At 64.6% G+C, this 57,671-nt stretch carries 47 protein-coding genes (2 of these 47 running past the window's edge); 30 read left to right on the forward strand and 17 right to left on the reverse strand.

The window, feature by feature from the left end; translation table 11 throughout:
* Together ACTXG9_RS06960 and galU are read left to right on the forward strand one after the other, a co-directional pair.
* A protein-coding gene (locus ACTXG9_RS06960; protein WP_019661302.1) for a polysaccharide biosynthesis protein crosses the window boundary here: on the forward strand, positions 1-972 show its 3' portion. 942 nt of this gene lie to the left of the window's left edge; the window shows 972 of its 1,914 coding nt (coding positions 943-1,914); its start codon lies beyond the left edge, outside the window; the stop codon is at positions 970-972.
* On the forward strand, positions 969-1,847 hold the full coding sequence (galU, locus tag ACTXG9_RS06965; RefSeq protein WP_057498118.1) for a UTP--glucose-1-phosphate uridylyltransferase GalU: 879 nt from the start codon (positions 969-971) through the stop codon (positions 1,845-1,847). Before ACTXG9_RS06960 ends, galU begins: the two co-directional genes overlap by 4 nt.
* Before the next feature lie 494 nt (positions 1,848-2,341).
* On the opposite strand, the gene ACTXG9_RS06970 is transcribed toward galU, so the two are convergent.
* From ACTXG9_RS06970 to ACTXG9_RS06980, 3 genes are all read right to left on the reverse strand, one after another.
* Positions 2,342-3,550, reverse strand: coding sequence for an acetyl-CoA C-acyltransferase (locus ACTXG9_RS06970; RefSeq protein WP_005409292.1), 1,209 nt, complete (start codon positions 3,548-3,550; stop codon positions 2,342-2,344).
* A gap of 74 nt (positions 3,551-3,624) precedes the next feature.
* Positions 3,625-5,997, reverse strand: a complete 2,373-nt coding sequence (locus tag ACTXG9_RS06975; protein WP_021202919.1) for a 3-hydroxyacyl-CoA dehydrogenase/enoyl-CoA hydratase family protein — start codon at positions 5,995-5,997, stop codon at positions 3,625-3,627.
* Positions 5,998-6,036: 39 nt separating this feature from the next.
* On the reverse strand, positions 6,037-6,690 hold the full coding sequence (locus ACTXG9_RS06980; protein WP_049453251.1) for a TetR/AcrR family transcriptional regulator: 654 nt from the start codon (positions 6,688-6,690) through the stop codon (positions 6,037-6,039).
* 346 nt (positions 6,691-7,036) lie between these two features.
* Here ACTXG9_RS06980 and ndk point away from each other — a divergent pair, with 346 nt between their 5' ends.
* The 13 genes from ndk to ACTXG9_RS07045 all read left to right on the forward strand — a co-directional run bounded on the left by ndk (position 7,037) and on the right by ACTXG9_RS07045 (position 27,872).
* Positions 7,037-7,462 carry a nucleoside-diphosphate kinase gene (gene ndk, locus ACTXG9_RS06985; RefSeq protein WP_005409295.1) on the forward strand — a complete coding sequence of 142 codons (426 nt, stop codon included), beginning with the start codon at positions 7,037-7,039 and terminating at the stop codon, positions 7,460-7,462.
* Positions 7,463-7,472: 10 nt separating this feature from the next.
* Positions 7,473-8,678 (forward strand): 23S rRNA (adenine(2503)-C(2))-methyltransferase RlmN, encoded by a 1,206-nt coding sequence (gene rlmN, locus ACTXG9_RS06990; protein ID WP_111103165.1) that lies wholly within the window; start codon positions 7,473-7,475, stop codon positions 8,676-8,678.
* Positions 8,665-9,450 carry a type IV pilus biogenesis/stability protein PilW gene (gene pilW, locus ACTXG9_RS06995; RefSeq protein WP_111103163.1) on the forward strand — a complete coding sequence of 262 codons (786 nt, stop codon included), beginning with the start codon at positions 8,665-8,667 and terminating at the stop codon, positions 9,448-9,450. The genes rlmN and pilW overlap by 14 nt, the downstream gene beginning before the upstream one ends.
* Positions 9,451-9,468: 18 nt before the next feature.
* Positions 9,469-10,341, forward strand: a complete 873-nt coding sequence (locus ACTXG9_RS07000; RefSeq protein ID WP_456115590.1) for a helix-turn-helix domain-containing protein — start codon at positions 9,469-9,471, stop codon at positions 10,339-10,341.
* Between the two features lie 65 nt (positions 10,342-10,406).
* On the forward strand, positions 10,407-11,045 hold the full coding sequence (locus ACTXG9_RS07005; protein WP_019661310.1) for a YfgM family protein: 639 nt from the start codon (positions 10,407-10,409) through the stop codon (positions 11,043-11,045).
* Positions 11,045-12,253, forward strand: coding sequence for an outer membrane protein assembly factor BamB (gene bamB / locus ACTXG9_RS07010; protein WP_019661311.1), 1,209 nt, complete (start codon positions 11,045-11,047; stop codon positions 12,251-12,253). Before ACTXG9_RS07005 ends, bamB begins: the two co-directional genes overlap by 1 nt.
* A gap of 15 nt (positions 12,254-12,268) precedes the next feature.
* Positions 12,269-13,666 carry a ribosome biogenesis GTPase Der gene (gene der, locus ACTXG9_RS07015; RefSeq protein ID WP_164145458.1) on the forward strand — a complete coding sequence of 466 codons (1,398 nt, stop codon included), beginning with the start codon at positions 12,269-12,271 and terminating at the stop codon, positions 13,664-13,666.
* Between the two features lie 232 nt (positions 13,667-13,898).
* Positions 13,899-15,035 carry a molybdopterin-synthase adenylyltransferase MoeB gene (moeB, locus tag ACTXG9_RS07020; protein WP_456115591.1) on the forward strand — a complete coding sequence of 379 codons (1,137 nt, stop codon included), beginning with the start codon at positions 13,899-13,901 and terminating at the stop codon, positions 15,033-15,035.
* A 368-nt stretch (positions 15,036-15,403) separates the two neighbouring features.
* A complete protein-coding gene (locus ACTXG9_RS07025) occupies positions 15,404-17,236 on the forward strand; it encodes a monovalent cation:proton antiporter-2 (CPA2) family protein (RefSeq protein WP_456115592.1) in 1,833 nt (610 codons plus the stop codon).
* Between the two features lie 219 nt (positions 17,237-17,455).
* Complete coding sequence (folD, locus tag ACTXG9_RS07030) at positions 17,456-18,334, forward strand: bifunctional methylenetetrahydrofolate dehydrogenase/methenyltetrahydrofolate cyclohydrolase FolD (protein WP_005416247.1); 879 nt, start codon at positions 17,456-17,458, stop codon at positions 18,332-18,334.
* 352 nt (positions 18,335-18,686) lie between these two features.
* On the forward strand, positions 18,687-20,144 hold the full coding sequence (gene guaB / locus ACTXG9_RS07035; protein WP_032958143.1) for an IMP dehydrogenase: 1,458 nt from the start codon (positions 18,687-18,689) through the stop codon (positions 20,142-20,144).
* A gap of 103 nt (positions 20,145-20,247) precedes the next feature.
* Positions 20,248-21,813, forward strand: a complete 1,566-nt coding sequence (gene guaA, locus ACTXG9_RS07040) for a glutamine-hydrolyzing GMP synthase (RefSeq protein ID WP_019661318.1) — start codon at positions 20,248-20,250, stop codon at positions 21,811-21,813.
* Between the two features lie 1,337 nt (positions 21,814-23,150).
* Positions 23,151-27,872, forward strand: coding sequence for a hypothetical protein (locus ACTXG9_RS07045; RefSeq protein WP_456115593.1), 4,722 nt, complete (start codon positions 23,151-23,153; stop codon positions 27,870-27,872).
* Between the two features lie 845 nt (positions 27,873-28,717).
* Here the strand turns inward: ACTXG9_RS07045 and ACTXG9_RS07050 are convergent.
* Both ACTXG9_RS07050 and ACTXG9_RS07055 read right to left on the reverse strand, forming a co-directional pair.
* A complete protein-coding gene (locus ACTXG9_RS07050) occupies positions 28,718-29,074 on the reverse strand; it encodes a hypothetical protein (RefSeq protein WP_456115594.1) in 357 nt (118 codons plus the stop codon).
* 550 nt (positions 29,075-29,624) lie between these two features.
* Positions 29,625-30,542 (reverse strand): LysR family transcriptional regulator, encoded by a 918-nt coding sequence (locus ACTXG9_RS07055; protein ID WP_456115595.1) that lies wholly within the window; start codon positions 30,540-30,542, stop codon positions 29,625-29,627.
* A 97-nt stretch (positions 30,543-30,639) separates the two neighbouring features.
* On the opposite strand from ACTXG9_RS07055, the gene ACTXG9_RS07060 reads away from it, so the two are divergent.
* On the forward strand, positions 30,640-31,479 hold the full coding sequence (locus ACTXG9_RS07060) for a type 1 glutamine amidotransferase domain-containing protein (protein ID WP_111007948.1): 840 nt from the start codon (positions 30,640-30,642) through the stop codon (positions 31,477-31,479).
* Positions 31,480-31,572: 93 nt separating this feature from the next.
* On the opposite strand, the gene ACTXG9_RS07065 is transcribed toward ACTXG9_RS07060, so the two are convergent.
* Entirely contained in the window at positions 31,573-32,148 is a 576-nt protein-coding gene (locus tag ACTXG9_RS07065; RefSeq protein WP_456115596.1) for a 5' nucleotidase, NT5C type, read from the reverse strand.
* 548 nt (positions 32,149-32,696) lie between these two features.
* On the opposite strand from ACTXG9_RS07065, the gene ACTXG9_RS07070 reads away from it, so the two are divergent.
* The 3 genes from ACTXG9_RS07070 to ACTXG9_RS07080 all read left to right on the forward strand — a co-directional run bounded on the left by ACTXG9_RS07070 (position 32,697) and on the right by ACTXG9_RS07080 (position 36,140).
* On the forward strand, positions 32,697-33,428 hold the full coding sequence (locus tag ACTXG9_RS07070; RefSeq protein ID WP_111098740.1) for a hypothetical protein: 732 nt from the start codon (positions 32,697-32,699) through the stop codon (positions 33,426-33,428).
* 85 nt (positions 33,429-33,513) lie between these two features.
* The gene (locus ACTXG9_RS07075) at positions 33,514-33,993 is read left to right on the forward strand and encodes a hypothetical protein (protein ID WP_456115597.1); all 480 of its coding nucleotides are present in this window, start codon (positions 33,514-33,516) and stop codon (positions 33,991-33,993) included.
* A 1,364-nt stretch (positions 33,994-35,357) separates the two neighbouring features.
* A complete protein-coding gene (locus ACTXG9_RS07080; RefSeq protein WP_329859265.1) occupies positions 35,358-36,140 on the forward strand; it encodes a 3-hydroxybutyrate dehydrogenase in 783 nt (260 codons plus the stop codon).
* Here the strand turns inward: ACTXG9_RS07080 and ACTXG9_RS07085 are convergent.
* The 6 genes from ACTXG9_RS07085 to ACTXG9_RS07110 form a co-directional block, all read right to left on the reverse strand.
* Positions 36,137-36,508 carry a DUF4180 domain-containing protein gene (locus ACTXG9_RS07085; protein WP_134732350.1) on the reverse strand — a complete coding sequence of 124 codons (372 nt, stop codon included), beginning with the start codon at positions 36,506-36,508 and terminating at the stop codon, positions 36,137-36,139. The two genes, ACTXG9_RS07080 and ACTXG9_RS07085, sit on opposite strands and share 4 nt — an antisense overlap.
* Complete coding sequence (locus ACTXG9_RS07090) at positions 36,501-37,367, reverse strand: alpha/beta fold hydrolase (RefSeq protein ID WP_188249789.1); 867 nt, start codon at positions 37,365-37,367, stop codon at positions 36,501-36,503. The genes ACTXG9_RS07085 and ACTXG9_RS07090 overlap by 8 nt, the downstream gene beginning before the upstream one ends.
* Positions 37,364-37,783 (reverse strand): helix-turn-helix domain-containing protein, encoded by a 420-nt coding sequence (locus ACTXG9_RS07095; protein WP_134732355.1) that lies wholly within the window; start codon positions 37,781-37,783, stop codon positions 37,364-37,366. Before ACTXG9_RS07095 ends, ACTXG9_RS07090 begins: the two co-directional genes overlap by 4 nt.
* Positions 37,784-37,917: 134 nt before the next feature.
* Positions 37,918-38,376, reverse strand: a complete 459-nt coding sequence (locus tag ACTXG9_RS07100) for an SRPBCC family protein (protein WP_074726021.1) — start codon at positions 38,374-38,376, stop codon at positions 37,918-37,920.
* A 2-nt stretch (positions 38,377-38,378) separates the two neighbouring features.
* The gene (locus ACTXG9_RS07105) at positions 38,379-38,693 is read right to left on the reverse strand and encodes an ArsR/SmtB family transcription factor (protein WP_049410880.1); all 315 of its coding nucleotides are present in this window, start codon (positions 38,691-38,693) and stop codon (positions 38,379-38,381) included.
* 11 nt (positions 38,694-38,704) lie between these two features.
* Positions 38,705-39,160 (reverse strand): SRPBCC family protein, encoded by a 456-nt coding sequence (locus tag ACTXG9_RS07110; protein ID WP_456115598.1) that lies wholly within the window; start codon positions 39,158-39,160, stop codon positions 38,705-38,707.
* Positions 39,161-39,393: 233 nt separating this feature from the next.
* Between ACTXG9_RS07110 and ACTXG9_RS07115 the strand changes: the two genes are divergently transcribed.
* Complete coding sequence (locus ACTXG9_RS07115; protein ID WP_456115599.1) at positions 39,394-39,981, forward strand: TetR/AcrR family transcriptional regulator; 588 nt, start codon at positions 39,394-39,396, stop codon at positions 39,979-39,981.
* Between the two features lie 92 nt (positions 39,982-40,073).
* The gene (locus ACTXG9_RS07120; protein WP_456115600.1) at positions 40,074-40,574 is read left to right on the forward strand and encodes a hypothetical protein; all 501 of its coding nucleotides are present in this window, start codon (positions 40,074-40,076) and stop codon (positions 40,572-40,574) included.
* Between the two features lie 11 nt (positions 40,575-40,585).
* Here ACTXG9_RS07120 and ACTXG9_RS07125 read toward each other — a convergent pair whose 3' ends face one another.
* From ACTXG9_RS07125 to ftrA, 3 genes are all read right to left on the reverse strand, one after another.
* Positions 40,586-41,053: a chemotaxis protein CheW gene (locus ACTXG9_RS07125; protein ID WP_456115601.1), complete on the reverse strand. Its 468-nt coding sequence runs from the start codon at positions 41,051-41,053 to the stop codon at positions 40,586-40,588.
* Between the two features lie 97 nt (positions 41,054-41,150).
* Positions 41,151-41,594, reverse strand: a complete 444-nt coding sequence (locus tag ACTXG9_RS07130; RefSeq protein ID WP_021202891.1) for a BLUF domain-containing protein — start codon at positions 41,592-41,594, stop codon at positions 41,151-41,153.
* A gap of 95 nt (positions 41,595-41,689) precedes the next feature.
* The gene (gene ftrA / locus ACTXG9_RS07135; RefSeq protein ID WP_180832278.1) at positions 41,690-42,691 is read right to left on the reverse strand and encodes a transcriptional regulator FtrA; all 1,002 of its coding nucleotides are present in this window, start codon (positions 42,689-42,691) and stop codon (positions 41,690-41,692) included.
* Positions 42,692-43,028: 337 nt separating this feature from the next.
* Here ftrA and ACTXG9_RS07140 point away from each other — a divergent pair, with 337 nt between their 5' ends.
* The 9 genes from ACTXG9_RS07140 (at position 43,029) to ACTXG9_RS07180 (ending at position 53,686) form a co-directional block, all read left to right on the forward strand.
* On the forward strand, positions 43,029-45,605 hold the full coding sequence (locus ACTXG9_RS07140) for a TonB-dependent receptor plug domain-containing protein (protein WP_456115602.1): 2,577 nt from the start codon (positions 43,029-43,031) through the stop codon (positions 45,603-45,605).
* 116 nt (positions 45,606-45,721) lie between these two features.
* Positions 45,722-46,303 carry an FMN reductase gene (msuE, locus tag ACTXG9_RS07145; RefSeq protein ID WP_024956916.1) on the forward strand — a complete coding sequence of 194 codons (582 nt, stop codon included), beginning with the start codon at positions 45,722-45,724 and terminating at the stop codon, positions 46,301-46,303.
* 157 nt (positions 46,304-46,460) lie between these two features.
* Entirely contained in the window at positions 46,461-46,823 is a 363-nt protein-coding gene (locus tag ACTXG9_RS07150) for a DUF3088 family protein (RefSeq protein ID WP_005409341.1), read from the forward strand.
* A gap of 14 nt (positions 46,824-46,837) precedes the next feature.
* Entirely contained in the window at positions 46,838-47,815 is a 978-nt protein-coding gene (locus ACTXG9_RS07155) for an MsnO8 family LLM class oxidoreductase (RefSeq protein WP_206621825.1), read from the forward strand.
* Between the two features lie 18 nt (positions 47,816-47,833).
* Entirely contained in the window at positions 47,834-49,177 is a 1,344-nt protein-coding gene (locus ACTXG9_RS07160) for an LLM class flavin-dependent oxidoreductase (protein WP_456115603.1), read from the forward strand.
* A gap of 4 nt (positions 49,178-49,181) precedes the next feature.
* On the forward strand, positions 49,182-50,402 hold the full coding sequence (locus ACTXG9_RS07165) for a M20 aminoacylase family protein (RefSeq protein ID WP_456115604.1): 1,221 nt from the start codon (positions 49,182-49,184) through the stop codon (positions 50,400-50,402).
* The gene (locus ACTXG9_RS07170) at positions 50,399-50,950 is read left to right on the forward strand and encodes a GNAT family N-acetyltransferase (RefSeq protein WP_021202883.1); all 552 of its coding nucleotides are present in this window, start codon (positions 50,399-50,401) and stop codon (positions 50,948-50,950) included. Before ACTXG9_RS07165 ends, ACTXG9_RS07170 begins: the two co-directional genes overlap by 4 nt.
* Positions 50,947-52,692: an amino acid ABC transporter permease/ATP-binding protein gene (locus ACTXG9_RS07175; RefSeq protein ID WP_456115605.1), complete on the forward strand. Its 1,746-nt coding sequence runs from the start codon at positions 50,947-50,949 to the stop codon at positions 52,690-52,692. Before ACTXG9_RS07170 ends, ACTXG9_RS07175 begins: the two co-directional genes overlap by 4 nt.
* Positions 52,693-52,708: 16 nt before the next feature.
* Positions 52,709-53,686 carry an ABC transporter substrate-binding protein gene (locus tag ACTXG9_RS07180; RefSeq protein WP_111103763.1) on the forward strand — a complete coding sequence of 326 codons (978 nt, stop codon included), beginning with the start codon at positions 52,709-52,711 and terminating at the stop codon, positions 53,684-53,686.
* A 59-nt stretch (positions 53,687-53,745) separates the two neighbouring features.
* On the opposite strand, the gene ACTXG9_RS07185 is transcribed toward ACTXG9_RS07180, so the two are convergent.
* Positions 53,746-56,865 carry a discoidin domain-containing protein gene (locus tag ACTXG9_RS07185; protein ID WP_456115606.1) on the reverse strand — a complete coding sequence of 1,040 codons (3,120 nt, stop codon included), beginning with the start codon at positions 56,863-56,865 and terminating at the stop codon, positions 53,746-53,748.
* Between the two features lie 165 nt (positions 56,866-57,030).
* Positions 57,031-57,671 carry the 3' portion of an MBL fold metallo-hydrolase gene (locus ACTXG9_RS07190; protein ID WP_456115607.1) on the reverse strand. Its footprint extends 436 nt past the window's final position, so 641 of the gene's 1,077 nt are visible here — the last part of the coding sequence; its start codon lies beyond the right edge, outside the window — the gene reads right to left on this strand; it ends in the stop codon at positions 57,031-57,033.

Consider the following 57,671-nt stretch of genomic DNA (forward strand, 5'->3'; position numbering starts at 1 on the left):
CTGCTCGAGATCAGCGAGCTGCTGTTGCTGACCATCGAGGGTGAGCTGCGACGCAGCTTCCCGGACGTCGAGGTTGAAGCAGTGCTGGGCGATTGCGGCGACCCGGCGGTGATCCGCCATGCGCTGTCGCTGCATCCCGTCGACACCGCCTTCCATGCCGCCGCCTACAAGCATGTACCGGTGCTGGAGCGGCAGCTGCGCGAGGCGGTGCGCAACAACATCCTGGCCACAGAGAACGTGGCCCGCGCCTGCCTGGAAGCGCGCGTCGAGCACTTCGTGTTCATTTCCACCGACAAGGCCGTCGACCCGGTCAATGCGCTGGGCGCCAGCAAGCGCTATGCGGAAATGATCTGCCAGAGCCTGGACCAGAAGTCCACGCATACCCGTTTCGTCACGGTGCGCTTCGGCAACGTGCTGGCCTCGGCCGGCAGCGTGGTGCCACTGTTCCGCGAACAGATCCTGCGGGGTGGGCCGGTGACCGTCACCGACCCGGAAGTCAGCCGCTACTTCATGACCATCCCGGAGGCCTGCCAGCTGATCCTGCAGGCCGCCGCCTCGGCGTCGCACGGTGCGATCTATACCCTCGACATGGGCGAGCCGGTGCCGATCCGCGTACTGGCCGAGCAGATGATCCGCCTGGCCGGCAAGCAGCCGTACAAGGACATTCCGATCATCTACACCGGGCTGCGTCCGGGCGAGAAGCTGCACGAGACGCTGTTCTATTCGGACGAGGACTATCGTTCCACCGCGCACCCGAAGATTCTCGAGGCCGGTGTGCGCGCGTTCTCACGTGACCTGGTGCTGGGCAATGTTCCGCGCCTGCGCGATGCCGTGGCTGGTTACGACACCACCAGCATCCAGGAGATCCTGTTCGCGACAATGCCGGAGTTCTCGCCAATCGAACAGGATGCTTACATTTCATCCGCTAAAGTCGTGCCCTTTCCGGCACGTGAGGCCAACAGGCACCAATGAGCAAGCGAATTCGCAAGGCAGTTTTTCCAGTGGCAGGGCTCGGGACGCGCTTCTTGCCGGCAACCAAGACGGTTCCGAAGGAAATGTTGCCGATCATTGATCGTCCGCTGATCCAGTACGCGGTCGATGAGGCAATCGAAGCTGGTTGCGACACGCTGGTGTTCATCACCAACCGCTACAAGCATGCCGTGGCCGACTACTTCGACAAGGCTTACGAGCTGGAGCAGAAGCTCGAGCGCGCCGGCAAGCAGGAGCAGCTGGAGATGATCCGCCACGTGCTTCCCAACGGCGTGCGTGCGATCTTTGTGACCCAGGCCGAGGCCTTGGGCCTGGGCCATGCGGTGCTGTGTGCAAAGGCCGTGATCGGTGACGAGCCGTTTGCAGTGCTGCTGCCGGACGACCTGATCTGGAACCGCGGCGACGGCGCGCTGAAGCAGATGGCCGATCTGAACGAAGCCAGTGGCGCCAGCGTCATCGCCGTTGAAGATGTGCCGCACGACAAGACCGCCAGCTACGGCATCGTTGCCACCGAGGCGTTCGATGGCCGCAAGGGCCGCATTTCGCAGATCGTGGAGAAGCCGAAGCCGGAGGACGCGCCCAGCGACCTGGCCGTGGTCGGCCGCTATGTGCTGAGCCCGAAGATCTTCGAGCTGCTGGAGCAGACCGGCAGCGGTGCCGGTGGTGAGATCCAGCTGACCGATGCGATCGCGCAGCTGCTGAAGACCGAAGAAGTCGATGCCTATCGTTTCGAGGGCACCCGCTTCGACTGTGGCACGCACCTGGGGCTGGTGGAGGCGACGATCCGCTTCGCGCTGGACAACCCGAAGCTGGCCGGCCCGGCGCGGGAGAAGCTGGCGGCGATGCTGGCGGAATAAGGGTTCTATCAAGCGCTCCGTGCAGCGCCTTGATCGATACGTGATGGGCGGGACGGGTGGGCCTTTGCAGGACACGCCGTAAACCCGTCCATGGGGGCTCGGTCGCCGCATCCATGCGGCGAACGGTCCTGCCAAAGGCCCACCCGCCCCGCCTGTCAGGTTTCCTGCGGGCGCGGACGGGAAGGGCGGAATCAAGGGCAAGAGCAAAAGCAAAAAGGCAGCCGATGGCTGCCTTTTTTGTTTCCGCGAGCGTCGAGTCGGGGTCGGATCCCTTTGCGTAGCAAAGGGCTCTGACCCCAGCTCTTGCCCTGCCTTTGCTCACCCCTCCGCCGCGCGGAATGATGGATGGCGTGGGTGGGTGAGGCTGACCGGGACCGTTGGCGCCATGGATGGCGCCATCGAGCCCCCAGGGACGGGTTTACGGCGTGTCCCGGGCAGCCTCACCCACCCGGGCCCCACAGCCAACCAACAATCAGCCGGCAACGCTTTGAACCTTACAGCGCCTCGAAAATACCCGCCGCGCCCATGCCGGTGCCGATGCACATGGTCACCATGCCGTACTTCTGCTGGCGACGACGCAGGCCGTGCAGCAGGGTTGCGGTACGGATCGCGCCGGTTGCACCCAGCGGGTGGCCCAAGGCAATCGCGCCGCCCAGCGGGTTGACCTTGCTCGGGTCCAGGCCGCAATCGCGGATCACCGCCAGCGACTGCGCGGCGAACGCTTCATTCAGTTCAATCCAGTCCAGCTGGTCCTGGGTCAGGCCCGCCTGCTTCAGTGCCTTCGGGATCGCGGCGATCGGGCCGATGCCCATCACTTCCGGGCGCACCCCGGCCACCGAGAAGCTGACGAAACGGGCCAGCGGGGTCAGGCCGTAGTCCTTGATCGCCTGTTCCGAGGCCAGCAGCACGGCACCGGCGCCATCGCTCATCTGCGAGGAGTTGCCGGCGGTGACGGTGCCGCCGAACTGGCCGTTGCGGAACACCGGGCGCAGCTTGGCCAGGCCTTCGGCCGAGGAGTCCGGGCGGGGGCCTTCGTCGGTGTCGGCGATCTTGTTGCGGGTGATGATGCGCTGGCCGTCGGCCAGGTCCGGCAGGTGCGAGACGATCTCGTACGGGCTGATCTCGTCCTTGAACTCGCCGTTCTGGATCGCGGCCATGGCCTTCTGGTGCGAGGCGAGGGCGAAGGCGTCCTGGTCTTCACGCGAGACCTTCCACTCTTCGGCGACCTTCTCGGCAGTGATGCCCATGCCGTAGGCGATGGCCACGTGGTCGTTGTCGAACACGCTCGGCGCCATGGCGATCTTGTTGCCCATCATCGGCACCATCGACATCGACTCGGTGCCACCGGCCAGCATCAGGTCGGCGTTGCCCAGGCGGATCGCGTCGGCGGCCTGCGCCACGGCCTGCAGGCCGGAGGAGCAGAAGCGGTTCACGGTCTGCGCGGCGATGGTGTTTGGCAGGCCAGCCAGCAGCACGCCGATGCGCGCCACGTTCATGCCCTGCTCGGCTTCGGGCATGGCGCAGCCGATGATCGCGTCATCGATGCGGTTGACGTCCACGCCCGGGGCCTGCGCGACGACGCTGCGCAGCACGTGCGCAAGCATGTCGTCGGGGCGGGTGTTGCGGAACATGCCCTTGGGCGCCTTGCCAACCGGGGTGCGGGTGGCGGCGACGATGTAGGCGTCCTGGATTTGCTTGGTCATTGCAGTGATCTCTTGAATTTTTTAGCCGGAGTGCCGACCAACGGTCGGCACCCACCGGAAGCAGGGATGGGCGATCAGTTACGCAGCGGCTTGCCGGTCTTCAGCATGTGCGCGATGCGGGCCTGGGTCTTTTCCTGCTGGGCCAGTTCGACGAAGTGCTTGCGCTCCAGGGTCAGCAGCCACTCTTCGTCGACCAGGGTGCCGCGGTCGACCTTGCCGCCGCACAGCACGGTGGCGATGCGCTCGGCGATCTCGTAGTCGTACGGGCTGATGAAGCGGCCTTCCAGCATGTTGACCAGCATCATCTTGAAGGTGGCGATGCCCACGTCACCGGCGACCTGGATGCGGCGTGCCGGCAGCGGCGGGCGGTAGCCGGCTTCGGCCAGGGCGCGTGCTTCGGCCTTGGCGATATGCAGGGCCTCGTAGCTGTTGAACACCACCTTGTCGGTGCTGCGCAGCAGGCCCAGCTCCTTGGCGTTGACCGCCGAGTTGGACACCTTGGCCATCGCCACGGTCTCGAAGGTCTTCTTCAGTTCGGCGAACACGTCGCCGCCCGGGCCCGCGGCCTGCGAGGCACGCACGGCCAGTTCCTTCAGGCCACCACCGGCCGGCAGCAGGCCGACGCCGGCTTCGACCAGGCCGATGTAGCTTTCCAGGAAGGCAACGGTCTTGGCGCTGTGCATCTGGAACTCGCAGCCGCCGCCCAGGGCCAGGCCACGCACGGCGGCCACCACCGGCACCAGGGAGTACTTGATGCGCTGGCTGGTGCGCTGGAAGTTGGCGACCATTTCCTCGAACTGGTCGACCTTGCCGGCCTGCAGCAGGCCGAGCGCGCCGGCCAGGTCGGCACCGGCGGAGAAGGGTTCCTTCTGCTGCCAGATCACCAGGCCCTGGAAGTCCTTCTCGGCGCGGCTGACGCATTCCTGCAGGCCGTCCAGCACCTGGTCGGAGACGGTGTTCATCTTGGTCTTGAAACTGACCACCGCGATGCCATCGCCGTCGTGCCACATGCGCAGGCCGTCGTTCTCGAACACGGTTTCGCCCGGAGCGAACTGCTCGCCCAGCAGCGGATCCGGGAAGCGCTGGCGCTGGTACACCGGCAGCGACGAACGCGGCAGCTTGGCGTTGCGCGACGGGCTGTAGCTGCCTTCGGCGGCGTGCACGCCGTCGCGGCCATCGAACACCCAATCCGGCAGCGGGGCGCTGCTCATGCTCTTGCCGGCCACGATGTCATCGGCGATCCACTGTGCCACCTGCTTCCAGCCGGCAGCCTGCCAGGTCTCGAACGGGCCCAGCGACCAGCCGTAACCCCAGCGGATGGCCAGATCGACGTCGCGCGCGGTCTCGGCGATGTCGGCCAGGTGGTAGGCGCTGTAGTGGAACAGGTCGCGGAAGGTCGCCCACAGGAACTGCGCCTGCGGGTGCTGGCTCTCGCGCAGCTTGGCGAACTTCTCGGCCGGGTTCTTGATCTTCAGGATCTCCACCACTTCAGGTGCGGCGGTGCGGTCGGCCGGACGGTAGTCCTGCTTCTCCAGATCCAGTACCACGATGTCCTTGCCGACCTTGCGGAAGATGCCGGCGCCGGTCTTCTGGCCCAGCGCGCCCTTGGAAATCAGCGCGTCCAGCCACTTCGGCGACTTGAAGAATTCATGCCACGGGTCGTTCGGCAGGGTGTCGCCCATGGTCTTGATGACGTGGGCCATGGTGTCCAGGCCGACCACGTCGGAGGTGCGGTAGGTGGCCGACTTCGGGCGGCCGACCAGCGGGCCAGTCAGGCCGTCCACTTCATCGAAGCCCAGGCCGAACTGCTGGGTGTGGTGGATGGTGGACAGGATCGAGAACACGCCGATGCGGTTGCCGATGAAGTTCGGGGTGTCCTTGGCGTACACCACGCCCTTGCCCAGGGTGGTGACCAGGAACTCTTCCAGGCCTTCCAGCACGGCGGCGTCGGTGGTGGTGGCCGGGATCAGCTCGGCCAGGTGCATGTAGCGCGGCGGGTTGAAGAAGTGCACGCCGCAGAAGCGGTGGCGCAGCTGTTCGGGCAGCACGTCGGCCAGCTTGTTGATGCCCAGGCCCGAGGTGTTGGAGGCCAGCACCGCGTGGTCGGCCACGAACGGCGCAATCTTCTTGTACAGGTCCTGCTTCCAGTCCATGCGCTCGGCGATGGCCTCGATGATCAGGTCGCAGTCCTTCAGCTGCTCCAGGCCGGAGTCGTAATTGGCCGGGGTGATGGCTTCGGCCAGCGACTTGCTGGCCAGCGGCGCCGGGCTCAGCTTGCCCAGGTTGGCGATCGCCTTCAGCACGATGCCATCGGCCGGACCTTCCTTCGCAGGCAGGTCGAACAGCACGGTGTCGACGCCGGCGTTGGTGAGGTGGGCGGCGATCTGGGCACCCATGACGCCGGCACCCAGCACGGCGGCGCGGCGGACTAGCAGGGAATTGGACATGGTGTAGGGCCTTTGTTGGTCAGCAGTTACTGGGTGGAATCAAAGGGAAGCGGGCAGGGCGCTGGCACGTGCGGCGGCGCGGAACCCGGCTTCGGCGAAATGGATCAGTTCGTGGGCGGCATGGGCACGATGCGCCGCTTCGGTGACACCGGCGGGACGCTTGATCAGCCCGAAGTCGGCCATGGCATAGGTGAGCGAGCCGGCCAGGAAGTCCAGGCGCCAGTACAGCTCTTCCTTGCTCAGGCCGGGCACGCACTCGCCGATGGCCTTGCCGAACGCACGCAGCACGTGGCCGTAGTGGTCGGACAGGAACTTGCGCAGGTTGTCGTTCTTCTCGGCGTAGGCGCGGGCAATCACGCGCACGAAGGCGCCGCCGTTCTGGCGGTCCTGGGCCAGCGCCAGGGCCGGCTCGACGAAGGCGGCCAGCACCGGGCGCAGTTCGCCGGGGTGTTCGCTGCGGGCCCGCTCCAGCTGCGCCAGGCGCGCGCCGGTCATCTCGTCCATGCGGCGGCGGAAGACCTCATTGACCAGATTTTCCTTGGAACCGAAGTGGTAGTTGACCGCGGCAATGTTGACGTCGGCCTGGCTGGTCACCTGGCGCAGCGAGGTGCCGGCGAAGCCGTGCTGGGCGAACAGCTCCTCGGCCGCGCCGAGGATCCGGTCCTTGGTCGAGAAGTGGGCGGGTTTGGCCATCGGCGGGCAGACCTTAATCAAACGATTGTTTGATACTAGGACCAGACGGTACCGTATGGCATTTTGCAGTGCAGCAAAATCGGCCGCTCCGGTCAGATTTCACTCAGGTGGGTGAATGGGTGGACCTGAACCTGTAGAGCCGAGCCCGCGCTCGGCTGCTCTTCGGCCCAAAGGCCAGCCGAGCATGGGCTCGGCGCTACAACAGGGCCACATGGCCCTCTACCACCCGGCCACGTTATCTTTTACAATTCGCCTACGTTTATCAGGCTAAGCCCGCGTCCCGACGCGGGTTTTTTTCATGTTACCCTTCGGGCCATCAGCGGCCCGATTCCATTGGAGACATCCCATGGCGCTGGAGCGCACCCTTTCGATCATCAAGCCGGACGCCGTTGCCAAGAACGTCATCGGCGAAATCTACGCCCGCTTCGAGAAGGCCGGCCTGAAGGTCGTGGCCGCCAAGTACAAGCAGCTGTCGCGCCGTGAAGCCGAAGGCTTCTATGCCGTGCACCGCGAGCGTCCGTTCTTCAACGCGCTGGTCGAGTTCATGATCTCCGGCCCGGTGATGATCCAGGCCCTGGAAGGCGAGAACGCCGTCCTGGCCCACCGCGACCTGCTGGGCGCCACCAACCCGAAGGAAGCCGCGCCGGGCACCATCCGCGCCGACTTCGCCGAATCCATCGATGCCAACGCCGCACACGGCTCGGACTCGGTCGAGAATGCCGCGATTGAGATCGCCTACTTCTTCGCCGCCACCGAAGTCGTCTCGCGCTGAGAGTAATGCCGTGAACGAGGTCGTACAGTCCCCCGCCATCCAGCCGCTGCCGAAGTCGGCACCCACGGCTGGCAAGCAGAACCTGCTCGACCTCGATCGCGCGGGCCTGGAGAAGTTTTTCGTCGAGGTTCTCGGCGAGAAGAAGTTCCGTGCCCATCAGGTGATGAAGTGGATCCACCATCGCTACGTCACCGATTTCGATGAAATGACCGACCTCGGCAAGGTCCTGCGCGCCAAGCTGCAGGCCCATGCCGAGGTGCTGGTTCCGAACATCGTGTTCGACAAGCCCTCCGCCGACGGCACCCACAAGTGGCTGCTGGCGATGGGCGTGGATGGCAAGAACGCCATCGAGACCGTGTACATCCCGGACAAGACCCGCGGCACGTTGTGCGTGTCCTCGCAGGTCGGTTGCGGCCTGAACTGCACGTTCTGCTCCACCGCCACCCAGGGCTTCAACCGTAACCTGACCACCGCCGAGATCATCGGCCAGGTGTGGGTTGCCGCACGCCACCTGGGCAACGTGCCGCACCAGATGCGCCGCCTCACCAACGTGGTGATGATGGGCATGGGCGAGCCGCTGATGAATTTCGACAACGTCGTGCGCGCCATGAGCGTGATGCGCGACGACCTGGGCTACGGCCTGGCCAACAAGCGAGTGACCCTGTCGACCTCCGGCCTGGTGCCGCAGATCGACCGCCTGTCTGCCGAAAGCGACGTGTCGCTGGCGGTGTCGCTGCATGCGCCGAACGACGCACTGCGCGAGACGCTGGTGCCGCTCAACAAGAAGTACCCGATCGCCGAGCTGATGGCCTCGTGCGCACGCTACCTGCGCGCCAACAAGCGCCGCGAATCGGTCACCTTTGAATACACCCTGATGAAGGGCGTCAACGACAAGCCCGAGCATGCCCGCGAGCTGGCCCGCCTGATGCGCCAGTTCGACAACGCGGTGCAGGCCAAGGATTCGGGCAAGGTCAACCTGATCCCGTTCAATCCGTTCCCGGGCACCCGCTACGAGCGTTCCGAGGAGGCCAACATCCGCGCCTTCCAGAAGATCCTGCTCGACAGCAACGTGCTGACGATGGTCCGCCGCACCCGTGGCGACGACATCGACGCCGCCTGTGGCCAGCTCAAGGGCCAGGTGATGGACCGCACCCGCCGCCAGGCGGAGTTCAACAAGACGCTGCAGGCGGGGAAGGGGAGCGATGCCGCGGCCTGACCGCCTCTGGCTGGCGCTTCTCACAGGCGTGCTGGCCGTTGCGGTCGGCGGCTGCAAATCCCAACCCAAGGCCAAGCTGGGCCCCAGCGAAGCGCCGGTCTATTCGGTGCGAGATCCGGACAGCGTGCGGCGCCAGGTGCGCCTGCAGGATCTGCTGGCGCTGGCTGCCCGTGACATGCAGGTCGGCAACCTGGATGCGGCCGAACGCAAGGCGCGCGAGGCGCTGAAGCTGGCGCCCGACTCGCCGGATGCGCTGGTGCTGCTGGCCGGCATCGATGAGCGCCGTGGCCGGAGCCAGCAAGCGGGCGAGAGCTTCCGCAGGGCGGCCGAACAGGCGCCGCAGCGCGGTGACATCCTCAACAATTACGGGGCGTGGCTGTGCCAGCAGGGGCGGCCGGCCGAGTCGCTGGCGTGGTTCGATCGAGCGCTGCAGGCGCCGGGCTACGCCACACCGGCCGAATCCCAGGCCAATGCGGGCAGCTGTGCACTGGACGCTGGCCAACTTGAACGTGCCGAAGGCGACCTGCGCGCGGCGCTGTCGGTGCTGCCGGGAAACCCGGTCGCGCTGGAGGCGATGGCGCAGCTCAGCTTCCGCCAGGGCCGCTTCATGGAGGCCCGGGCCTTCGCCGAACGTAGGATTGCGGCTGCACCCGCAACGCGTTCCGTGTTACAACTTGCGTCTCAAATCGAAGCGCGGCTGGGTGATCGGGCGGCATCTGATCGCTATCTTCAGCGGATTCGACAGGAATTTCCGCAGGAAGCGGGCTCCTAACTCCAGGGTTGATGCATTGTGATTGATGACCAGACTGTGAGCGCTCTCGAGACTGCGGCCGGCTGCGGCGCCCGCCTGCGCCAGGCCCGCGAGGCGGCCGGACTGACCCTCGAAGATGTCGGCTCGCGCCTGCGCATGCCGGTCCAGGTGGTCAGGTCGCTGGAAGAAGAACAATGGCAGAAGCTTGGCGCGCCGGTGTTCGTGCGCGGCCAGCTGCGCAGCTATGCGCGGCTTCTGGACGTGGACGTGGGAGAGCTGCTGGAGCAGGCCCAGGTCGGCCCGGTGGTGCCGCCTACCCTGGTCAGCCATACCCATACCCCGCGTGCGCGCCGCATTGCCGAGAATCTCGGCCGTCGCGTGCTGTACGTCGGTATCACCGCGGTGCTGGCAGTGCCGGTGTGGTTCGCCACCCGTGGTCATTTCGATGGCAGTGCGACGCCGTCGCCGAACACCGCCTCGCTGGACGCGATTCCGGCCGCCGTGCCGGTCACCCCCTCTGCCGCCGGCGTCGAGCCGGCCGCGGTGGCGGACGTGGCGAGCGCTCCGGCCAGCAAGCCGGCCGCCACTCCGTACGTGGCCTCGCTGGCCCCGGTGCCGCGTCCAGCCCCGGCACCGGCCGCTGCCGCCAATACGCTGGACATGCAGTTCAGTGGCGACAGCTGGGTCGATATCGGCGGCCCGGACGGCAGCACTGTCGAGAAGGCGCTGATCAAATCCGGCGAGAGCCGCAGCTTCACGCCGGGCCAGGTGACCCGGGTGACCCTGGGCAACGCCTCGGCGGTCCAGGTTCAGCAGAACGGCGCTATCGTCGATCTGACCCCCTACCAGCGAGCCAACGTGGCACGCTTTCAGGTATCCTCTGAAGGCTCCGTAGTCCCGGTTTCGCACTGAGGCGCGGTTTCACCACCTTCGATTAATTCCAATGGTCCCTCCCGATGGGCGGGGCGAGAGTACGCATGGCGATCGACGATCTGCTCGACGAGCACGAACAAAGTGAACGCGTCCGCAGCTGGCTGCGGAAGAATGGCGCCAGCATCCTCGGTGGCGTGGTCATCGCCATCGGTGCCATTGCCGGCTGGCAGTGGTACCAGAAGGATCAGGGCGGCAAGCTGGCCTCGGCCAATGTCGAGTACCAGAAGGCGCTCGTTGGCCTGCAGCAGAACAAGCTTGACGACGCCGCCAAGGCGGTCAAGGCGCTCGAAGCCGGCCCGTCCAGCATCTACGGCGACCTGGCGGCGCTGCAGCTGGCCAAGGCCCAGGTCGACGCGGGCAAGAACGAAGAAGCCCTGGCTACCCTGCGCGGCGTGAAGGTTGAAGGTGACCTGCAGCGCGTGGTCGACCAGCGCGTGGCCCGCCTGCTGGTGGCCACCGGCAAGAGCGACGAGGCGATCAAGCTGCTGGGCAGCGCCACCGACAGCAGCAGCCTGGAAATCCATGGCGATGCGCTGATGGCGCAGGGCAAGCGCGATGAGGCCCGCGCACAGTACGAGAAGGCGCTGAAGACGCTGGACGTGGCAGCGCCGCAGCGGCGCCTGCTGGAAACCAAGGTTATGGACGCCGGCGGCACCGTCGCCGCCCCTGCGGAGTCGGTTTGATGAGTCAGAAGGTCATGATCACCCGCGTCGCCACCGTGCTCCTGATGGGCATGGCCCTGACCGGCTGCAGCACCATGAAGGGCTGGTTCGCCGGCAAGGACGCGGCCGCGAAGAAGGCACAGGAACCGGCTGAGCTGGTCAAGTTCGAGCCGACCCTGAAGGTCAACAAGGCCTGGTCGGTCAACCTCGGCAAGGGCGAGCGCCGCATCGGCGTGCGCCAGGGCCCGGCCGTGGCCAACGGCCACGTGTTCGCTGCGGCGATCACCGGTGGCGTGCACGCCATCGACCTGCAGACCGGCAAGAAGGTCTGGACCTGGGAGCCGCAGAAGGAAAAGAAGAAGGCCAAGCTGCGTCTGTCCGGTGGCCCGGGTGTCGGTGAGAACCTGGTCGTGATCGGCACGCTCGATGGCCAGGTCATCGCGCTGGACATCAACGACGGCAGCGAAAAGTGGCGCGCCCGTGTTCCGGGTGAAGTCATCGCCGCGCCGGCCATCGCCCAGGGCGCGGTCTACGTGCGCAGCAACGACGGCCGTATCACTGCGTTCGATGCCGGCAACGGCACCCAGAAGTGGTTCAACCCGAGCGAGCTGCCGGCGCTGACCGTGCGTGGCAACGCACCGGTGGTGACCGGCCCGGGCGTGCTGTTCATCGGCAAGGACGAGGGCGCGGTTGCCGCCCTGGCCCAGCAGGATGGCCGCACCCTGTGGGAACAGAACGTGGGCAACGGTGAAGGCCGTACCGAGCTGGAGCGCATGGCCGATGTGGACGGCGCGCCGGTGCTGGATGGCAACACCCTGTTCGTGAGCAGCTTCAAGAACCAGACCATGGCCATCGAAGGCCCGACCGGTCGCCCGCTGTGGGCGCGCGACCACGGCGGTGCGGGTGGCGTGGCGGTGTCGTCGGGCAATGTGTTCGTGACCGACAACAAGGGCGGCGTGTTCGGCCTGGACAAGGCCAGCGGCGCAGCCATGTGGTCGCAGACGGCACTGGCCCGTCGCTCGCTGACCGGCCCGGCGCTGCATGGCGACTACGTCGTGGTCGGCGACTACAAGGGATACGTGCACTGGCTGCAGGCCTCCGATGGTGCGATGGCGGCACGGGCAAAGAGTGGCGGTGACGCCCTGCTGGCCCAGCCGGTCGTCGCAGACGGGGTGCTGCTGGTGCAGAACGTGGATGGCAAGCTGACCGCCTTCCGGTTGGCAAATTAATACGGAGTACTCGCGATGCTGCCTTTGGTCGCCCTGGTTGGACGGCCGAATGTCGGCAAGTCGACCATTTTCAATGCGTTGACCCGCACCCGTGACGCCCTGGTCCATGACCAGCCCGGCGTCACCCGTGATCGCAACTACGGCGTCTGCCGCCTCGACGAGGACAATCATTTCCTCGTCGTGGATACCGGCGGTATTGCCGGTGAGGACGAAGGCCTGGCCGGTGCCACCACCCGCCAGGCGCGTGCGGCGGCTGCCGAAGCGGACCTGATCCTGTTCGTCGTCGATGCCCGCGAGGGCACCTCGGCGCTGGACGACGAGATCCTGGCGTGGCTGCGCAAGCTGTCGCGCCCGACGTTGCTGCTGATCAACAAGATCGACGGTACCGACGAGGACAGCGTCCGCTCCGAGTTCGCCCGCTACGGTTTCGGCGAAATGCTGGCCGTCTCGGCCGCGCATCGCCAGGGCCTGGACGACCTGCTGGACGAAGTGATCCAGCGCCTGCCGGAAGAAGGTAGCGGCGAAGAGCTGGACAACGATCCGAACCGCATCCGCATCGCCTTCGTCGGCCGCCCGAACGTGGGCAAGTCGACCCTGGTCAACCGCATCCTCGGCGAGGAGCGCATGATCGCCTCCGACGTGCCGGGCACCACCCGCGACTCGATCGCAGTGGACCTGGAGCGCGACGGTCGCGAGTACCGCCTGATCGATACCGCCGGCCTGCGCCGTCGCTCGCGCGTGGACGAGGTCGTCGAGAAGTTCTCGGTGGTCAAGACCATGCAGTCGATCGAGCAGTGCCAGGTGGCCGTGCTGATGCTCGACGCCACCGAAGGCGTGACCGACCAGGACGCCACCGTGCTCGGTGCCGTGCTCGACGCCGGCCGCGCGTTGGTGATCGCCATCAACAAGTGGGATGGCCTGACCGAGTACCAGCGCGAGCAGGCCGAGACCATGCTGTCGCTGAAGCTGGGCTTCGTGCCGTGGGCCGAATCGGTGCGCATTTCGGCCAAGCACGGCTCGGGCCTGCGCGAGCTGTTCCGCGCGGTGCACCGTGCGCACGAATCGGCCAACAAGACCTTCACCACCAGCGAAGTGAACAAGGCCTTGGAAGTGGCCTACGAGACCAACCCGCCGCCGACCATCCGCGGCCACGTCTCCAAGCTGCGCTACGTGCACCCGGCCGGTTCCAACCCGCCGACCTTCATCGTGCACGGCACCCGCCTGAAGGAGCTGCAGGAGTCGTACAAGCGCTACCTGGAGAACTTCTTCCGCAAGCGCTTCAAGCTGATCGGCACGCCAGTGAGCTTCATCTTCCGCGAGGGTACCAACCCGTACGAGGGCAAGAAGAACGTCCTCACCGAGCGGCAGATCAAGTCCAAGCGGCGCTTGATGAAGCACGTCAAGGGCAAGTGATTCACGGGAAGGCGGCCGCAGGGCCGCCTTTTTCGTTGTTGGGAAATGGGATCTGATCCCGGGCGCGGGGCTGGCGCTACCGTAGGCTTGCGGTGGACCTGTAGAGCCGAGCCTGCGCTCGGCTGCTTTTCGCGCATTGCCGCAGGCGCGCTACGCGCGCCAGCCGAGCATGGGCTCGCCTCTACAGATTCTGGTCAACGCGGCCTGCCGCCACGTGCGTGATAATGCGGCCATGAGCATCCAAGAGTTTTCCCCCGCACAGGCACGCGAGCGCCTGGCCCATGGCGCGGTGCTGATCGATGTGCGCGAGGCGCACGAACGGGCCGGCGGCATGGCCGAGGGCGCGCGTGGCGTGGCCAAGGGCGAACTGCAGGCCGACCCGGCCGCGCATCTGCCGCGGCGCGACCAGGAGATCCTGCTGATCTGCCAGAGCGGCAAGCGCTCGGCCGATGCTGCGCAGTTCCTGCTGCAGGCCGGCTACACCCACGTCGCTTCCGTGACCGGCGGTACCGTGGCCTGGCGCGAGCAGTCGCTGCCGCTGGTGCAGCCGCTGGCCAGCGCCGCCGACCGCGACTTCTACGACCGCTATTCGCGCCACCTGCTGCTGCCACAGGTGGGCGAGGCCGGCCAGCGCCGGCTGCAGCAGTCGCGCGTGCTGGTGCTGGGCGCGGGTGGGCTGGGCGCACCGGCTGGGTTCTACCTGGCCGCAGCTGGGGTAGGGCACCTGCGTTTCGCCGACCATGACCGGGTGGAACGCAGCAACCTGCACCGGCAGATCGTGCATACCGAAGCCAGCGTGGGCCAGCTCAAGGTCGATTCGGCGCGCGAGCGGCTGCTGGCGTTGAACCCGTCGATCGACGTCGAGCCCGTTCCCGAGCGGGTCACGTCCGAGAACGTGGATGCGCTGCTGGAGGGCGTGGACGTGGTGCTGGATGGGTCGGACAACTTCCCGCTGCGCTACCTGCTCAACGACGCCTGCATCAAGCACGCCAAGCCGCTGGTGTATGCCGCCATCGAGCGCTTCGACGGCCAGGTCAGCGTGTTTGACGCCGGTCGCCAGCGTGGCGTGGCGCCGTGCTACCGCTGCCTGTTCCCGGAACCGCCGCCGCCGGAGTTCGCGCCGAACTGTTCCGAGGCCGGGGTGCTGGGCGTGCTGCCCGGGTTGGCCGGCGTCCTGCAGGCCACCGAGGTGCTGAAGCTGTTGCTGGGTATTGGCGAGCCGCTGGTGGGGCGGCTGCTGCGCTTCGACGCGTTGGGCATGCGCTTCCGCGAGACCGGCATCCGGCCGGACCCGCAGTGTCCGGTGTGCGCGCCGGGTGTGCCGTTCCCGGGGTATATCGATTACGCCGCGTTTTGCCGGGGTGGGTGAAGCTGGCCGGGGATTCATCCACGCATGGCGTGGATCTACCGGGGCGCGGCGGTTGTGCGTCATCCACGCATGGCGTGCATCTACTGGGGCATGACGGTCGTGCGTCATCCACGCATGGCGTGGATCTACTGTAGAGCCGAGCCCGTGCTCGGCTGCTTCAGGCCTCGGCACGAAGAGCAGCCGAGCGTGGGCTCGGCTCTACAGGTCATGGCGCCCACCCAAGCATGTGCATGGTTTCGGGATGATGCCGGGGGTCGCTCCCTGCATCGTTCCACCTCCAAGACAATCCGGCGCAACATGCGTGCTATTGCCGTCATCGGCATTGCTCTATTGTTGAACCCGATTCTGGATCTTGGGGAAAACACCGCATGGCGGTAGAAGCAGCGACCAGCGAGCTGGTCAAGGTCGTCGCCCTGTTGGGCGCGGCGGTGGTGATGGTGCCTTTGTTCCGCCGGGCCGGCCTGGGCTCGGTGCTGGGCTACTTCGCTGCCGGCCTGGCGATCGGACCGTTCGGGCTGGGCTGGTTCTCCGACCCGCAGGCGATCCTGCATACCGCCGAACTCGGCGTGGTGATGTTCCTGTTCGTGATCGGCCTGGAAATGCGGCCCTCGCACCTGTGGAGCCTGCGCAAGGAGATCTTCGGGCTGGGCACGCTGCAGATCGTCACCTGTGCGCTGGTGTTGACCAGCATCGCCAAGCTGTTCGGCCTCCCGTGGCAGGTGGCCTTCATCGGCGCCACCGGCTTCGTGCTCACCTCCACCGCGGTGGTGATGCAGCTGCTGGCCGAGCGCGGTGACATCGCGCTGCCGTCGGGGCAGAAGATCGTCTCCATCCTGCTGTTCGAAGACCTGCTGATCGTGCCGTTGCTGGCGCTGGTAGCCTGGATGGGCCCGAGCGCGGGCAGTGCCGACGGCGAGGGTTCGCGCTGGCTGTCGGTGGCCATCGGTGTCGGCGCCATCGTCGGCCTGGTGCTGGTCGGCCGCTTCCTACTCAATCCGCTGTTCCGCGTGCTGGCCGAATCGAAGGCGCGCGAGGTGATGACCGCCGCCGCGCTGCTGGTGGTGCTGGGTGCGGCGCTGCTGATGCAGTTGTCCGGCCTGTCGATGGCAATGGGCGCGTTCCTGGCCGGCGTGCTGCTGAGCGAATCGACCTTCCGCCACCAGATCGAAGCGGACATCGAACCGTTCCGCGGCATCCTGCTCGGCCTGTTCTTCCTCAGCGTGGGCATGGCGCTGGACCTGGGCGTGGTGGCTGGCAACTGGCAGCTGATCCTCGGCCTGGTGCTGGCGCTGATGGCAGCCAAGGCGCTGTGCATCTACGTGGTCGCGCGCATCATGGGCAGCGACCACGCGCAGGCGCTGGACCGTGGCGTGCTGATGGCACAGGGCGGCGAGTTCGCCTTCGTGCTGTTCTCCGCCGCGGCATCGGCCGGTGTGATCAACCTGGAGATCAATGCCAACTTCACCGCCGTGGTGGTGCTGTCGATGGCGCTGACCCCGCTGGTGGTGCTGCTCTACAAGCGCATCGCACCGAAGCCGACGGTGAACATGGACGGCGTGGACGAGGCCGAGGGCCTGTCCGGCAGTGTGCTGCTGATCGGCTTCGGCCGCTTCGGCCAGGTCGCCAGCCAGTCGCTGCTGGCGCGCGACGTGGACGTGACCATCATCGACAACGATGTGGAGATGATCCAGAGCGCGGCGCGGTTCGGTTTCAAGATCTACTACGGCGACGGCACGCGGTTGGATGTGCTGCATGCTTCCGGCGCGGCCACCGCACGTGCGATTGCGGTGTGCGTGGACAAGGCCGAGGCGGCTGATCGCATTGTTGAGCTGGTGTCGCACGAGTTCCCGCAGGCCAAGCTGATGGTGCGCTCGTTCGACCGCGAGCATTCGCTGCGGCTGATCCATGCCGGTGTCGATTTCCAGATCCGCGAGACGTTTGAATCGGCGGTGCTGTTCGGCCAGGCCGCGCTGGTGGAACTGGGTGCGGATGAGGATGACGCGGTGGAGATTGCCGAGCAGATCCGCCGCCGCGATGCCGAGCGTTTCGAGTTGGAAATTGCTGGTGGTGGTCTGAATGCCGGCGCCAAGATGGTGTTTGGCAACGCCGGCCAGGGCGTGCCGACGCCGACGCCGTTCACCGCGCCGAAGCGCGAGAGCAAGACGCTGAACCCGCAGGATATGCCGGAAGAGGAAGAGTAGAGCCGAGCGTAGGCTCGGCTCTACAAGGGCGGGGCGGTCGGTTGTAGAGCCGAGCCCATGCTCGGCCGCTCTTCGGTCAGGTTGCGAAAAAGCCGCGCTGCGCGCGTGAGCCGAGCGCAGGCTCGGCTCTACAGGGGCGGGTCGGTCGATGCCGTGGCGGTGGGCGAGGGGGCCTGAATCAGGGACAATAGCGTCCCCGCCGCCCCACGCCTGCCTCCGATGACTGATTCCGCCGCCCCGCATCCTGCCCGCATCCTCGATGGCCGCCGTATCGCCGAGGACCTGCTCGACAGCCTGAAGGTGCGCGTCGACGCCCGCGTGGCCGCCGGTGGCAGCCGCCCGGGCCTGGCCGTGGTGCTGGTCGGTGGCGACCCGGCCTCGACCGTGTACGTGCGCAACAAGCGCCGTGCCGCCGAGAAGGTCGGCATCGAGGCGCATGACTACGACCTGCCGGCCGGTACCACCGAGGCCGAGCTGCTCGACCTGATCGACCAGCTCAATGCCGACCCGAAGATCAACGGCATCCTGATCCAGCTGCCGCTGCCTGGCATCCCCGACGCGCGCCGGCTGATCCAGCGCATCGACCCGCGCAAGGACGTGGACGGCTTCCACCCGGAAAACGTCGGCCACCTGGCCCTGCGCGAGTTCGGCCTGCGCCCGTGCACCCCGCGCGGCATCACCACGCTGCTGGGCCACACCGACCAGCCGGTCCGCGGCCGCAACGCCACCATCGTGGGCGTGAGCAACCACGTTGGCCGCCCGATGGGCCTGGAGCTGCTGATCGCCGGCTGCACCGTGACCAGCTGCCACAAGTTCACCCCCAAGGACGTGCTGGAACAGGCCGTGCGCAACGCCGACATCCTGGTGGTGGCGGTGGGCCGCCCGGGCATCGTGCCGGGCGAGTGGGTGAAGCCGGGCGCGGTGGTGATCGACGTCGGTATCAACCGGTTGGATGACGGCCGGCTGGTGGGCGACGTGGGGTTTGAAGCGGCCGCCCAGCGGGCCAGCTGGATCACCCCGGTGCCGGGCGGCGTGGGCCCGATGACCGTGGCCACGCTGATGCAGAACACCCTGGAAGCGGCGGAAGCGCTGAGCTGACCCCAATTGGGGCTATCTGCTGTTGGTGGGTGCCGACCGTTGGTCGGCACAATGCTGGGGCACAGGTGTCTGAAGGGTAGTGCGGACCAACGGTCCGCACCTACCAAAGATGCCCCAGGGCTGGCCCAGGTGATCCTCTCAAGGTCAAGGTGGGTGCCGACCGTTGGTCGGCACAATGCCGGTGCACAGGTGTATGAAGGTAGTGCGGACCAACGGTCCGCACCCACCGAGGCAGGTTTCACCGCCCCCTGAACCAATCGCCGCCCGCGCGACACTGCGTCGCATCTCCCCCCTGCCACGCGGCGCGAAAACAGGGTAAAATGTCGCGCTTCCCCACATCTCGGGTATGCCGATGCTGCGCATCCAGGCTGAAGCACTCACTTACGACGACGTCTCGCTCGTCCCCGCCCACTCGACCATCCTGCCCAAGGACGTCAACCTCGAAACGCGGTTGACCCGAGACCTGAAGCTGAAGCTTCCGATCCTGTCCGCCGCCATGGATACCGTCACCGAAGCCCGCCTGGCCATTGCCATGGCCCAGCTCGGCGGCATGGGCATCATCCACAAGAATCTCAGCCTGGAACAGCAGGCCGCGGAAGTGGCCAAGGTCAAGAAGTTCGAGGCCGGTGTCATCCGCGACCCGATCACCGTCGGCCCGGAAACCACCATCCGCGACGTGCTGGCCCTGACCCAGGCGCACAACATCTCCGGCGTGCCGGTGGTGGGCAGCGACGGCCAGTTGGCCGGCATCGTGACCCATCGCGACATGCGCTTCGAGACCGAGCTGGACGATCCGGTCCGCCACATCATGACCAAGAAGGATCGCCTGATCACGGTCAAGGAAGGCGCCGCGTCTGATGAAGTGCTGCAGCTGCTGCACCGCAACCGCATCGAAAAGGTGCTGGTGGTCAATGACTCGTTCGAACTGCGTGGCCTGATCACCGTCAAGGACATCCAGAAGAACACCGACTTCCCGAACGCTGCCAAGGATCTGTCGACCCGCCTGCTGGTCGGCGCTGCGGTCGGCGTGGGTGGCGATACCGACCGCCGCGTGGAAGCGCTGGTCGCCGCCGGCGTGGACGTGATCGTGGTCGATACCGCGCACGGCCACTCGCAGGGCGTGCTGGACCGCGTCAGCTGGGTCAAGAAGAACTTCCCGAACGTGCAGGTCATCGGTGGCAACATCTGCACCGGCGAAGCCGCACTGGCGCTGCTGGACAGCGGCGCGGACGCGGTCAAGGTCGGCATCGGCCCGGGCTCGATCTGCACCACCCGCGTCGTCGCCGGCGTCGGCGTGCCGCAGGTCACCGCCATCGACCTGGTGGCCGAAGCGCTGCAGGACCGCATCCCGCTGATCGCCGACGGTGGCATCCGCTACTCGGGCGACATCGGCAAGGCGCTGGCCGCCGGTGCCTCGACCATCATGGTCGGCGGCCTGCTGGCCGGTACCGAGGAATCGCCGGGCGAGACCGAGCTGTACCAGGGCCGTTCCTACAAGAGCTACCGCGGCATGGGTTCGCTGGCTGCCATGGAGAAGGGGTCGAAGGACCGCTACTTCCAGGACGCCGCCACCGCCGACAAGCTGGTGCCGGAAGGCATCGAAGGCCGCGTGCCGTACCGCGGCCCGGTGGGCGGCATCATCCACCAGCTGATGGGCGGCCTGCGCGCCACCATGGGCTACGTGGGCTGCGCCACCATCGACGAGATGCGCAGCAAGCCCAAGTTCGTGAAGATCAGCGGCGCCGGCCAGCGTGAGAGCCACGTCCACGACGTGACGATCACCAAAGAGCCGCCGAACTACCGCGCCTGACGCGGGCCGAGCAAAGAGGAACGGGGAAGCACTTCCCGTTCCTCTTTCTCCATCTGCCGCCGTAAATCTGATTTCGTTTTCCCTACTGCATTGCCGGGGCGCCATGACCAACATCCATAACGACAAGATCCTCATCCTCGATTTCGGCGCGCAGTACACGCAGCTGATCGCCCGCCGCATCCGCGAGCTGGGCGTCTACTGCGAAATCTGGGCGTGGGACCACAACCCGGCCGAGATCGCCGCGTTTGGCGCCAAGGGCATCATCCTGTCCGGTGGCCCGGAATCGACCACGCTGCCGGGCGCCCCGGCCGCGCCGCAGGAAGTGTTCGACAGCGGCCTGCCGATCTTCGGCATCTGCTACGGCATGCAGACCCTGGCCGCGCAGCTGGGCGGTGCCACCGAAGCGGCTGACCAGCGCGAATTCGGCCACGCCGAAGTGAACGTGATCAACCCCGATGCACTGTTCAAGGGCCTGAGCGACCACGGCGGCGAGCCGAAGCTGAATGTCTGGATGAGCCACGGCGACCACGTCTCTGTTGCGCCGCCTGGCTTCACCATCACCGCCACCACCGACCGCATTCCGGTGGCCGCCATGGCCAACGAAGAAAAGCGCTGGTACGGCGTGCAGTTCCACCCGGAAGTGACCCACACCCTGCAGGGCCAGGCGCTGCTGCGCCGCTTCGTGGTGGATGTGTGTGGCTGCCAGACCCTGTGGACCGCCGCCAACATCATCGACGACCAGATCGCCCGCGTGCGCGAACAGGTGGGCGATGACGAAGTGATCCTGGGCCTGTCCGGTGGCGTCGATTCATCGGTCGTGGCCGCGCTGCTGCACAAGGCCATCGGCGAGAAGCTGACCTGCGTGTTCGTGGATACCGGCCTGCTGCGCTGGCAGGAAGGCGACCAGGTGATGGCGATGTTCGCCGAGCACATGGGCGTGAAGGTGGTGCGCGTGAACGCCGCTGACCGTTACTTCGCCGCACTGGAAGGCGTGAGCGACCCGGAAGCCAAGCGCAAGATCATCGGCAACCTGTTCGTTGAGATCTTCGACGAAGAGTCGAGCAAGCTGAAGAACGCCAAGTGGCTGGCACAGGGCACCATCTACCCGGACGTGATCGAGTCGGCTGGCAGCAAGACCGGCAAGGCACACGTGATCAAGAGCCACCACAACGTGGGCGGCCTGCCGGAGCACATGAAGCTGGGCCTGGTGGAACCACTGCGCGAACTGTTCAAGGACGAAGTGCGCCGCCTGGGCGTCGAGCTTGGCCTGCCGCGCACCATGGTCTACCGCCATCCGTTCCCGGGCCCGGGCCTGGGCGTGCGTATCCTGGGCGAAGTGAAGCGCGAATACGCCGAGCTGCTGGCCAAGGCCGATGCCATCTTCATTGATGAGCTGCGCAAGGCCGATCTGTACGACAAGACCAGCCAGGCGTTTGCCGTGTTCCTGCCGGTGAAGTCGGTGGGCGTGGTGGGTGACGCGCGGGCTTATGAGTGGGTGATTGCGCTGCGGGCCGTGGAGACGATTGATTTCATGACGGCGCATTGGGCGCATCTGCCGTATGAGTTCCTGGGTACGGTGAGCAACCGGATCATCAATGAGCTGCGGGGGGTGTCGAGGGTGGTTTATGACATCTCGGGGAAGCCGCCTGCGACTATTGAGTGGGAATGAGTTGAAAGAACGAGGGCGCCGAGAGGCGCCCTTGTTGTTTGTGGTGTCAGATAGAGCTAGGTTCGACTTCAAGTGGGCTTGTTAGCCGGATCCAGCCGCCCTAGTATCGGGCTGTATCAGGGGGAAGCCCGCCATTTGCTTGGTGGATACTTCGTATGACCGTACCAGGGGTCGACTGTTAGTTGGTTGGGGCGCGCGCCTACAGGTACTTGGTTCCATGGATGGAGTCGGCAGTGAGTATATTTCCTCGATGGGACAAGAGCTTTGAGCCAGCTCCTATGAGTTGTACCGAAAGCTCGTGGAACTTCACGTTCTTTGACAACCCACGAGCAAGAAGAAGAATCCTTAAGATTCAGTCTCTACCTCCGCTACTCTCCGATGAAGACCTGCAGGGTGAGGTGCAGAAACTCTGTGACAAAGCATCAGTTGTAGCGGGGTTCGCTCGCGAGCATCGCAACAAGTGCATCGCTCATCAGGATCGCGACTACCTCAGTAATCGTAGTTCTTATCCCCTGAGCGGAATTGGCGGCAAATGGTTAGGGGAGATGCTTGCTGCACTCAGGGCCGTCTTGAATTGCTTAGTTCCGCATTTTCGAGACAGCACGGTCATGTATGAAGATCTCGTGGACGAGAATGGAGCAAGGCTCTTGGTCCATGAACTGAGGAAGATGGAGTGACTCCAAGGTGCGGCCACAAGTGTGCCCTAACAATTTGTTCAATCCACCTCAACTCCGGGGCACGGCATAATTAAGCTCTTGATCAATGTCCGCTTCTTGGCGGCAGCGGACATGAGCTACTTAGACTTCTTCTGCGTTGATCATCAGGTCCCGCCGGGTGCAGGCGCGCCTGGTCCGAACATTGGCGATTCGGAACAAGCGTTTTGCGCCGGCTAAGAGCGCCGCACAGCCATGTGGTCACTTTTTGAGCTTTCTTAGGGATACATGGCCGTTTGCTTGAACGAATTGCATGGTCACTTAGTGTCCTCTGCGACAATATGACCCGCGATGCACCGCCATGTGTTCTTCGCAGCAAGGTGGTGTCGTGAAGGATCAATCCATCCGGTGTGGTGCTAACATCTGTCAAGGTAGCTTTCTCGCGATGACCGCGGGAGGCTAGGGATAATGGACTAACGTAGGGGGGGGGGGGCTGTGACCGAGCTGTCTGTCTTAAATGGAGAGGTAGTTGAGGGGGCGCTGGAGGCAAAGTTTGGTTCGCCTCCACAACTGCCAAGGGACTTTGTACCTCGCGACCACTACGTGGAGAGCCTGAGAGATCTGCTCTTCAACGATGACTTGATTGTGTTCGTAGAGGCAGATCAGGGGGCGGGCCGATCGATCTTGTTGTCGCACTTCTGTCGGACCTATCCTCAAAACACGTTTTCGCTTTTCATAAAAGCGACTAGCAAAATCTCGTACTCGCTGGAATATTTGACCCAGCTCTTGGCTGAGCAGTTTTGGATGTATGTTTCGGAATCTCCTGTGCCCGAAACTCCATTTGACGAAGGTGCGCTGAGGCGACTTGTCCTTCAGGTGCGAAAGAGAAGTCGTGGCTCGCGACTCTTTGTTGTCGTTGATGGCCTTCATCAAGTGCCACTCGATGACGCTCGCCAGATTATTACCGAGCTACTTCCTATTGGGGTCGAGAACTTCTCGTTCCTGATCAGTGGATCGGATGACGCTCTGAGCCAATATGTCGAAGGCGTCAGGAGCAAGTCGTTCACCATTCCGAAATTCGGCGACTACGAGGCAGAGGCCTATCTTTCAGATTTGGTTTTGACGTCTTCGCAACGCGAGCAGGTGAAGAGGCTTTGCCGCGGGAATATAGGAAACCTCGCATCCTTCAAGCGACTTGTTGCCTCGGGCCGAACAGCAGATGAAGTGCTATCCGCCGACATTGAGCAGCATCTCGACTTTGTAAAGCTCGAATTCAGTGCTTTGCCCAGCTTGGATTCGGGTGTAAAGCTGCTGCTTGCTGTACTAGGACAGTCAAAGCAGGAGCTAACTTGGAAGGAGCTCACAAGCATCGTGAAAAGCGTGGATGCACCTGGTTTGAGAGCATACTGCAGCGAATTGCCCTTCCTGCTGGAGGATCCCGATACGCTTATTTTTTCATTCACATCTGAGGCGCATCGCGCCATTGCTGCGGGGATGCTAGAAGACTATCGGGAACGGGCGCTTAATCTTCTCATCGACTACCTCGCGGCCAACCCGGGAAGTCCTATCGCACTACAGTTTCTGCCGACCTACTATCGTCTAATGGGGCAGCGCAAAGAAATTGTTAGCTGCATATCTGCCGATCATTATGACAGCTTGCTAAAGCACACGCAGTCTATCTCTGCACTAAGGGGGCGAGCGTCTCTGGGTGTCCGAGCCGCCTCCGAGCTTCGGGATGCTGTAGATGTCTATCGCTTTTCCATGGAGCGAAGCATCTTCGGCGCGCTCATGGCGACCGAAGATCTTCAGGCGGAAGTAGGGGCCCTAGCTGCGCTCGGAAAAGATGATAAAGCATTGGATGTGGCAATCAATGCGCCAACGCACGAGGCGCGAATCTCGCTGCTTGCCGAGTATTGCCGCCGGGTGCGAGAAAGAGAAGGGACGGTCGACCCGCAGATCACCGATTATATAGGTGAGGTTGCGCGTTCCGTTAATTTCGATGAGCTAGGCGATGCTGCCATCTCGATAGCGGAGAACTTAATATTCGTAATGCCGGACCTCGCATTGAGCATTCTCGATACGGCAATGCGTAGTGGGCGGGCTAAGGATAAGTCCAGGAACGAAGTGCTCGCGCGTCTGTCATTTGCCGCGAGCATGGGGCAGAGAGACGGCGGAGAGCAGGGGGATAGAATTACATCCGAAATTTCGGATGAACGGCTGCAGAAACTGCTGTCATCTCTGCGTTCAGTTGTTGATCAGTCGTCGACCAAGCAAGTGCTTACACTCGCTAGTGGGATGAAGATTGGGCAACGGATGCAATTTCTGCGCTGGGTTATTGGCCTATGCGGTGATGAGAAAAATGCCGCAGAAGTTGTATCGTATGCTCTTGACCAACTTGTTGCAAATTCAGAGTACGTGCCGAAGGCAGTGGACCTTGCGGACTTGGCTGCTCCCCTTCGCCTCATCGGTGACGAAGGTCTAAGGATGAGCTTACTTAGAAGAATTGAGGGCCAGATACCGCTAATCGAGCGGTCATCTCCGTCTAAAGATCTAACGTTGCTACAGATGCGGCTAGCGCACGCGGAGTACAGCGTCAGCCTCGATCGCTGTTCGGCGCGCATGAACGACGCCTACTTTGATGTGGATAACATCGGGAGTGTGGAGACAAAAGTCGACTGTCTGGCCATCATGCTCTCGGCTTTGGACGACGTTGACGTTGATCGCAAGCTCGAAGAAAGCGATGGTTTTAGCGATGTTTTCAGAAAAGATCTACTTGCAAATATTGACGCCTTGATATGTGACAGTGCAAATCAAGGCAGGGTCCTAAAGAGGTCAATCCACTCCCTTGCAACATATAGTGTCTCCCAGGCACTTGAAGTCGTTAACCGCCTGAATTCTTCCATGTCAAGGGATGATGCTAGAGTAAACGTGATAAACGCGGCATGTAAGAGGCCGTGGTCTTCGGCTCTTGAGTCAGAGATCAATGCTGCCATTAGTGCCATAGAAGATTACAACACCAGAGATCTTGCTCTGGCTGCCGCCGCGCGAGCGGTTGTGACCGCGAAGTCGCCTCTGCAGTGGAGCACCTTCCTGCGTAAGCTTCCGCTCCGCGCAAGGGATCCTCATTTCGTTTGCAGTATAGCGATTGACGTTCTGGATTTTGCGGTTGCCGAGCAGCCTGAGGAGAGTATTGATGATTTGATGGATATATTCAACTCCGCCGTCGAGAGCATTGATTCACTTTTCTCGCGGGTTGAGTATCAGTATCTTCTTGTGCCGATCCTTGCGAAGAAGGATTTTGGGGTGGCCGAGAGTGTTTACGAAAAAGCACTGGTTCTTAATCGCAGCGAGACCTTGGGGAAGCGCGCTGTTGCCGATGTGGTTGCTCACTGTCTCGCGCTTATGACCCGGGCCTTTAGGCCGCTGATGAAGTATGGCGCGGTGACGAAGGCTGATCTGGACCGGATGTATAGACTTTGCGATGCTATACCGTGTTCTTCGACGCGTGTGAACATCTACACGGATTTGGCAACAAGATTCTGGTGTGAGCGGCGCACCGATGAGTGCAAGGCTGTTGTTAAGGACAAGATCCGCCCACTCATAAGTGGGAGTGATGTTGGAAGCGAAGCCGATACGGCGGCAATAGTCGCCATTGCCGCTCCTGCGTTGTACGTAGCGCATGCTGTTACTGCGCTCCAGGAGTTTGACACGCTCTCTCCTCAGCAAAAGGCATCGGCCTTCTATCGCACAGGTAGGATGATGCTGTCCCGGAAAAGTACCGGGGAACCATCTCAGGAGTTGGAAGAGGCGCGGGTGATCCCAGATCACGAGGACCTAATGGACCTCTTGGCGCTGCTGGATAACGTGAACGACGATTGGCTGCTTTGGGCTTTGATCGAGCCTGCCTGCCGTGCCATTTCGTCCCGGGACAACAAGACGCGTTTGACGGGTCAGCAGAGGCGAGACTTTGCTATCAGGGCTCAAGACCTTGCTCAAGCAAAGCTTCCCGATCTGAAAAATGTCAGGCACGACGGCTATTTGATTGTTTGTCTCGCACAGACTATGCGGATACTCGAGGCAAAGCAGCCGGAGTGGGATCAGTTGATCCTGCGGGCGAAGGCAGTAAGCAATCGAGCTGATCGAGCCTACGTTCTCATCGAAGTGTCTAAGTGCCTTCCGGCACGAATGCTTGATTTGAGGAAGCAGTTGTTGGCAGACGCCAGGTCACTGATCGACGAACTTCCTGCTTCTTATGACAAGTACACAAGGCTTGAGAACTATATTCGAGCGGTGCGTGAAGTTGCGCCGGCGCTGGCCAAGACTGCATTGAGGGATGCGCTGAAGATCTCGCTCGACAGCGGTCATCGAGATGTAGATTCTCGTTGGCGACGGAATCTGGTCGACCTCGCAGATGTCGTCAGCGCTGATCTTTCACAGATGGTGTCGGAGCTTTCTGATGAGGATCCAGCTCGACTGGAGATGAAGAAGCGCTTCGATCGAGACATCGCCATTCAAGGCATAAGGAAGCGACTTGGTGATGAGGATGCGGAAAAGGTTCAGCAAAGTAGCGCGTCAGACCTGTCGGATGCCGCTCAGCGTAATCTCTGCTCGCTTGTGAGCGGTAGGATGCAGGCTAAGGAACCGAAGAAAATGATTGGCGCACTTGTTCAGGCCGGAGATATGTACCTTCCTGATTCCTACCCCGTGCTCGCTTGGTATATAGAGAACGCGGCGTCTAGGTGCATGCGTGATGTGGATGCTGAGTCTCGAATCAGACCACTGCTTGAGGTCATCATGCTATCAAGCGAGATTGCACTCAGTACTGCGAGTCGCATCGGTTCTTCCAGATCCCGCGCTTCAATTCCGGCCTCAGGTCTAGCATCGGAGAGTGCTCTCATTGTCAGGCCAGGGCATCGCCAAGAGGCAATGGACTTCATGCGTTTCTGGCTTAGAAGCAATTCATCCGACTCTGTAGTCCTTTGTGATGCCTACTTCTCAAGTGGGGATTGTGAGTTTCTGCAGCTGGTGCTGGCCGAATGTCCTGATGCGCAGGTTACGGTGCTGACAAGTCTCAAGGCCGTGGAAGGAATTAACTTTGATCGAGAGAGTTTCCTTGCGCAATGGAGAATGATTTCAGATGACGAGCCGCCGGCTACTGAAATCATTGCAATGGCCGGCTACGACAACAAGGGTCAGATTCTCATACATGACCGTTGGCTGATTAGCGGGATGGCTGCGCTTCGTCTGGGGACTTCCTTTAATAGCCTTGGTATTGGCAAACTAAGTGAGATTTCGCCGGTGCTATCTAATGAGTGCCCAGCTGTGATCGAAGAGGTACTCAAGTATAAGAACAAGAGTCGGCTTGTAAACTCGGTCCGTGCGCAGTACAAGTCGGTAACCCTCTGATAAATCACCGATGCCGCCCCTTCTGGGGCGGCATCCTTTCGCTAGCGCATGCTCATTGATCCGTGGATCTTCTTCTTGGATTACTAGGCAGAACGAGCGTGTTTGAATTGCTTGATGCGCTAAAGAGGTATGAGTAGCACCTGGATGGACAGTGCGCTGTTCCAGTGTCTCCCCCCCTCTGCTGCACGAAGATGGTCTATATAATCTCTCAGCGTCGATATAAGGGGTGCGTCTGAGGTTGAGCGTTAGTTCTGCCGGTTTGATCAAGCGTCTCGCTGTGCTACGTGGCGCCGCGGCCATCCGGCCAAGGCAGGCCTGGTTGCGGAGGCTCGTGGTCGTGCCGGCCCTATTCACTATGCGGGGCATTGTGGTTAATCGGCCACCACTACGACGGTTCGTTGATGGCGAGGAGCGAGCGGCTCGCTGGGAAGTGTGCGGGAGCAATCCTCGACTGGCTGCTGCTGCGCCGTGCGGTACTGATCTGGATGAAACGACAGTGCGGCTGTGACGCAGCGCGGATTGAGGCCTGCAGTTTCTGCTGCTGGTCACGTTTCCGATGAAGTATGGGTTCGAGGTGACGCCTGCTGTGTCGTCTACGATGAGTGCCAACGTAGCCTCAATGCTGCCTATCTGCTGCTAGCTGGCGGGTTCAAGGGCGTCTTCGATGACAAAGTGCTGTCGGTATCTGTCAACGCTGCACAAGTGCTTGCCCAGCACCTTGGGCGCGGCGCACTGAGGAAGGGAGGAGCCTAGGCGTTTACAGGCCCATGAGGGTGTCCGCTCCTAGCCGAAAGCGGACGCTGAGGCGACGAGTGCCATTTACGCAGCAAGAGTGCGCTTACAGGTCAGTCCGGTCTGACTTGCTGACATGCCCACTCAACCAACCCCCGGCAAGCCAGAAACAACCCATCCACAACCCCCTCATCCAAATGCCGCTCCGGATCCGCTGCCACCCGGCAGCGGTCTGCCGCGTGCAGCAGCTCCAGTACCGTCAGCGCTCCCACCATCGCGCGCTCGGTCCTGGCCAGACTCACGCGACGGCCAGGTGACACATCGGTTTCTGGCCAAGGATGCCCATCAGCCCCCTCGCAGCCGCGCATGCGCTTGAGGATGCCAAGCAGGGAGTTCAGGTCGGGCAGGGGCGTGTCGTCGTTGATGGGCTCAACAACGGTGTACGAGGTGAAGGTATCGGATTCGTTCATAGCGTCGGCTTCCGTGGCTGTGCTTAACAGCGCCACCGTGAAGAGGTGGCGGACGATGCGTGGCTGCAAACCGGGATGAAATAGCACCATAGACCGGTGGGTCCGAAGACCCCCACGCACCGCCCGCCAGAAAGGCCGACGGATTGCCCGCCGGCACCGGTTAAGGACGGTGCCGACGGGCAAGCGCAAACTACAGGTGCATCTCTCATCACGGGTTTGCAGACCCGGCCACCCGTTGTCGGTGGCGCGCCATGGTGTTTACGCAGCCGCTTCGAATGCAAATAGAAATTCGCGAAGGAATCGCCGAATCCGAGAGCGAAGAACTATTGTCACACGCGCCATTCATGCAACACCCGACGCCAGCAGACGCATTCGCGCAGCTGCTCTGCTGATGGCGATTCAAACTGGCGCAATCGCCCATGCCGCAAGCGATTAGCGCGACAGCCTTCTTTGCAACAGTTCTTAGTCCGCCTCGCCAATCAACGGCGCGCGATCAGCCGCACACCTCGAAAATCGGTTCAAACCCGACACCGTTAACAAGCTCGCAGCTTCAACCAGCGCGATTCTCAGCCGCATTTCCCACCAGCAACTCGATCATCGCCCGGGCCGCCGCCGACTGCCTCCGATGCGGCGCATAGATCACCGAGAACGGCCGCGACCGTCCCCGCAGCTGCGGCAGCACTTCCACCAATTCCCCCCGCAGCAATCGCTCGCGCACGATGAACGCATAGCTCTGGCAGATGCCGATGCCCTGTTCGGCAAGCGATACCACGCCCAGTACATCGTCGGAAGTCTCGATGGACGAACGCGGCAGCCAGTCCACGTCGCGTCCGCCGTCGCGGAAGATCCACGGCGCCAGCCGCCCGGTGCGCGGCATCACGAAGGGCAGGCACAGGTGCTGCTGCAGGTCGTCCAGCGTCTGCGGCGTGCCGCGGCGCCGCAGGTAGTCCGGCGCGGCCACCAGCAGCAGCGGCGCGTCTTCCAGCTTTCGCCCCACCAGCCCGCTGTCCGGCAGCTGGCCCAGGCGGATGGCCAGATCGAAGCCTTCGGCCACCAAGTCCACGTTGCGGTTGGTGATGTTCAGTTCCACCTGCACCTGCGGGTACTGCTGCGCAAAGCGCGCCAGCACGGGCGGCAGCCGGTAGTGACCATAGGTGGTGGGCACGCTCAGGCGCACGCGGCCGGCCAGCGCACCTTCCTGGGCCAGTACGTCGCGCTCGGCGTCGTCCAGCAGGCCGAAGGCCGTGCGCACCTGTTCCAGATAGAGCCGCCCGGCGTCGGTCAGGCCGACGCGGCGGGTGGTCCGCTGCAGCAGCTGCCGGCCCAGCCGCGCTTCCAGACGGGTGACCGCGCGGCTCAGCACCGAGGGCGTGGTGGACAGCGCCACCGCGCCGGCCGTGAACGAGCCGTGCTCGACCACCGCCAGGAACACCTCCACATCGCCCAGGTAGTCGAACTTGCGGCTCATTTGGTTCTCCGGGGAACAGATGTTTTGCGATGGGGCCAATTTATCGCCGCTGGGGCAATGAATAAAGTGGCCGCCATTCCCCGATAGGAGCGACCCCATGAACCTGATGACCCGGCTGGCCGCAGCGCTGGCCCTGACCCTGGCCGCCAGCGGCGCGCAGGCCGCCAACGTGCTGGTGGTGCTGTCTGACGAAAACCACCTGGACCTGAAGGACGGCAAGGTGCTGTCCACCGGCTTCTATCTCAACGAGCTGATGCAGCCGGTCAAGCTGTTGCTGGACGCGGGCCACGAGGTGACCTTCGCCACGCCGCAGGGGCGGGCGCCGACCGTGGATGCGTCCTCGGTGACGCCGGCGTACTTCGGCAACGACGCCGCGCAGCTGAAACTGCACAAGGAACTGCTGGAGAAACTGGCGCTGACCTCGCCGATGGCCTCGCCGGTGGTCAGCCTGGCGCGCGTCGAGCAGCAGGGCTACGCGCGTTTCGATGCGGTGTACATTCCCGGTGGCCACGCGCCGATGCAGGACCTGCTGAAGAGCCCGGCACTGGGTCGGCTGCTGGCCGACTTCCACCAGCGCAACAAGACCACCGCGCTGGTCTGCCACGGGCCGATCGCGCTGCTCTCCACGCTGCCGGATGCGGCGGGTTTCGTGGCAAAGCTGGACGCGGGCGCGATGCCGGCCACGCCGAAGTGGATCTACAGCGGCTACCAGATGACGGTGATCAGCAACCAGGAAGAAGAGCAGGCCAAGCCGTTGCTGGGCGGTGGCGAGATGAAGTTCTACCCGCAGACTGCGTTGCAGCGGGCGGGGGCGAAGTTCAGCAGCAACACCACGCCGTGGACCGGGCATGTGGTGGTGGACCGCGAGTTGATTACCGGGCAGAACCCGGCTTCGGCGCTGGAGGTGGGGCAGCGGTTGGTGGAGCGGTTGAAGTAAGGCGGGGCTGCGCAGCAGGTTGCCAGCCCTGGGCCGAGGGGCCAGCGCCTCGGCCTGTCTATGGAAGTCTCAACGTGGTCGGAAGAGAGGGCATCAGCCCTTCGCGAGCGCTGCCCCTGACAGATCTTCAATCTGGGAAAGCGCGTGACGCGTCGCAGTCCAATCGCCGGCGTGCCTGATCGCTATGCCTCCGGCCGCTGTCCAGGCATCACAGTTCGCTTCGAAATCGTCGATCAGAACATCGCCTGGCTGGTGCATGAAAAGAGGCTTGTGCCTGCCGCCGAGCACAGGCAACACCAGGCAGGTTGCTGACAGGTGCTCGCGGACCCACTGCCGCTTCTGCATGGCAGCGAGTGGATAGTTCGATTTCGGGCAGGCCGTGAGAATCACCGGGTTCAAGTGGTGGATGCTGTGGAAGAACTCCACTGCACCCTGCATCGGCGGAAGGTCGCGGAAGAATGACGGGTGGTTGTTGATGTGCCCCCACATTTCATCGTCGGCAAGCACGCGGTGGTCCAGGCCAAACAGGGCGGGAAATGCCGCGTCGAAGTCGGCCATTACGCCATCAAGATCTACGTAGATGGTGCGTCTGGATGCACTCGATCCACGTGTGTGCTGGTTGGCGAGCGGGTCCATCATCGGTATTGACTTCACATCATCAGCGTTCATTTACGCGCTCTCCTCTCAAGAGTGGGCTTTCTTCTTCATCGGTTCCCCAGTAGCGGGGCAAAGTGTTTGGCGATTGCGACAGACGTGGCGGCAATCGCGATGCCGACTACGCCGGCACGGCTGAAGGGGGCGGCGACCCACGGATGCCGTAATCGGCATGCTGGAAATGCGGCTTATGTCGCGGCGCTTCTTCAAGGGCCTGCGGGCGGCTGAGCTGGCCCTTGGCCAAGACGCACGGCCCGCAGCCGCTGGCTCATTTCGCCAACCAAGGAGCAATCTGGTGCGCTGGTGGTTGGATAATCCCCAAGCGCTACGGAAAGGCCGAACGGGGATATACCTGTTGCGCTCGTTCCAGACTGATCCAGGAACGTCACTGAACATGGATGTCCAGGCGCACTCAATATATCACGCCGACCAGCGCCAGCGGTTTGAACCCGCTCGATCTCCAGCAGTTTGATTGGGCATGGCAAGGCCGGCATGGCACCATGACGGGCTTGCCTCGTCCCTTCGGGAGGGGCCGATTTCCCAGGGAAGCCCTCGAACACGCCATGCGAACGTCCTTCTTCATCCTCTCCGCCCTGTGCCTTGGCCTGCTGTCCGGCTGTGCCAGTGGCCCGGAAGAGCACGCCTCAAGCCGCGAGATCACCAGTGCGTTCGTGGCCGACGACGGCCAGCTGTATCTGCTGCCGCGCTATGACGAGCCGATGCGTTTCAATGCCGCGCCGTTCCGCGAGTACCGCGCGCTGATGGACAGCCCGCTGCGCGAGGCGGTGGCCTGCGCGCAGATGTACTTCCATGAGGACTGGCGCGACCCGGCCAACAAGGCCAAGGTCCATGGCAGCTATGCGCTGCTGCTGCGGCCGGAGCAGGTAACGCCGGAGCAGGCCGCGCAGTTCAAGCTGGAGCGGATTGAGGTCCCATCGCGTGAGGCCAAGGCCGTGGAGGAGCGGGCGCGCTACTACCTGCCGATGGACCGGACCCGCTACGCGCTGGCGTTTGATCGCGCCTGCAATCTTTCACGGAAGGGCGGCAGCTATTACAGCGCGCTGTTCGAGGGCGACGGCGAGCGGGTGCAGTTGCCGGATGCTGCGGCACTGGCGGAGAAGGGGAAGCTGGCACAGCCGATCAATGCGCGGGCGCAGCGGATCCTGCCGGAGAGGGAGGACAAGCCGGGTGTGGGTTCGGCGGCGGGCAAGGTGCTGGGGGCGGCGTTGATCCCTGTGGCGGTTCCGGTGTTTGTGTTGAGCCTGCCGTTCCTGGGGCCGGATCATTGGAAGTGATGGGGCGTTGAAGCCAGAGCATCCACGCGTGGCGTGGATCTAGTCGGGCCTTGCAAGTGCCTGAACGTTCATCCTGGAGATCTGTGTGCCCAGCACGCTGGAAACTGCTTTGAAGACCGTAGGTTTCATTGTCCTTGCGGCGCTTCCGTTGGTGATCCTCTGGTTTACCCTTCGGCGAATGTCGGCAACTGCTCGCTCGTCCGTGAAATCGGGGCTGCGTTTGGATCCTCCTCGCCGGATATCCGGAGCATCCATGACCTTGGTGATGGTGGATGGCAAAGAGGATCGCGAGCATTACTTCTTTGATGCGGCGTCCTTTTACCTGCGGCGTGGGCCGGTGCCCACGGCGGTTCCGCTCTCGCAGATCACCTCAGTCACACGAACGTCCGACGTCATCTATTCGCGCTATGTCTGGCAGGTGTGCTTCAGCAGAGCATCGGGTAGAAAGTGCGTGACGTTCACCAACAACCTGTCGCTGTTCAACCGCGACTTCCTGCTCTTTCTGGAGGCGGTGCGGAAGGCCAACCCGCTGGCGACCGTTGATCGAGCGAGCGTTCTCTTCTAGAGCGTGTTTGAAGTTCGGTATGAACAGTGTCACTGCAATGGCATCACAGCGCGCAGCTCCTGTTCGGCCAATGCGATCGATGAGAAATGGGCGTTTGTTGCGCGGTATCTGATGCCGAAGCATTCTCATGCGTGGCAGTGCAAGTATGATCTGCGATGAACACGCAAAGCCCGTAACATGGAACGAGGTCGGCTCGTTTCTGCGCGCGATGCGAAGCGTGGGCCTTGTCACCTGTGACGAAGACGCATTTGAGGCAATTGTCGAGACGATTTACGTTTATGGCATGCGGTCAATCTCTGCGGAGTAGTTCCTGATGATGTGCCGGTCGACGCTGGACGTATCCCTGATTCACGCCTACGCGCTTCCTCTCGGCATATGCGTGGCAGCAGCCGTGGTTCTGATCGCAATATGGCTTGCATCCCGCTCTGGCGGGGTGCCAGCCAGGAATATTGCGCTCGGCTCGGCGCTGGCCGTTGTTGTCGTAGTTGCCTTTGGCCTCGTATATCAAGCGCGGACAGCGTACATCGCCGTTACAGATGGCCAGCTGATTGGGTCAGCAGCGTTTGTCCGACTGCAGCTCCCGCTTTCCAGTGTCTCGTGGCAGGACGCTTCCGATGCTTCAACGATCACGCTGCCTCACCGGCAACTTGGGACCAGCACAGGGGGCGTTGAACTTGGCAAGTTCCGCATGCAGAACGGTCGCAACGTCTTCGTGCTGCGCACGGACCGTAGCTCTGTTCTCGTCACAACCAGAGGGGATACTGACTTGATTCTGGACCGACGTCTTCACGAACAGCTCAAAGCATGCTTGGATCAGGTACGTGAGACCGGCGGCCATCGAGGAAGATTGCAATGATCAGCAGGAAGTACTGGTTTACCAGGAAAAAGTACGGATGGGGTTGGGGGATGCCGTGCGCGTGGCAGGGCTGGCTTGTTTACGCAGTCGCATTCGGCCTGCTGCTGGCGGGTCCGTTTCTGTTCTCTCCATTTCGCGAGCCCATCGCGTTTCAGCTCTACACGTGGGCCGTAGTGTTGGTCCTTGTCTTTATCTGCTGGATGAAAGGCGCTCCGCCCGGTTGGAGGTGGGGGGAGTAGAACGGCCGCAGAAGCTATTTTCGGACCTGTTCGATTTCGATCCGCCGGGCAAAGCATGGATGCATTGCCCTTGTGGGAGTCGGACAGCATCGCCAGCAGGCCACGGCTGCGCCCCCTCTGAGGCGTACCGCCCGTTTTGAATGAATGCTGGACACTTCCCTCGGCGGCTACCCAACGCGTTTTAACCGTTGATTGACCAAGGTAGCGCCGCTTAAAGGGGCGCGCCGGTGAAGCTACACTGGCCACCTACGCCCAATGGAAGCTTGCCCATGTTCAGTGGAAAGGTTGCGGTGGTCACCGGTTCCACCAGCGGTATCGGTCTTGGCATCGCCACCGCGCTGGCGCGGCAAGGTGCCGACATCGTGCTGAATGGCTTCGGCGATGCGGCGGAGATCGAACGCATCCGTTCCAAGCTGGAAACCGAGTTCGGCGTGCGCGTGGCGCATGACGGCGCTGACCTGTCGCGGGGCGAGGCAGTGCGAGGCATGATCGACCACGCCGTTGCGAAGATGGGGCGCATCGACGTCCTGGTGAATAATGCTGGCATCCAGCACACCGCGTCGATCGAGGAATTCCCGGTCGAGAAGTGGGACGCGATCCTGGCGCTGAACCTGTCGGCGGTGTTCCATGCAACGGCGGCGGCGTTGCCGCACATGAAGCAGCAAGGCGCCGGCCGCATCATCAACATTGCGTCGGTGCACGGCCTGGTGGGCTCGGTGAACAAGTCGGCCTACGTGGCGGCCAAGCATGGCGTGGTGGGGTTCACCAAGGTGACCGCGCTTGAGAATGCGGGCACCGGCATCACCGCAAACGCGATCTGCCCAGGCTGGGTGCGAACGGCGCTGGTCGAGCAGCAGATCACCGCATTGGCCGAGCGCGAAGGCACGGATCAGGAGACCGCTGCGCGTGCGCTGCTGGCTGAGAAGCAGCCCTCGTTGCAGTTCGTGACGCCCGAGCAGCTGGGCGAGATGGTGGTGTTCCTGGCCTCGGACGCGGCAGCGCAGATTACCGGCACGGGGCTGCCGGTGGATGGGGGCTGGACGGCGCGCTAGCTGGCCGACACGGGAAGACGTGCCAGCAGGGCATCCCAGTCGGACACGAAGCAGCCGTTGTGGCCGCGGTTGCATTCGGTGATCCACGCGTCCAGTGATTCGCTTTGTGCGCGGTAGGCGCTGACATCGCCCAGCACGGCGAAACGCAGGCGGTAGTTCACCAGCATCTGCAGCCATTGCCCGGCCATGCCGGAGCGCAGCTCGAAGAAGTCTGCCGAAAGGCGCTGCACCGGCACGGCAATCCACTCGGCCTGGTACCCAAGGGCATCGCCGACCAGATCGCGCAGGCCGTTGGCATCGAGTGCGGGGCCCTGCGGCGCGATGCGCAGGAGGCCGGTGGTGCCGATGTGTTCAATGGAATCATTCATGCTGGAGGTTCTGCAGTTGACGCAGCCGGGCGAGGATGTCTTCGCGCAGGCCGGGGATGTAGTGATAGGCGTCTGCGAGCAGGGTGACGTCCGCCGTCGGGACGAGCCGCTTCATGCGTTCGGCGGCGGCAGGGGTGTCGATGAGGGCATCACGCGCGCCCATGACAAGGGCTACCGGCGGATGCAACGCAGCCAGGCGCTCGTCGCTGATGCGGGGAATGCGCAGCGGACGTGGCCGAACCTCGGCACGGATCAATGCCAACAGGTCGAGCAGCGGCTGCGCACGTGCAGGTGCATGCAGTGGCGCGGGACCCATGACCGCGCGGCGCAGGCGCTCGCGTCCCCATCGGCCAAGCAGCAACAGTGGCAGCGCCTTGAGCAGGAATGCACGCTGGCGCCCGATACCCGAGGGGCTGACCAGGACCAGTGCGTTGACCCGGGCAGGCCTTCGCAGCGCGTAGTCCAGTGCCAGGAAGCCGCCGAACGACAGGCCCACGAATGCTGCGCTTTCCACGCCAAGTGCGTCGAGGACATCATCCAGCCATTGCGCATGCGCGTCGCTGTCCAGCGCAGGTTGCGTGCCTTCGCTGAGGCCCGGTTCGCCAATGATGTCGACGGCGTGCACGCGGTAGTACTCGCTCCAACGTTCGGCGTCGAACATCCAGCTGGCGGCATTGCTGAGGGTGCCATGCAGCAGCACCAGGGCAGGGCCGTGTTCCGGGCCGCAGCTGACCACAAATGTCGAACCGGCGCGGGTGGCGAGATGATGCGATTCGTGTGGTACCGGCCAGTCCGAAAGCACCTGGCGATAGGCGGCAAGTACGTGCTGCGTGGGAATGCCGGGGCGCTGCCGCTTCATGCGCTGCGGTCCTGCAGCAGACGCTGCAGGCTGACCAGCAGCGCCGTGGAACCTGCCAGGCCACCGATCACGATCAGCTTGAGCACATCGTGCTCAGGCGAATAGATCGTCTCCATGCGCAGCGGCTCATCGTCGGCCTCGCGGCCGGTGACGCGCGCATGCAGGGCACGCACCAGGTCGGCGGCACGTGCCGCACCGCATCCGGGAATATCCACCACCGTGGTCAGCTGTGGGCGCGCAGTGGAGGGCTGACGCACGGTGCCGGTGAACACGTCGAGGTCTTCGGCGGTGATGCGATAGGACTTGCCGATGCGGGTCGCGCGCAGTTGGCCGCTACGGATATGCCGCAGGACGGTTTTGGGGTGCAGGCTGAGCTGCTGGGCAGCCTGATCGACGGTTAGCAACGCGGGGGACATATCGGAACTCGAGAACCATGCGCTCCCTATTGTTCCATGAAATGCAATTTTCGGGAGCGATTGGGGATTGCGCGGCGACGGCGACAGGAGGCCATCTGCCCGGTGCCGCTCGTGCGGGCCAACCCTCCCGACGGCTACGCTGGCTTGGCAAACACATCCAGCCCCTTGCCCGTCTCCAGCAGCGACTTCAGGCTGGACAGCACGATCGGCCAGCCCTGGCGGATGCCGGTATCCATGCCACTGCCCGGTTCCAGCTCCTCATGGGTAACCGTCAGCCGCACCATGTCCTGGTAGGGCACGATCTCGAAGGTCACACGGCTGTAGGCGTCCGGGTCGTCGGCCTGCGAGGCGGCGGCCCAGGTGATGACCAGCCGCGAGGGCGGGGTGCTTTCCACCACTTCGCCGACCAGCTCGACCGAGCGCGTTTCGTTGGCGCGCACATGCTGCCAGCGCGAGCCGGGCTTCCAGTCCGAGACGTTTTCATGGCCCCAGTAGCGGCTGGCGATCTCGGGGCGGGTGATGGCCTCGAACACCTTCTGTGGCGTGGAGGCGATATAGATCACGTGGATGAAGCGGGTGGTCTCTGCGGACATCGTCATTCTCCTTCCAGTTCGCGTTTCAGGTCATGCAGCAGGCTCAGGCGCTGCTGCTCGAACTTGCGTACCCAGCGCTCATAGACCTCATGCAGCGGCACCGGGTTGATGAAGTGCAGCTTCTCGCGGCCACGGCGCACGGTGCTGATCAGGTTGGCGTCTTCCAGCAGGCCCAGGTGCTGGGTGACCGATTGCCGGGCCATGTCCAGGTGCTCGCAGAGCTGGCCCAGGGTCTGGCCGTTGTTTTCGCAGAGCAGGTCCAGCAGCGTTCTGCGCGTGGGGTCGGCCAGGGCCTTGAACACCTTGTCTGCATTCATGCGGGGCGTCTTCAGTTCCAGTTGTCGATCCTGACGTCGTGCGGGTTGGGCTGGCCCTTGCCGGTTTCCAGCAGGGCTTTGAGGCTCATCAGGAACACCGCCCACTTGGTGCTGCAGTGGGAGGTGAACTCGACGCGTTCCTTCCAGCCTTCGTGGGTGAACAGCACGATGCAGTAGTCGCCTTCCTGTTTCAGTGCGAAGCGCGCATGCGTGCCGATCCATTCGGCGGGGCCGGCCAGGAACTTCCAGAGCACCAGCTCGCCGGGAATGAGCTGTTCCAGCAGCATTTCCATGGCGCCGATTTCCTGGCCGTTGTTCGTGAAGCGCACCCTGACCGTGCTGCCGACGTTGCGGTCGCCGTGGGTGTCTTCAGCCCACCAGGCCGCCACGCCTTCGGGGGTGGCCAGGGCCTGGTACACCTGGCTTACGGGGGCCTTGATGCCGACCCGGTGTGCGATATCCACCATTGCAGGTTCCTCGCATGGGCCGGCAGGTGCCGCCCTTGAGTGGACTATATGCAGGTAAATACCTGCATGTAAAAACCGGCCACGAACGCCCGGATGCGGTAGTGCCGGCCGCTGGCCGGCATCCCGGTGGAGTTGGGTGCGTGCAGTTGCCGGCCAGCGGCCGGCACTACCAGATGCTGCCCACCCGGCCGCGGATAGTTGACAGGACGTCAACCTACTAGTAGGTTGACGGCATGAAAGAGTCGCTCTCGCCCAAGGCCCAGGAGATCCTGGCCCATGCCCGCTCGCTGCTGGAGGCCGGTGGCTACAACGGCTTCAGCTACGCCGACGTGTCCGCGCGGGTGAACATCAGCAAGGCCAGCATCCATCACCACTTCCCCAGCAAGGCGGACCTGGTGCGCACGGTGGTTGAACTGTACCGGGCCGAGGCGCGCGAAGGCCTGGCGCTGCTGGACCGGCAGCTGGACGACCCGCTGCGGGAGCTCAACGCCTATGTGGACTACTGGTCGAGCTGTATTGCCGGTGGCACGTCTTCGTTCTGCATCTGCGCGATGCTGGCAGCCGAGGCGCCGATGATCCCTGCGGAGATTGCCGATGAAGTGCGCGGGCATTTCGAGGATCTGAGCGGGTGGCTGGCGGTGACGCTGGAGAAGGGCGCGGCGCTGGGCCAGTTGCGCCTGCAGGGTTCCCCTGCGGACGAGGCCAGGGCGTTCATGTCGTCGGTGCATGGCGCGATGCTGGCCGCGCGCGGTTTTGGTGACGCGGCGACCTTCGCGGCACTGGCACGGTTGGCCATTGCGCGGGTGAGCGCGACTGCCTGAGATTTTGTGGTCGGCCTGCGGCAACGTAGGCCTCTTTTTTTGATTAAGCAGTCTACCTACTAGTAGGTTCAATCAACCCTTGGAGATGTTCCATGTCGCACTCTCTGTCCACGCTGGGCGTGATCCACACGTCAGTCAGCCTTGTACCGGTGTTCGCCGGCCTGTATGCCTTCATTCGCCATCGCGCGATCGACCCCGCGACACGCTCCGGCAAGCTGTACCTGCTCGGGCTGGTGCTGTCGGTGGCCACCTCGTTCACCGTCTCCAGTACGGGCGGGATCAACCCGGGCCACGCATTCGGGTTGATCGTGCTGCTGGTTGCCTTCGGCGGCGTGCTGGCCGACCGGCTGCGCTGGCTGGGGCGCGCAGCGCGTTACCTGTCGACCTTCGCGCTGTCGTTCAGTTTCCTGTTGTCGCTGGTGCCCGGCGTCAATGAAACGCTGACCCGCCTGCCGGCCGCGCAACCGATAGCTGCGGCGCCGATGGCCCCGGTGGTGCTGCATACGTTGCTGGGATTGGCGGCAGTGTTTGTGCTGGGCTTTGCCGCGCAGTGCTGGCGCATGCGGTCTCAACCGGTTCGCAGGCGCCCTTGAGCAGAGGCACCTCAGTCCCGCATGGCCATTTCAGCCAGCAACGACTGCGGTTCGATCAGCGCAGCCGAACGTGTGGCATCCACCCGAACATGCCGGCTGCAGAAGTTGAACACCCGACCCTCGGCAGGCGCGGATACGTCTGGCGTTGCGTCCGGCGTCTCGATCTCCAGCACTTCATCCACCGCCAGCGCCAGGGTTGCGCTACCGGCGTTGATCAAGAGCACGGCAGGGCTGCCGCCACCGAATGCCGGTTGACCGCTGAGCCTGCGCAGGTCGGCTACCGGCAACGGCTGCCCCCGTACCTCCAGGGTCCGCCGGCCCTGATGATCTGCGGGGCCGAAGGTCTCGGGGCCGCGTATTTCCACGGCCACCTGGACGTCGATCGCGAACAGGGCCGTGCCTGCACGAAGGACGACGACCTCGAACAACTCGGCGGGCGAGGCACGTGTTTGCGTTGAAGATTGAGCGGGTACAGGCATGCTGTGGATCTGGCAGGAACGATGGGTAACGCGGCTTGAATGATGACGTGCGCAGGGAGTACGCGGCCGCGTGGGACTACGCGCGCAAGGCGGCGGTTCAGCTGGATCCGACGGGCGCATGGTGCGCACTGAGCGGGCCGATGCGCGGAAAGTGCGGACGCAGCAGGCCGACGAGCTGATCCATGCCCGGAACGGCATGGCCAAATTCGTCCCATCGCGCATTGACCAGGCCGGACACCATGATCTGCCCGGTGTCGATGCGGGTCATGGCCCAATAGGGAACAGCACGCGCGCTGATGGCCATGTCCAGTACCGGAACGACGGCAGCATGCGAGCGACTGTCATGGATGCGGCGCTTGACCGCCTCCAGGCCGTCGGGAGGACCTTCGACGTACTGGAAGAACCGCTGACCGTCGACGAGCAGCGCTCCGGTAACGTCCACGCGACGGTTGAACGTAGCAGAGCAGGAGACGATCTGCCGGAGGATTTCATCGGAAAGCCCAGCCGACATGTGGCTGGAGTAGGCAAATGCGTGGAGCATGGAAGGGGCTTCTTGTGACGCCCGTCACTATACGTGGGGCGCCGTAGCCTGCCGTGAGCCTTTCCTCACGCATCACCTGGGAGTGATGCGTTGGATCAGCAGCCCACCAGCCGATCCGCGCCAATTCCGCCGCGATGCTGGCTGCGGTATTCGGTAGGACTGGCGTCCACCTGGCAGCGGAAGTGCCGGCGGAACGACTCCTGCGAACCAAAGCCGGCCTGCTCGGCAATCCACTGCAGCGGCCGGTCAGTGGTTTCCAGCAGCTCGCGGGCGAATGCCACGCGCTCGCGGATCAGCCAGTCGATGGGTGACAGGCCGGTGGCTTCCAGGAACTGCCGCTGCAGGGTGCGCTGGCTGAGCGCGGCCTGCTCGGCAAGACTGCCCAGCGAGTGCGGCTCGCGCAGGTTGCGGCGCATCCATTCCATCAGTTTTGCCAGACGCGAGGGCTCGCCATGGGGAATGGCGCGGCTGACGCGCTGGCTGCGCCCGGCATCACGCCATGGCGCCAGTACCAGCCGCTCGGCCACCAGGTTGGCCACGCGCGCGCCGTAGTCCTTGCGCACCATGTGCAGCATCATGTCCATGCCGGTGGCCGAGCCGGCCGAGGTGATGATGCTGCCGGTATCGACGTACAGCACGTCCTCGCGCACATCGATGCGTGGGAAGTCGCGCGCCAGCGCTTCGGTGAGGCGCCAGTGGGTTGTGGCCGGGCGGCCATCGAGCAGCCCGGCCCAGGCCAGCACGAAGGCGCCAGAGCAGATCGAGGCGATGCGTGCGCCACGGCCGTGGGCACGGATGAGTGCATCAAGCAGCGCCTGTGGCGGGCGCTCGCTGGGCTCGCGCCAACCGGGAATGACGATGATGTCGGCGTCATCAACTGTGCTGAGGTCATAGGGAAGCTGCACCTGCGTTCCGCCAAGCATGCGCAGCGCACCGGGTTCACCCGCGCACAGCTGGGTGCGATACCAGGCCACGCCGAGCTCGGGTCTTATCGGCGCGAACAGGCCCACCGCACAGCCGAATTCGAACAGCCCCTGGCCGTGGCAGGCGACGATGGCAACGAGCGGCGCAGCGGGGTCGGCGGGTGGGCTGGGCATGGCTTGATGCTACGGGTGCAGATGCATGGCGCTGAGTGGTGCGCGGGCATGAGGTGATGCCGGCCAGGCATATGGAGCGGTCGCTCCCCTCTTGTAGAGCCGAACCCACGCTCGGCTCAATACCGGCAGGGGGATGCATCTGACGCCGTCGCGAAGAGCAGCCGAGCGTGGGCTCGGCTCTACAGACAGCAGTGCACCGGCAATGCCGCCTAACCTCATTACCAGCGGTCATGTGGGTGGCCGGATGTTACGGCTGGGTGACGCGATCGCGCCTGTCGCGGTGGGTGAACAGGCCCTTGAATGGAAGCGTGTTTCCGGCCCACCCCCACGAGCCCCCATGCCTGCCGCCCACGCCCCTGTCCTGAGCACTCTCGCTGTCCTGATCACAGCCATCCTCGCCGCTTCGCCCAGCCTTGCGGCTGAAGCCGATGCGGATCCTGCTGCCGCCGCCGCGACGGCCAACGTGGCCGCGTCCACGCTGGATGCCGTGGTGGTGACCGGCTCGCGCACCAGTACGCGTACGGTGAAGAACAGTTCCACGCCGATCGACGTGATCTCCGCCGAAGACCTCACCGCCACCGGCCAGGCCAACCTGCTGGAAGCACTGCAGCGCGCACTGCCGTCGCTCAGCCAGATTGGTGGCTACCAGAGCGACCAGGAGAGCCTGATCCGTGGCTACCAGCTGCGCAACCTGTCGCCCGGCTACACGCTGGTGCTGGTGAACGGAAAGCGCCGCAATGCCAGTGCCTATGTGAGCGGTGCCAACGGCGGCGGCTTCCCAGGCCACGCCTGGGCCGACCTGGCGTTGATTCCAGTCTCGGCGATCGACCACGTGGAAGTGCTGCGCGATGGCGCGTCGGCCATCTATGGTTCGGACGCGATCACCGGCGTGGTCAACGTGATCCTGAAATCGCAGGCGCACGGTGGCGAGCTCGCCGTGGAAAGCGGGCAGAGCATTGATGGCGATGGCTCGCGCACCAGCGTGCGTGCCAACGTGGGGCTGCCGTGGGGCGCCGATGGCTTCGTCAACCTGTCTGGCGAGACCACTCGCCAGCATCATGCGATCCGCACCCGCCGCTACATCGATGGCTACCTGAGCTATCCGGCAGTGGATGCCAACGGCAATCTCGTTGCGCTGCGCCCGAACAACCGGTTGCCGGCCGGCGCATCACTGAACCCGGCCGAAGCCAGCCGCGATGCCGAGGCCAACACCATCCTCAGTTCGCCATCGTATGCGCTGAAGGCCTTCGCAGTGAATGCGGGCCATGGCCTGGGCGAAAGCGCGCAGTTCTACGCTAACGCTACGGCCAGTGACCGCACCGCGCAGGCGATCCAGAACTTCCGTCTGCCGGCGACCATCTTCACCACTTACAAGGCACCCGGCGTGCTGAGCGTGTTTCCCGATGGCTTCCTGCCGGTGCTGGAAACCAAGGAGAAGCAGTACACCGGCACCGCGGGCGTGAAAGGCCAGATCGCAGGCTGGGACTACGACGCCAGCCTGACCGGCAACCGCAGCACGGTGCGCACGTATACCCGCAACTCGGTGAACTACTCGCTGCCATACCCCGGTTCGCCTACCGACTTCTACGACGGCAAGCTGGACTACCAGCAGGGTATCGCCAACCTCGACCTGCGCCGTGGCTTCGAGGTGGCTGCGTTCGCCTCGCCGCTGGAAGTGAGCGCAGGTGCCGAGTACCAGCACGAACAGTACGAACGTGGGGCGGGGCAGTGGGAGTCGTATACCGGCTTTGGTGCTGCGGCCTTCGTCGGCTATTCCACTGCGGACGCGGTGAAGGCTACCCGCAACAGCAAGGCGGTCTATGTGGGCGCGGCCACCAACATCACCTCGCGCTGGTATCTGGATGCGGCCGCGCGCTGGGAAGATCACTCCGACTTCGGCAGTGTCTCCACCGGCCGCCTGACCACGCGCTTCGACTTCACCGACGCGCTGGGCGTGCGCGCCACGGTCAGCAACGGTTTCCATGCACCCAGCCTGGGCGCGCAGTACTACCAGGCCACGGGCAGCTGCCCCTGCGGCACCACGCTGGTGGCGCAGGTGTCTTCGCCGGCGGCGGTTGCGCTGGGTGCGACGCCGCTGAAGCCCGAGAAAGCCACCAACTACAGCCTGGGCGTGACCTGGGACCCGAGCCCGGCGTTCCACCTGGCCGTGGATGCGTACCAGATCGACATCCGTGGCCAGCTCGGCCAGTCCAGCCAGATCGGCTACAACGCGCAGGATCCAGCGCGCATCACCGACAACAGCGGCACGGTGCTGAGTACGGCGCAGAAGAACACCATCGATGCGCTGCTGGGCTCGGCCGGCATCAGGATCCTGCCGGGGGATGCGTTCTACGCCAGCTACTTCACCAACGTGGGCAATACCCGCACACGCGGCGTCGAGCTGACCCTGGAGGCCAACCAGGAAACCGCGTGGGGCAAGCTGCGCTGGAGCTATGCGGCCAACGTGGGGCGTACCACCATCCAGAAGGTCAGCGACATTCCGGCGGCGCTGCAGGGGCTGCCGAACATCAACCTGTTGACCAAGAGCAGCGAGTACGCGCTGCGCTTCCGTACGCCCAGCTACACGCAGGTGGCGGGGTTGGGCTGGCAGAACGGGCGCTGGCGCTCGAACGTCGACTTCACCTACTACGGACCGATCAAGCGCCTGAACAACGGCGTGGAGTACAAGCAGCCGCCGGTGCTGGTGACCAATCTCTCCGGTGGCGTGGAACTGGGTGCGGGCTGGAGTGCGGCGCTGGGCATCAACAACGTGTTCGACAAGCGCACCCGCAAGGTGCCGGAGTACGCGCGCAGTGCCACCGATGTGGCGAGCATCGAGACGACCTGGGATTCTGGCGACGTGCTGAGCCGCATCGGGGCGTTCTGGTACGGGCGGATCAATTACCGGTTCTGATCTGGAGCAGTCGAGCATGGCTCGACTCCGCAAAGGCGAAAGCAGCCGAGCATGGCTCGGCTCTACACAAGGCGAAAGGCGGCCGGCGGCAGTTCTGCATCATCGAGGAGCAGTTCATGTCTTCTGCATTGAAGGTGGTGGCAGTGGTGGGGTCACCGACCAGCTCGGCGACGTCGCGCACGTTGCTGCTGGTGCGGCACTTGTTGGCGTCGTTGCAGCAGCGGGTGCATGCCAGCGTGGAGCTGGTGGAGCTGGCGCCGATCGCGCGTTCGCTGGGGCAGTCGCTGTCGCGCGATGAAGCGGAGCCAGCCGTAGAGCAGGCACTGCAGGCAATCGAGGCGGCCGGGCTGCTGGTGGTGGCGGCGCCGGTGTATCGCGGTTCCTATCCCGGGTTGTTCAAGCACCTGGTCGATTTCATCGGGCTGGAAGCGCTGGTGGATACGCCGGTGCTGCTGGCGGCGACCGGCGGCAGCGAGCGCCATGCGTTGGTGATCGACCACCAGTTGCGGCCGTTGTTCAGTTTCCTGCAGGCGCACACGCTGCCGATCGGGGTGTATGCCACGCCTGCCGACTTCGATGGCGAGCAGATCAACAGTGCAGCCTTGCAGGCGCGCATCGCACTGGCGGCCGAGCGCGCGGCAGGGCATCTGGCTTCGCAGGCGCTGGCGGTACCGGCGCCGCTGCGAAGGATCGCCTGACGGCATAACCGGCGGCGCTTTGCTTATGGCCAAGGCGCATCTGCATGGCCGGATCTGACCGCCGATTGTCGCCTGGCATCGCCGTGCCGACCGCCGTCATCTCTAGCATCGATATCGAAGCGGCATCGCATTGCCGCCCCCCGATGAGGACGACCCCGTGAGTCTGGACGCAACCGACAAGCCCATCCTGTTCCTGCTCGACCGTGAGTTCGAGGACGGACAGATTCCCGGCCAGCGTTTCTTCTGCCGGCACAGCCTGCTGCTGGAAGGGGCGCTGTCGAGCATCGACGGCCTGGACGCGCAGCTGGACGTGCGCCGCATCGGCTTCGCGCGGCCGCGCCGGGAGGTGATCGCCGAGATCGGCGAGCAGGACCAGTCGCTGCCGAAGCTGGTGCTGCCGCAGGGCGTGCGCAGTGACCTCGCGAGTGGCGTGCACCAGGACCGCCAGTACATCTCCGGTGCCGAGCCGATCCTGGCCGCGCTGAACGGGTTGCTCGGCATCCCCGTGGCCCATCCCTGAGCGAGGACGCGACCATGAGCTATCAGATCAGCGTGTTGGACAAGAGCCCGGTGGCCGAAGGCGCCTCGCCGGAGCAGGCGCTGCGCAACAGCCTGCAGCTGGCACAGCGCGCCGAACAGCTGGGCTATCACCGCTACTGGTTTGCCGAGCACCACGCCGCGCCGACGTTGGCGAGTCCCGCACCGGAGGTGCTTGCGGCGTGGGTGCTGGCGCAGACCCGGCGCATCCGTGTCGGCAGCGGCGGGGTGATGCTGCGCCACTACGCGCCGTACAAGGTGGCGGAGAACTTCAACCTGCTGGCAGCGTTGGCGCCAGGGCGCGTGGATCTGGGCGTGGGCAAGGCGCCGGGCGGCCTGCCAGCGTCGACTGCCGCGCTGGCGGCCGGGCGCCCGGCGTTCGCCGACTTCGACCAGCAACTGCGCGATCTTGAGGGCTATCTGTCCGGCGCCGAAGCCGATGTGCTGGCGCGGCCGATTCCGCAGCAGGCGCCGGAGCGCTTCCTGCTCGGTGCCAGCCCGCAGAGTGCACGGCAGGCGGCCGAGCTGGGCTGGCGCTTCGTCTACGCCGCGCACTTCGACGGTGACCCGAAGCACATCGAGGCCGCGTTCGACGCCTACCGCAGCGTCGCCTCGCAGCCGCCGCTGCTGGCCACGGTGGCCTTCGCCGCACCGACTGCGGAAGCCGCTTCGCGCCATATCGGTGCGCTGCGCGTCTACAAGCTGCACCTCGGTCCCGGGCAGGCGGTGAACCTGCCCAGCGCCGAGGCAGCTGCCGAGTACGCGCACCAGGTGGGGGTGGCCGACTTCCGCATCGAGGAGACGCGCCCCAGCGTGCTGTCCGGTGATGCGCAGCACGTGCGCGGCGAACTGGATGCGTTGCACCGGCGTTTCGGCGTGGGCGAGTTCATCCTCGATGCGCCGGTGGCCGACCTCGACGCACGCCTGACATCCCTTGAACTGCTGTCGCCCGCGCCGCGCGCGGCGGTGGCCTGACCTGCAGGAGCGATTCCCATGAGCACCACCCCGCGCCACATTCCGTTCGGCATCATGCTGCAGGGCCCCGGCAGCCACATGCATGCCTGGAAGCATCCGTCCAACCCGGCCGATGCCAGCGTCAACCTGCAGTTCTACATCGACATCGCGCGCACTGCCGAGGAAAACGGCATCGCCTTCGGCTTCGTTGCCTACGGCCTGTACATCAACGAAAAGTCCATCCCGCACTTCCTCAACCGCTTCGAGCCGATCTCGCTGCTCTCGGCGCTGGCCACGGCAACGAAGAAGATCGGCCTGGCGGGCACGCTGTCGACCTCGTACAGCGACCCGTTCACTGTCGCCCGCCAGTTCGCTTCGCTGGATCTGCTCAGTGGTGGTCGTGCTGGCTGGAACGTGGTGACCTCGCCGTTGGAAGGTTCGGGTCGCAACTATGGCCGGCCGCACCCGGAGCATGCGCTGCGCTACCAGATCGCCGACGAATATCTGGAGGTGGTACAGGGGCTGTGGGATTCGTGGGATGACGACGCCTTCGTGCGTGAGCGCGACAGCGGCACCTTCTTCGCACCGGAGAAATTCCGCCGCCTCGACCACAAGGGCCGCTTCTTCCAGGTGGAAGGCCCGCTCAACATCCAGCGCTCGCCACAGGGCCAGCCGGTGATTTTCCAGGCGGGTTCTTCCGATGATGGCATCGCGCTGGCCGGGAAGTACGCCGATGCGGTGTTCACCCATTCGCCGTCGCTGGAAGAAACCCGCGCGTTCACCCAGAAGGTGAAGAACTCGGCGATCGCCCACGGCCGCAGCGGCAATGACGTGAAGATCTTCCCGGGCATCGGCCCCATCGTCGGCCGCACTGCCGAGGAGGCCGAGGCCAAGTACCAGGCGATTGCCGCGTTGGCCACGCTGGAGGATGCACTGGCGTACCTGGGGCGCTTCTTCGATCACCACGACTTCAGCCAGTACGACCCGGATGCACCGTTCCCGGAGCTGGGTGACATCGGCAGCAATTCGTTCCGTTCCACCACCGACCGCATCAAGCAGGATGCGCGTGAGAAGGGCCTGAGCCTGCGCCAGGTGGCGTTGGAAGCGGTGAGCCCGCGACCAAACTTCATCGGCACGCCGGAGCACGTGGCCGATGAGCTGATCCGCTGGTTCGACGCCGGTGCCAGCGACGGTTTCATTCTTGGATTCGCCGCGCAGCGCGAAGGCCTGGACGATTTCGTGACCCAGGTGCTGCCGATCCTGCAGGCGCGCGGCTACCACCAGCGCGAGCTGGAAGGACAGACCCTGCGCGAGCATCTGGGCCTGCCGTACAAGGCCAGCCGCTATTCGACCGACGCCGAGCCGGCGCGGAAGGCGGGGTAGGGCGATGAGCGGAGAGAACTCGGTAGCGCCGGGCCATGCCCGGCTGGATTCCGCGTCCATCGGCGTGCTGCCGGAAATTGCAGCACGCGCCGAGGCCGCCATCGCGATCCGCCATGACCTGCACCGCCACCCGGAGCTGGCCTTCGAGGAGCACCGCACCAGCGCCCGTGTGGCCGAGTTGCTGCAGCAATGGGGCTATGAGGTGACCACCGGTCTCGGCGGCACCGGCGTGGTCGGCACGTTGCAGCGTGGGCAGGGCGGCCGTCGGCTGGGGCTGCGTGCGGACATCGATGCCTTGCCGATCCACGAAGACTCGGGGCTGGCCTACGCCAGCCAGACCGACGGCCTGATGCATGCCTGCGGTCATGATGGTCACACCGCCATCCTGCTGTCTGCGGCGCATTACCTGGCCCATCACGGCAATATCGACGGGACCTTGCAGTTGGTGTTCCAGCCAGCCGAGGAAACCGGCTCGGGTGCATCGAAGATGATTGCCGACGGCCTGTTCGAGCGCTTCCCGGTGGATGCGATCTATGGGCTGCACAACTGGCCCGGCGTACCGGTCGGCCACTTCGGCTTCGTCGATGGTCCGGCGATGGCATCGGTGGACTGGGCGCGGCTGAAGGTGATCGGCAAGGGCGGACATGGTGCCGAACCGCAGGGCAGCGTCGACCCGATCCTGGCGGCGGCGCACATCGTCGCCGCGCTGCAGAGCGTGGTGTCGCGCAATGTCGATCCGCGGCAGATGGGGGTGGTGACCGTCGGTTCGATCCACGGCGGGCAGGCCGCCAACGTGATTCCGGACGTGGTCGAGCTGAAGCTGACCGTGCGCGCCTATCTACCGGAGGTGCGCGATACCCTGCGGCGCCGGGTCACCGAGATTGCCGAACAGACCGCCGCCGCGTTCGGTGCGCGCGCCGAGATCGAATTCCCGCGCGGCTTCCCCAGTGTGATCAACCATCCGCAGCAGACCGCCTACATCCGCGAGGTGGCCGTGCAGGGCTTCGGCGCCGCACAGGTGGTGCCCGACTTCGCACCGCGCACGGCCAGCGAGGATTTCGCCTTCCTGCTGCAGGCACGACCGGGCAGCTTCGTGTTCGTGGGTAACGGTGACAGCGCTCCGCTGCATAGCCCGCGCTATGTGTTCAACGACGCGGCCATTGCCCCCGCCGCCAGCCTGTGGGCGCGACTGGCCGAAGATTACCTGGTGAAGGACGCGACATGAGCCACGACGAACGCTTCCTCTATACCTCGGTCGATGACCCGCTGGCGCGGCCGTTGTTCGACGGCCTGGAGCAGGAATACGACAGTCGCTACGCCGACGTGCGTCGCCGCATCGGCGGCAGCGCCCGCGAGGAGCTGCAGCGCTACCCGGCGCAGGCCTTCGCCGCACCGGTAGGGGCGTTCGTGCTGCTGCTGCGCGACGGGGTGGCGATTTCCGGCGGTGCGTTCATGCCGCACCGCGATCCGGATACCGCCGAATTCAAGCGCATCTGGACACTGCCCGGGCTGCGTCGCCAGGGCATTGCGCGGCGCGTGCTGCAGGAGCTGGAAGAGCAGGCGGCGCGGCAAGGGTACCGGAGGGTGTTCCTGACGACCGGCTTCCGCCAGCCGGAAGCTGTTGGCCTGTACCTGAGCCACGGCTACACCGCGTTGTTCGATCTGGAGGCCGACCCGGAAACCGTTGCGCATCTGCCGTTCGAAAAGCACCTGCGGGCGACGACGCCTGTCGTTACCGCTGCACAGGCACTGCTGCACGGAGCCCACGCATGAGCACACCGTCGACCGCGCTGGAGGGCATCGCCGCTCGTCCGGCGCCCGGACCGGCACTGAAGATCGTGCCGGCCCGGCATCCGCTGCAGGTGTTCGGCACGGTGCTGGCGCTGGCGCTGATCCTGATCGGGCTGCAGTCCGTGCTGGGCAATCCGCGCTGGGGCTGGGGCACTTTTGCCGAGTGGTTCTTCGCACGCCCGGTGCTGGAAGGCCTGGGTCGCACGCTGCTGCTGACCGCGCTTGGCACCGGCCTCGGTTTCGCGCTGGGTACGCTGCTCGCGCTGGCACGCGTCTCTGGTTCGCCGCTGCTGTCGGCGGTGTCGTGGGGCTATGTGTGGTTGTTCCGTTCGATCCCGTTGCTGGTGCTGTTGTTGTTGCTGAACAACCTGGGCTACCTGTACAGCACCATCGAACTGGGCGTGCCGTTCACCGGCATCAGCCTGTTCTCGTACCCGACGACACAGCTGATCGGTGTGTTCACCGCCGCGGTGCTGGGCCTGACCCTGAACCAGGCAGCGTTCTCGGCCGAGGTGATCCGCGGTGGCATTCTTTCGGTCGACCACGGCCAATACGAGGCCTCGGCCGCGCTTGGCCTGCCGCGGGTCCGCCAGGTGCGCCGCATCATCCTGCCGCAGGCAATGCGCTCGATCCTGCCGGCCGCGTTCAACGATGTGATCGGCCTGGCCAAGAGCACCTCGGTGGTCTATGTGCTGGCGCTGCCTGAGCTGTTCTACACCGTGCAGGTGATCTATCGGCGCAACCTGGAAGTGGTGCCGCTGCTGATGGTGGCCACGGTCTGGTACCTGGTGATCCTGACCGTGTTGTCGCTGCTGCAGCGGCGCGTGGAACAGCGCTTCGCGCGCGGCCAGCTGCAGCGCGAGCGCTCGGTGTCGCGGGTGTCGTCACCGGTGCGGACATCCAGTGATGCTGCGCCGCGCGTGGCCAACCGCCCGCGCATCGCCACCCAGGTCGAAGCGGGCGAGGGTGCGGCGGTATCGCTGCATGGCGTGGGCAAGGTGTTCGGCGATCAGCCGGTGCTGGAAGACGTGAACCTGGACCTGCGCGCCGGCAGCGTGACGGTGCTGATCGGCCCGTCCGGTGCCGGGAAATCCACGCTGCTGCGGTTGATCAACCACCTGGAACGCGCGGACAGTGGTTACGTGACCGTCGGCGGCCAGCTGATCGGTTACCGCCGCGAGGGTGACACGTTGTACGAACTTCCCGAGCGCGAGATCCGCCGTCGGCGTGCCGAGGTGGGCATGGTGTTCCAGGGCTTCAACCTGTTCCCGCACCTGACCGCATTGGAGAACATCATCGAGGCGCCAATCGCGGTGCGCGGCGTGCCGCGTGCGCAGGCCGAGCGGCAGGCGCGCACGCTGCTGGAGCGGGTCGGCCTGGCCGACAAGGCCGATGCGTTCCCGCGCCAGCTGTCCGGTGGCCAGCAGCAGCGCATCGCGATTGCCCGCGCGCTGGCGCTGCAGCCGAAGGTGCTGCTGTTTGACGAACCCACGTCGGCGCTGGACCCGGAACTGGTGGCGGAGGTGCTGAGCGTGATCGAGGAACTGGCCCGTTCGGGTACCACGCTGGTGATCGTCACCCATGAGCTGAGCTTCGCCCGCCGCGTGGCCGACCACGTGGTGATGATGGACCAGGGGCGGGTGATCGAGCAGGGCACGCCGGAGGCCCTGTTCGAGCGCCCGCGCCAGCAACGCACCGCCGATTTCCTGGCCAAGACCCTGTAACCCCGGAAGGAACATCATGAGCCCTGCAGTACCGCGTCGTCCCTCGCGCAGCACCCTGTTGATCGTGGGCGTGCTGGTCATCGGCATCGCCGGCATCGTCTACTCGCGCGCGCGCCAGGCCCCGGAGGCTGCCGCTGTGGCCGCGGCCAGCCTGGCCGGCACCAACACCGCCGTGCTGAAGGGCACGCTCGACCCGAAGGCGCAGGCCTTGATTCCTGCGGGCTACCGCTTCGTCACGCCGGGCGCATTCACCGTGGCGACCCACCCGGGGCAGCTACCGCTGGCCGACTACGGCGCCGACAGCAAGGGCGTGGTCGGCATCGAACCGGACATCGCGCGGCTGATCGCGGATGCTTTGGGCCTGAAGCTGGTGATCGTGCCGGTGGCCTGGGCCGACTGGCCGCTGGGGCTGGAGTCAGGCAAGTACGATGCGGTGCTGTCGAACGTGACGGTCACCGAGGAACGCAAGAAGAAGTTCGATTTCTCCAGCTACCGTTACGACCTGCTGGGCATCTACACGCGCAGCGACGGGCCCATCCAGAAAATCGAAAAGCCCGCCGATGTGGCCGGGCTGAAGGTGGTGGTCGGTGCCAGCACCAACCAGGACCAGATCCTGCGCCAGTGGGACCAGCAGAACATCGCGGCGGGATTGAAGCCCGTGGAATACCAGTACTTCGATGACGCGGTGGTCGGCCGATTGGCGGTGATCACCGGCCGCGCCGATGTATCGTTCGAGCCCAATGCTACCGGCGCCTATTCGGCGCGCGACGGCAAGGTGCGGCGCGTGGGCCTGTTCCCTGGCGGCTGGCCGAATGCCGCAGCGATCTCGGTGACCACGCGCAAGGGCAGCGGCCTGGCCGACGCGGTGACGCAGGCGCTGAACACCCAGATCGGCAGCGGCACCTACGCGCAGGCGCTGGCACGCTGGAATGTGGCCGAGGAAGCCGTGCCACAGTCGCAGACCAATCCGCCGGGGTTGCCAACGTTGCAATGACACCGGGCGTGGCCCGGCGCGACTTCCGCTTTTGTAGAGCCGAGCCATGCTCGGCTGCTTTACCAACGCGCCTCCAGTGTCCGGAACGGTTTCGACAACCGCACACCCTCGGCATCGAAGTCGGAAACGCTACGCCCATCCACACGCACGGTCTTCGGCATGGTGCGCTCCGGCCACCAGACCTTCACCGTCGTCCCGCTGCGCAGCCCCTCACCAAGCGCCACCGTCAGCACCCCGTCGCGCTGCCGCGCCTGCATCTGCAACGTGCCATACGCTGTCGGCAGGCGTTCGACCGCCAACCCATCGCCAGCCACCCAAGACGGTGGCGTGCCCGGCAGCAGTGAGAGGGCATCATCGTCTTCGCGCATCAGCATGCCGAACAGCGTGCGGCCGTACTCGGCACCAATCCAGGTATGCGGCATGTCGCCCAGGTAACGCGGAAAACGTAGGCGTGAGTGCACGACCTCAGCCAGCACCTGCCACTCAAGCGGGCGCCGATCATGCAGAAGCCCCTGCAGCAGCTCATCGGCCACCTGCGGCTGGCCCAGGTGCACATAGCTCAGCACGTTGCGGATCTCGTACGGCGTGTAGGCATACAGCACACCGGGCTGGCTGCGCTTGCGCACGTCATCGAGATAGCGGGCGAAGGTGGTACGCAAGGCTTCTGCGGGCAGTACGCTCTGCGCCCCGGTGGGGTCCAGCGCGATCGATACGCCGGTGGGATCGCCATCGCCCAGGTCGGCCGAGGAGGGAATGAAGTCGATGCCCTTCCACGCCATCGTCGCCCGGATCGAGGCGTGCAGCGCGTCGTAAAGCAGTTTGTACTGTTCGCGTGCCCACACTGCGGTCTCGTGGTCGCCCAGCGATTCGGCCAGCCACGCGCCGTCGTGCCAGCCCTTCAGGCCCCAATAGTCGTCCCAGTAGCTGTGGGTGGGAGACGGATAACCCTCATGGCTGATCGACGGCGCAAGAATGCCCGCGAAGCGCTCCGGCGCTGGCTGGTCGGCCTTGTAGCCGGGCGCCAGCGTGCGTTCGCGCAGTTCCTGCAGGAAGCGCAGCGCTGCCTTCACTTTCGGCAGATAGGCACGTACCGATTCGGGTCCGCCATCGAGGCGCGCGACATCGGCCACCAGCGCCACGTACTGGCCCTGGCTGTCGTACTCGATATCCGAACCGAAACCGGTGTTGACGCTGCCATCGTCGTTGAGGATCGGCGAGACCAGGCCGTTGGCATGCACGCCGTGTTCGCTGTACCAGCCCAGATAGTCGCGCGCGACCTTGGCTTCACCCATGCGCAGCAGCACCGCCGAGGTGGCCATGCCGTCGCGGATGAAGGAGCGGTTGTAGTTGCGCGGGCCGGGCTGCATGGCCGGGCCGGTCTGGTTGATCAGCATGTAGGCGGCCTGCGCACGCAGCATGTCGACCAGTGAGGGATCGGGCAGGCGCAGGCCGACCTGGCCCAGCCGTGCCTGCCAGTCCGCGGAGGCCTGCGTGGCCAGGGAATCGAACGCCGCATTGGCATCGCGGGGCAGCGTGGCCAGATCGAGCGCAGGCGCTTCGGTCAGTGCGCCCTTGGTATCGGCGGCGGTAGTACCCAGCGGGAACGCGACCACGATGGCATCGCTGGCCCCCGGTGCCAGTGATACGCGGTAGTTCAACGCAGCCGAGGCAAGACCCTCGTCGTCGCGCGCCTGTTGCGTGGAGGGCAGCTGGCCGGCAGCGAGGGTCGCGGTGATTTCCGTTGCGCCATCCCTGCCAAACGGCGCCGCGCCGGACGCAGCCACCGGCGTGAGCGACTGCAGCAGCGTGCGTCCATTGATGCGCACCGCCTGCCCATCGATGGTCACATCGCGGATCGGTGACAGCCCGCCGTTCTGCCACGGCGGATTCATCTGCATCGGGCGCACGACCAGGCTGAGCGTGCCTTCGATCCTGGCGCTGCCCGTGTTGTGCAGGCGATGCCGCAAGAACGTTACCGGCTGGCCGTCGCGCTCGATGGCGAAAACCTCGCTGCGCAGCTCCAGGCCGGGCTGCGGTGACCAGGTGGCGGAGGGCATCGGCTTCCAGCCATCCCGCAACGCGTGCTGTATCGGCTGTCCTGCCGCGCCAGCGGCACGCCCGTCAGCGCCACGCCAGATCGGCTGCACCAGCGGCGCGCCCTTGAAGGCTTCCAGATTGCCGTATTCGTCGAAGATCGATTTCTGTCGTCCTGCGTGCACACCGACGGCGGTCCAGTAGGTCTGCTGCATCTGCAGCGATGCCGGGAACAATGCGCGCTGAGCGCCGCTGGCGGTGATCTGGTATCGCTTCATCGGCGTCATTACCGCCTTTGGCCCGAGCAGGCGCAGTCGCGCGACCTGCGGTGCGGGGCCGTCCACGCTCAGCCGGAACGCACGCAGGGGTTGTGCCGTGTCAGCAGCCAGCCAGCTTTGCCGATGATTGGCCGCCTGTGCATCGTGTGCGACGTCCTGCCAGCGGCCCTGTGCATCCTGCGCCTGCAGTCGTGCAGCGCCGCGCGCGCCATCGGCCCAGTCGACCACCAGGCCAGCCGTGGATTGAGCCTGCGGCAGCGTGATCTCGAGCGCATGGGATCCACCTTTTCCGGTCGGAACCGCAATGGTGCCGCCGCCTTGCCAGAGCGCGGCTGCCTGTGTTGCATCGACATCGGCGATGCGTGCGCTGAGCGTGCTGTCCAGCGGCTCCATCTCGAAGATCGACACACCCCAGTCGGAGGTGCGCTGCGGACTGGCCAGTCGTAGATAGCGCGCCTGCCGCGGCGCGAAGTACAGCGTTTCCACATCGCCCAGTGAATCGGCCATCGTGTACGCGGTCTGCCACTGCGTACCATCCATTGAGGTCTGCAGTGAATAGCCTTCCGGGTTGGAGACATCCCAGGTGAGTCGTGCGCCAGCCAGCAGGGTTGGCGTGCCCAGATCGATCTGGAACCAGTGGCCGGGGCTGAAGGCGCCGCCGGTGACGGTCTTCGGGTCGCCGTCGATCAGGTGGCTGATCGCCATCGCCGGCACCTGCTGCGAGGAACTGCTGGCCTGCCATTGGCTGCGCGGGGGAAGGGGCTGTGCCTGTGCGGCGGCGGCGAGGGCGGCCAGTATCAGGGTGGCGGCAGTAAGCCACGGAATGGCTGAGCGGGCAACCTTGGAGCGTTCGGCGCGCAATGTCATTACGTACAGCCTCGCAGGTTCGGCCGGTATCGGGCGAGCGCTACGCTAGCAAGGGATGTAATCGGTTACATGACGCACTGCAGCGTCGCAGGCCGCTTCTGTGGTTGACGCAGCCGAGCATGGCTCGGCTCTACATGGTTTCCGGCAGGTCAAGCGCACCGCACGCTACAACTCCACCGTCTCCCACCAGCGCGTGCCCGCCTGCGGCGCCTGCATGTCCAGCGCTTCGCCCATCATCGGCGTGGCCACCGGCACGTTCTTCGCCGCGGCCAAGGCGGTGATCCGCTCGAACGGCTGCTGCCATGCGTGCAGGGCCAGATCGAAGGTGCCGTTGTGGATCGGCAGCAGCCACTTGCCGCGCAGGTCCAGGTGCGCCTGGAGCGTCTGTTCCGGCTGCATGTGCACGAACGGCCAGCGCGGATCATAGGCACCGGTCTCGATCATGGTCAGGTCGAACGGGCCATACTTTTCGCCGATGGCCTTGAAGCCGTCGAAGTAGCCGGTGTCGCCGCTGAAGAAGATGCGGAAGTCACCGTCCTGGATCACCCACGACGCCCACAGGCTGCGGTCGCTGTCGCCCAGGCCGCGGCCGGAGAAGTGCTGGCCCGGGGTGGCGGTCAGGCGCAGGCCGCTGGCCTCGGTCGATTGCCACCAGTCCAGCTGTTCGACCTTGCTGGCGTCCACACCCCAGGCAATCAGCTGATCGCCGACGCCGAGCGGGGCGATGAAGCGCGCGGTCTTGCCGGCCAGCTGCATTACCGCGGCATGGTCGAGATGGTCATAGTGGTTGTGCGAGAGGATCACAC

The organism is Stenotrophomonas maltophilia group sp. LNF247 (assembly GCF_054083135.1).

Bases quoted from the DNA above. Each gene is read 5' to 3' on its own strand.
- moeB (WP_456115591.1), top strand. From the start codon at position 13,899: ATGAGCATCCAAGAGTTTTCCCCCGCACAGGCACGCGAGCGCCTGGCC.
- ACTXG9_RS07155 (WP_206621825.1), top strand. From the start codon at position 46,838: ATGAGCTATCAGATCAGCGTGTTGGACAAGAGCCCGGTGGCCGAAGGC.
- ACTXG9_RS07025 (WP_456115592.1), top strand. From the start codon at position 15,404: ATGGCGGTAGAAGCAGCGACCAGCGAGCTGGTCAAGGTCGTCGCCCTG.
- ACTXG9_RS07165 (WP_456115604.1), top strand. From the start codon at position 49,182: ATGAGCGGAGAGAACTCGGTAGCGCCGGGCCATGCCCGGCTGGATTCC.
- ACTXG9_RS07160 (WP_456115603.1), top strand. From the start codon at position 47,834: ATGAGCACCACCCCGCGCCACATTCCGTTCGGCATCATGCTGCAGGGC.
- ACTXG9_RS07170 (WP_021202883.1), top strand. From the start codon at position 50,399: ATGAGCCACGACGAACGCTTCCTCTATACCTCGGTCGATGACCCGCTG.
- der (WP_164145458.1), top strand. From the start codon at position 12,269: ATGCTGCCTTTGGTCGCCCTGGTTGGACGGCCGAATGTCGGCAAGTCG.
- msuE (WP_024956916.1), top strand. From the start codon at position 45,722: ATGTCTTCTGCATTGAAGGTGGTGGCAGTGGTGGGGTCACCGACCAGC.
- folD (WP_005416247.1), top strand. From the start codon at position 17,456: ATGACTGATTCCGCCGCCCCGCATCCTGCCCGCATCCTCGATGGCCGC.
- ACTXG9_RS07110 (WP_456115598.1), bottom strand. From the start codon at position 39,160: ATGGTGGATATCGCACACCGGGTCGGCATCAAGGCCCCCGTAAGCCAG.
- ACTXG9_RS07180 (WP_111103763.1), top strand. From the start codon at position 52,709: ATGAGCCCTGCAGTACCGCGTCGTCCCTCGCGCAGCACCCTGTTGATC.
- ACTXG9_RS07065 (WP_456115596.1), bottom strand. From the start codon at position 32,148: ATGAACGCTGATGATGTGAAGTCAATACCGATGATGGACCCGCTCGCC.
- ACTXG9_RS07115 (WP_456115599.1), top strand. From the start codon at position 39,394: ATGAAAGAGTCGCTCTCGCCCAAGGCCCAGGAGATCCTGGCCCATGCC.
- ACTXG9_RS07055 (WP_456115595.1), bottom strand. From the start codon at position 30,542: ATGAGCCGCAAGTTCGACTACCTGGGCGATGTGGAGGTGTTCCTGGCG.
- galU (WP_057498118.1), top strand. From the start codon at position 969: ATGAGCAAGCGAATTCGCAAGGCAGTTTTTCCAGTGGCAGGGCTCGGG.
- ACTXG9_RS06970 (WP_005409292.1), bottom strand. From the start codon at position 3,550: ATGACCAAGCAAATCCAGGACGCCTACATCGTCGCCGCCACCCGCACC.
- ACTXG9_RS07140 (WP_456115602.1), top strand. From the start codon at position 43,029: ATGCCTGCCGCCCACGCCCCTGTCCTGAGCACTCTCGCTGTCCTGATC.
- ftrA (WP_180832278.1), bottom strand. From the start codon at position 42,691: ATGCCCAGCCCACCCGCCGACCCCGCTGCGCCGCTCGTTGCCATCGTC.
- ACTXG9_RS06975 (WP_021202919.1), bottom strand. From the start codon at position 5,997: ATGTCCAATTCCCTGCTAGTCCGCCGCGCCGCCGTGCTGGGTGCCGGC.
- ACTXG9_RS06980 (WP_049453251.1), bottom strand. From the start codon at position 6,690: ATGGCCAAACCCGCCCACTTCTCGACCAAGGACCGGATCCTCGGCGCG.
- ACTXG9_RS07080 (WP_329859265.1), top strand. From the start codon at position 35,358: ATGTTCAGTGGAAAGGTTGCGGTGGTCACCGGTTCCACCAGCGGTATC.
- ACTXG9_RS07175 (WP_456115605.1), top strand. From the start codon at position 50,947: ATGAGCACACCGTCGACCGCGCTGGAGGGCATCGCCGCTCGTCCGGCG.
- ACTXG9_RS07125 (WP_456115601.1), bottom strand. From the start codon at position 41,053: ATGCCTGTACCCGCTCAATCTTCAACGCAAACACGTGCCTCGCCCGCC.
- ACTXG9_RS07070 (WP_111098740.1), top strand. From the start codon at position 32,697: ATGCGAACGTCCTTCTTCATCCTCTCCGCCCTGTGCCTTGGCCTGCTG.
- ACTXG9_RS07095 (WP_134732355.1), bottom strand. From the start codon at position 37,783: ATGTCCCCCGCGTTGCTAACCGTCGATCAGGCTGCCCAGCAGCTCAGC.
- ACTXG9_RS07050 (WP_456115594.1), bottom strand. From the start codon at position 29,074: ATGAACGAATCCGATACCTTCACCTCGTACACCGTTGTTGAGCCCATC.
- ndk (WP_005409295.1), top strand. From the start codon at position 7,037: ATGGCGCTGGAGCGCACCCTTTCGATCATCAAGCCGGACGCCGTTGCC.
- guaA (WP_019661318.1), top strand. From the start codon at position 20,248: ATGACCAACATCCATAACGACAAGATCCTCATCCTCGATTTCGGCGCG.
- ACTXG9_RS07185 (WP_456115606.1), bottom strand. From the start codon at position 56,865: ATGACATTGCGCGCCGAACGCTCCAAGGTTGCCCGCTCAGCCATTCCG.
- ACTXG9_RS07130 (WP_021202891.1), bottom strand. From the start codon at position 41,594: ATGCTCCACGCATTTGCCTACTCCAGCCACATGTCGGCTGGGCTTTCC.
- bamB (WP_019661311.1), top strand. From the start codon at position 11,045: ATGAGTCAGAAGGTCATGATCACCCGCGTCGCCACCGTGCTCCTGATG.
- ACTXG9_RS07105 (WP_049410880.1), bottom strand. From the start codon at position 38,693: ATGAATGCAGACAAGGTGTTCAAGGCCCTGGCCGACCCCACGCGCAGA.
- ACTXG9_RS07120 (WP_456115600.1), top strand. From the start codon at position 40,074: ATGTCGCACTCTCTGTCCACGCTGGGCGTGATCCACACGTCAGTCAGC.
- ACTXG9_RS07090 (WP_188249789.1), bottom strand. From the start codon at position 37,367: ATGAAGCGGCAGCGCCCCGGCATTCCCACGCAGCACGTACTTGCCGCC.
- ACTXG9_RS07085 (WP_134732350.1), bottom strand. From the start codon at position 36,508: ATGAATGATTCCATTGAACACATCGGCACCACCGGCCTCCTGCGCATC.
- guaB (WP_032958143.1), top strand. From the start codon at position 18,687: ATGCTGCGCATCCAGGCTGAAGCACTCACTTACGACGACGTCTCGCTC.
- pilW (WP_111103163.1), top strand. From the start codon at position 8,665: ATGCCGCGGCCTGACCGCCTCTGGCTGGCGCTTCTCACAGGCGTGCTG.
- ACTXG9_RS07100 (WP_074726021.1), bottom strand. From the start codon at position 38,376: ATGTCCGCAGAGACCACCCGCTTCATCCACGTGATCTATATCGCCTCC.
- ACTXG9_RS07060 (WP_111007948.1), top strand. From the start codon at position 30,640: ATGAACCTGATGACCCGGCTGGCCGCAGCGCTGGCCCTGACCCTGGCC.
- ACTXG9_RS07005 (WP_019661310.1), top strand. From the start codon at position 10,407: ATGGCGATCGACGATCTGCTCGACGAGCACGAACAAAGTGAACGCGTC.